Source organism: Streptomyces sp. NPDC020731 (assembly GCF_044334705.1).
Classification (GTDB): domain Bacteria; phylum Actinomycetota; class Actinomycetes; order Streptomycetales; family Streptomycetaceae; genus Streptomyces.
Genome location: NZ_JBIRTN010000006.1, coordinates 149,288 through 205,713, shown reverse-complemented (window position 1 = coordinate 205,713; position 56,426 = coordinate 149,288). Strand labels below are relative to the sequence as shown.

Sequence of the window (56,426 nt, the reverse complement as noted above, 5' to 3'; positions counted from 1 at the left end):
CTCAGCCCAAGGCCCTGGCCCAGCCGTCCGCCTGCCGCCTTGACGCACGCTTCCTTGCGCACCCACATCCGTCCGTAGGCCTCGGTGCGCCGTCCCGCAGCCATGGCCCGCAGGCTTCTCGCCTCCGTTGGGGGAAAGTACCGCCCCGCCGTCACCAGCACCTGCTGTCCCCCGCGCAGCCGCTCGACGTCGATGCCCACGGCCCGGCCACAGGTCACGGCCAGGAGCGCCAGGTCGCCGCTGTGCGACAGGTTGAAGGCCAAGGGCTCGGCCGCCCCGGACAGGTAGGGCTTGCCGTACGTCCCGGTGCGCCAGTCCAGCAGGTGCGGGGGCTTGCCCAGGTAGGCCGCGAGAATCCGCCGGCTCGCGCCACGGGCGGACACGAACTGCCGATGCCGTTCCGGATCGGCGAAAGCGCCCGCTCGGGCCCGTTCATCGTCGGTGAGCACCTGGCGCGCCGCCGCCAAGGCCGTTGCGGACGCGGCGAGTCGTACGAGCCAGACGTGCACCTCGGCTCCGCGGGGCAAGGACGGCCGGCCCCCGGCCGCTGTCACGGCTCCGGCACGGTCGCGAGCCGACGGCGCGACAGGGTGCCGAACAGCCCGAGACGCTGCACGTTGGTCGTGCCCTCCATGTATTCCACGCTGCGCGCGTCACGCGCCAGCTTGTCCAGCAGCGGATGCTCGAGTCGCGCGCCGGCCGGGAAGAAGGTGAGCGCGGCCCGGGTGCAGTCGCACGCCAGCCGTGCCGCGGCGACCTTGGCCGCCGCCCCCAGGTGCCCGTCGTCGGGGTCGTGGTCCGCGGTCTGTGCCGCCCGGCGGGTCAGTCTGCGGACGCCCTCGATGCGGCGGGCCATGGCGTCCAGGCGGTCGCGGTCCCAGGACGTCAACGTGGACCGATTGTCCCGGACGTACTCGTACGTGGCCCGTGCCAGGCCCACTCCCATGATCGCGACCACCGGGCGCAGCAGATGGAAGGTACGCAGCCAGCCCCACATGCCCCGGCGGGTGGCCGACAGGTGGGTGCCGAGGACTCGTTCCCGCGGGACAAGCACGGAGTCAAGGGTGATCCCTCCGATCTGCGCCGCGCGCACGCCGAGCGTGTCGAGCGGTTCGCTCTTGAACCCGTCGGCCGCCGCGTCGACCACCACCGCCGCCAGCCCCAGGGGCCCGGGGCCACTGCGTGCGAAGACCACTCCGAGCTCGCCCCGCACGGCGTTACCGACGTACCGCTTGGCGCCGTCCAGGCGCATCCGGCCGTCGTCGGTGTCGGTGAGTGCCGTGCGCAGACCGACCGCGTCCGACCCTCCGGCGGGCTCGGTCAGGGCAAAGAAGGTCCAGGTGGGCTTCTGCTGGACGCGGGAGAAGAAGTAGTCCTGCTGCTGCGGACTGCCCAGCGCGGCGACCAGGACGCCGGCCATCGGCGCTCCGGGCGAGGCCAGCATCATGCCGAGGTCGCCCCAGGCGCCCTCCTCAAAGAACACCACCCGCTCCAGCGCGCTCATCAGATAGTACCGGTGCGGTCCGATGCGAAGCGGATCATCGGTGTATTCCGGCGGGATCTGCAGAGTGGCCACCCGGCTCATGGCCGGGAGGTCGAGGTGGCGCCGTACGGCATCGGGGTCGGCGTCGAGTTCGAGCGCCAGCGGCCGCATCTCCGCCGCCCACTCATGGGCCTGTCCCTGCAACAACCGCAGGCGCTCGTCCAGTTCAGGCATCGATTCCGTCCAGGGTCGGTCGCGGCAGGTAGAGGTCCGTGATCAGTTCCGATACATACGCGGCCTGCCCCGGTCCGTCGCTGAGATAGCCCGCGGCTCCGAGAAGGTTCAGCAGGTCGGTGTCGATGCCAGTGATCCGGTGGTTCACGTCGAGCATCGTCGCGAGGTCCGATGCGCCGTCGTCGAACGCGGCGAGCGTCGTCCCGGTCTCCAAGTGGCCGATCGCGATGTCGGCCAGTTGGCCTTTGACCATCTGCTGCTGCAGAAGCGGGGTGTCGCCCGCCCTCCGCTGTGCCAGCCGGGTCAGACAGGCTTCCCGTAACCGCACCGACAACCCGAAGCGCAGCCAGATCGGGGGAAGTACCCAAGCGGGGTCAGTAACCTCGGGCTCCCATCCGGTCCGGTCGAACCGGAGACCGGCCAGGCCGGCGCGGGCCGATGCCCGTGTGGTGAGATCCGTCTCCCGCAAAGCCGCACGCTCGTGCGGACCGTCGGGGAACCGCACGGTCCGGGCCGACCGGACCGTCTGTGCGGACGCGAGCACATATCCGCCCGGACCGCACCACAGGGCGTCCGGACCGGCTGCCCGGTGCAATGCCTCCAACGCGGCATGCGCGCCTTCCCGCTCCGCGTGCGCGGCAAGCCGTCGGCACAGGTCAGCTGTTACGAGCGAAGTCACCGGACGCCTCCCGCGCTCATGGGCTGCGCACTCCGACCGGTCGGCTCCATGCCGCACAGACCCAGGTAACCGAACTCCTCGTCGTAGTCGGCGATGAGTACCCGGTCACCGGCGCTCAGGCAGTCGGCGAGCACGAACCAGACGCCGGTGCACGGCTGCCCGGCCGGCGCCACCCGCACGGCACCGGCCAGAGGATGGTGCTCGACGTACGGCACCAGCGCCTCACCGCACACCACGGTGACCGGTGGACCGTCGTCGGCCAGCTGCGTCAGTGCCGCGTCCAGCGCCGCCCGCACCTGGACGGCGTCCTCGCAGGAGTGCTGTTGGGCGAAGCCGAACGGTCCGAGCGTGCCCGTGTCGGTCAGCACCAGCGCGACCGCGGCGTTCCTGGTCGCCCGCCGGTTGTCCGGGACGGGTTCGGTGTGCAGGGTCGCGGACTGGTCCATGATCCAGACAGCGGCCCGGATCACCGGACCGTCGTACACCTGGTCCAGCACCAGTCTCATGGCGGTGAAGGGAGCGACCACGCCCTGGTCCGAGACGCCCAGGACGAGGCCGGCGCCGGGCACGGCCTCCACGAGCACCGACATCGGCCAGCCCGGTTCGGCGTCGGGCGTCGCGTGGGCGAGAACAGCCATGTCGAAGCCGTCGGCCAGCTCACCGGCTGACAGGACCAGCCTGGCGGCCATGTCACGGAAGGTGGTGCGTCCCGACTCGAAGGCGTTCTCGTCGGGCACTGTGCCGAACGTGGCGAACAGGTCGGTGAAGTAGGTGCGGTCCTGGGAGGTGTACCGGCTCTCTGCTCCGAACTCGAACCGGTGCACGGCCGCGAGTCGCAGCGTTCGTCCGTCCGGGACAGGTCTGGTACCGAGGGTCGGGGGCCCGGCCACGTACACGGCGGCTACGCCTCCATCTGCTTGCGGACGAACGAGATCAGGGTGCCCACCGTCTCGAAGTCGTGTGGTTCGAGGTCGTACGGGTCGAATTCGACACCGAGGTCGTTCTCCGTCTGCATGAGCACTTCGAGGAAGCTGGTCGAGTCCAGCCCCAGGTCACCGAAGAGCTGCGCGTCGCGGCCGATCGAGGCGGGATCGCGCTGCAGCAGGCCGGCGAGCAGCCGGACGACGTCCTCCGCCACCGTGTCGGTCGCTTCCTCGGACCTGTTCCCCACGCCGGTCGTGTCCATCTGTTCGTCCTCCTTGGGCTGGTTACGGTGCTTCGGGTGTGGCCGCGGCGGCCACCGTGACCGCGACGTCGGTCAGGTCGGGCAACCGGTGACCGCGCAGCACGTCGGCCACGTCGTCCCGCTCGCGGATCAGGTGGGCCCGGCCGTCCCGTACGAGGACCTCGGCCGGGTGTCCGTGCCCGAGGAACAGTCCCGGTGACGCGGTCGGCCCGTACGCGCCGGAGCGCGACACTGCGATGAGGTCACCGGGGCGCGGCGCAGGCATCGGGACGTGCCGGCCCAGCACGTCATTGGGTGTGCACAGCGGCCCGGCGATGTTCCAGCTCTCCACGGCAGCGTCGGCGTCCCGGCCCGCGCCGGTGAGCAGGCTCATCGGGAAGTTGCGCTTGACGTAGGAGCCGATGCCGACCGCCGCCATGTGGTGGTGGGTGCCACCGTCCACGACCGCGAACGGCTCTCCCATGGACTCCTTGACGTAGCGCACCCGCACCAGGTAGGTCCCGCTGTGAGCGGTCAGATACCGGCCCAGTTCCATGGCGATCCGGGTCCCGGGACGGCGGGCCGTGAAGCGGCCGATCACCGGGTTGACCAGTCCCGCGACGACGTCCGGATCGATGTCGTGCTCGCCCTCGAAGTAGGCCACCCCGAGGCCACCACCCACGTCGACGAAGTCCAGGGGGACGTCGAGCCGTTCGGCGAGCCGCTCTGCCTGGTCGAGAATCCGCTCCGTGTTCTCGGCGACCACCGCCTCGCTCAGAATGCGCGTTCCCAGATAGGACTGGAAGCCGATGATCCGTACGGCCTCGAATCGGGCCAGCCGCTCGCGGGCCCCGTACAACTGCTCGACGTCGATGCCGAACTGCCTGCTGCGTCCGCCCATCGTCAGCTTGGCGCCCTTGACCACGAAGTCGGGGTTCACCCGCAACGCGACCTGGGTGACCACGCCGCGTTCACGCGACAGGGCGTCTACGAGCGCGAGTTCACCGAAGGACTCGCAGATGACCGCGTAGAGGCCGAGGTCCAGGCAGGCGGACAGTTCGGCACGGCTCTTGCCGGGTCCGACGAAGACGATGTCGTCCGCCGTGACCCCGGCTCGTGTGGCCGTCACCAGCTCGGCCAGCGAGGAGACCTCGGCGCGTGCGCCCAGCCCTCGCAGGAAAGCGCAAATCGCCACGTTGGGGTTCGACTTGAGGGAGAAGAACATCTCCACAGCCGGGTCGAGCCGCTGCCGTAGTCCGTGGTACTGAGCGGTGAGCACATCGCCGTCGTACACGTACAGAGGCGTACCGAACTCGTCGGCGAGGTCCCTCACGGACAGGCCCTGCACGGTGGATCCGTCTGTCATCGCCGGCCTTTCGTCAGGTCGTGGAGCCGGGTGCGGACCGCCTGGTCGATCGATTCGAGGTCCTGTTCGTCGTCGGCGACCACCACCGCGTACAGCCGGCCCTCGAAACCGCCGGAGGTGGCGGCTGCCGCGTTCACCGTGGCGAAATTGTTGACGAGCAGACCGGTGGAGTCGCCCGGACGCAGCAGCAGGCCGCCGAGTCCGCCGTCGAGTTCGTCGAAGGGGAGGCTCCGGTCGAGCTGGAGCGGGTAGTGCGTGGCCAGGGCGCAGCGCCGCTCGCCCACGAACATCTCGCGGATCCGCTCCTGGTAGGTGGACATGTTGTTCCTCGCGTTGATCTCGGTCACCGGGTAGACGCCGCCGTCCGGGTCGACCATGGCGTCCACGCCGACGACGCCGACGTACCCGTCGGCCGCGAGCAGTTTGCCGATGGCGAGCGCGGCGGCCCGCAGTTCGGCGAGCTGAGCGTCGGTGAGACGCGCCGGGATGCGGTGTCCGCGGTGTGCGCCGGCCTCGGTCAGGGCCTCCTTGACGAAGTCGAACCGGACGGTGCCCGCACGGTCGACCGTCATCTGGTAGTTGAGGTCCATGTGCTTGTCGACCCACTCCTCGAAGAGGAGCGACAGACCACCCTCGGCGTGCCGGCCGACCATGCGCTGGAGGCGTTGCAGCGCCGCCTCCTCGCGGATGACCAGCAACCCCTTGCCGGAGACCCCGAATGCGTCTTTCGCGACGACCGGAATGCCACCGAGCAGCCGTCCGCGCGCCCAGGCGCATGCCTCGGTCAGCTCCGTGACATCGCGGCAGACCCGGCCGTCCGGCTGACGCAGGCCCACGCGGTCCGCGAGCAGACGGCTGTAGATCTTGCTGTTGACCTTCTTGCAGACCGCGGCCCCGGCGCCGGCGAACGGCAGCCCGGTCACGGAGGCCAACTCCTCCTCCGCAGCGGACACCCCGTGGGGCCAGAGCCACGCGCCCGCGTCACCGAGTTCAGCGAGCCGGGCCAGCAGCGCGGTGTCGGCCATGACGTCGGCGGTGACCGGGCGCCGGGGATCCTGCCGTGCGGGGCTCAGGATCTGCGGCAGTTGGAAGCCGAGATCCGTCAGGTAGGAAACATAGTCCGGGTCGGGCGCGGCCTTGACCACCACATGGTCGCGGGGGCCTCCCAGGAGCAGGGTGAACTCGTCCATGCGGTTGACGATGACCGTGCTCGCAGTGGAGGACATCCGCGGCAGTCCGCGTTCACCGACCGCCCAGTACTGCTCGACCTCGAAGTTACCGAGGAGCACCAGTGGCACGTCGGCGCCCGACAGCGCCCGGCGTAGCCGATCGGTCGCCGTGTTCGGCGAAGTTGTCACCCTCGCTCCTAGTGCTCGAACGTCATGGCGGAGAAAGTGGCGCCCAAACCGACCGCGGTCATCACATACTTGTGGCCCGGCTGGAGCCGGCCCTGGTCGCGTGCGGTGCGGTAGTTGGCGAAGGCGTCGGCACCGAAGCAGTGACCGGTGCGCGGCAGATTGTCCAGAAACAGCCGGTCCACCCGGCGCAGCCCCAGCCGGCGCAGCACACGCAGCCACGACATCCGGTTGACGTTGTGCGGCAGGATCAGTTCGATCTGGTCCAGTTCCAGGCCCGCGTGCTCGGTCGCCGCGCGGATCACCTCGGCCAGCGCCGACGGATAGAGTTGCTGGAAGTGTTCCTCCGCCTCCTCGCTGAGCCATGCGCCGTCGTGGAACTCGCCGTACGTGCGGGTGGCGTAGGACAGCATCCGATCGCGTCGGCCGTCTGCGCCGACCAGGACCGCGGTGGTGCCCTCCCCCATGACCCCGCTGTTGACGATGACCTGGGCACAGGAGGTGAACGCCTTCTCTCCACTGAGCACCAGGACCAGCCCCTCCTCATCCCCCGCGCCGGCGAGCATGCGGCCGGCCAGGTCAACGGCGAGGAGCGAACTGGCGCACGCGTGCTGAGTGACGGAGAACGCCTGGGCGTGCTCCAGGCCGAGCTTCCGGCGTGCCTCCTGCAACGGATTCGCCGGGTAGGGCGCGACGACGGGCATCGTGCGCCCGTGCAGGACGTAACGGATGCGGTGTCGCACGCGGGACAGACTTTCCAGAGCGGCCCCGGCAGCCACCAGGTCCTCCGCCAGCGTGGTGCCGGCGCCGAAGCGGATCTCGGAGAAGCCGAAGTACCGCTCGTGCAGTCGGATGCGTGACTCGGAGAAGCCATGTCCGCGCAAGTGGTCGTCGATACTCACCCGGCGCGGGGGCAGATAGGTCGCGACGTCGGCAAGACAGGTCAAGTCGTCCCCACCTTCAGGAGAGTGATTGCCCCACAGGTTCCGCAGTGGAGCACGCGGCGATAAGGCTCACCCGGGCGACCGAGTGACCGGGCCACCTGGCTATGTCGGAAGGAGGGGAGCGCCGGGCCCGTCGTATCGGCGAGACTCGATCCGCGTGGAGACCCTCGACGATCCGTATCACTGGCCCGCGACCCGCGTGGCAGCAGCCATCGCACGACGGGACCTGTCCGCCAGGGAGTATCTCGGGCTGTTGCTCAGCCGTGTCTCCCGGTACAACTCCGACCTCAACCTGGTGACCACCATCGACGAACGTGCCTTGCGGTGGGCGAAGGACGCCGACGACGCGACGGTGCGTGGCGCACCGACCGGGAGACTGCACGGGGTGCCGATGACTGTGAAGGACAGTCTGAGCACTGCCGGACTGCGGACCACCGCGGGCGCCGTCGAACTCACCGGGCACGTGCCCGGTGAGGACGCCGAGGCGGTGGGTGCGCTGCGCCGGGCCGGGGCGGTCGTCTTCGGCAAGACGAACGTGCCCGCGCACTGCATGGACGTGCAGACCGCCAACGACGTCTTCGGCGTCTCACGCAATCCCTGGCGGCCCGACCGCACTCCGGGGGGTTCCTCGGGTGGCGGCGCCGGGGCCGTGGCCGCCGGACTGACGTCGGCGGAGCTGGGCTCCGACATCGCCGGTTCGATCCGCATCCCCGCCGGCAACTGCGGCGTCTTCGGGCACAAGCCGAGCTTCGGCATCGTGCCTCTGGGCGGACACCTTCCGCCGTACCAGCCGACTCGGCCTGACCTGGCGGTCGTGGGGCCTCTGGGGCGCAGCGTCGACGATCTGCGCCTCCTGCTCGACGTGATCACGGCACCGCATCCCTTCGACCGGCCCGCCTGGCGGCTCGCGTTGCCTCCCGCGCGGCAGGTGCAGCGCGTCGCGGTCTGGGCAGACGACCCTTACTGCCCGGTCGACGGGGAGGTGCGCGCCGCTGTCACCCGGGCCGGGCTGCTGCTGGCCGAGGCCGGCATCGTGGTCGAACCCTCCTCTCCTCCAGGGGTGACCCTCGCGACGAACGATGAGATCCTGCGGCGGTCACTGGCAGGCGCTGTGCCCGCCGCCGACAGCGGGGAACGGGATTCGCCGGGCGGGGGCCTGGGGGCCGAGTTCGCCTCCCAACGGCATCATGACTGGCTGCGGGCACAGGACCGACGGACCCGGATCAGACGGGCCTGGCGGAGTTTCTTCCAGTGGTACGACGTCCTCCTGCTGCCCGTGTCGGCGAGCCCGGCGATCCCCCACGACCAGCGAGCGTTCACCGAGCGCCGGATCGTCGTCGACGGGGTCGAGCGCCCGTACTGGGACCAGATCGTGTGGGCCGGCCTGGCCGGGGTGAGTCATCTGCCCGCCACCGTCGTGCCGGTCCGGCTCGACGCCTCCGGCACTCCGGTCGGTGTGGCACTGGTCGGCCCGTACCTGGAGGACCTGACCACCTTGGCTGCGGCGGACTTGCTGGCCGAGCGAGTGGGGGGCATCGGTGTGCCGCCCTTGGCCTCGCCGCCGATCGACCCGCCGTGAAGGGTGCCTGGGACCTTCAAGGAGCGCCCGCGACCTCGAAGGGGTGCCTGTGACGTCGAAGGAAGGCCCGCGACCGTGAAGGAGTGCCTGTGGACGCAACCATGACCATCGCCGGCAGTGCCGTGACCGGCACCGCGCCACTGCCGGTGGAGAATCCCGCGACCGGTGAGGTGTTCGCGACCGCGCCCGACTGTTCACCCGACGTACTCGACCGAGCCGTCGGCGCCGCCACCCACGCCTTCCGCGGCTGGGCGGGGCGCACGGAGGAGGACCGGCGGGCGCACCTCATCGCCTGCGGTGCCGCGCTGGCGGCGCGGGCCGAGGAGGTAGCCCGGCTGTTGACCCGGGAACAGGGCAAGCCTCTGGTCCAGGCCCGGGCCGAAGTCGCCCTGGCCGCAGAATGGTTCGGCCATACTGCCGGTCTGTCGCTGACTCCCGAGTCCCTCGCCGACGACGGGCGGACACGGGTCGCTCTGCACCGGGTACCGCACGGTGTGGTGGCCGCCATCAGTCCGTCGAACTTCCCTGTCATCCTGGCCGTGACCAAGGTCGCCCCGGCTCTGCTCGCAGGCAACACCGTGGTGCTCAAGCCGTCCCCGCTCACCCCGCTGTCCACCCTGTTGCTGGGGCGGATCCTCGACGACGTGCTGCCGGCCGGAGTGCTCAACGTCGTCTCCGGTGCCGGACGGCTCGGCGCGGCCCTGGCCGGGCATGCCGGTGTACGGCTCGTATCGTTCACCGGGTCCGTGGCGACCGGCCGGGAGATCGCCCGCCGGGCAGCCGTTGACTTCAGACCCGTGGTGCTGGAACTCGGCGGCAACGACGCCTCCGTCGTGCTGCCCGGCTCCGACCCGGCCGAAGTCGCCCGGCGGGTGCTCGCGGCGGCGATGGTGAACAGTGGCCAGTTCTGCGCGGCAGTGAAGCGCGTCTACGTCCCCCTGGCCGACCACCGGGAGTTCGTCGAATCGGTCAGCGTACAGGCACGGGCACTCGTGGTGGGCGACGGCGCCGACGACGACACCGACATCGGCCCGCTGGTCAGCGCGGACCAAGCGGCCCGGGTAGCCGGGTTCGTGACCGAGGCACGGCAGGCCGGGGCCCGGATCGTCACGGGCGGGCACCGGCTCGACCGCCCCGGACACTTTCACGCTCCCACGGTGGTGACCGATCTCCCGGCCGGCACCCGGTTGGAGAAGGAGGAGCAGTTCGGCCCGGTGCTCCCGGTCATCGCGTACGAGACCGTGGCCGAAGCCGTCACACGCGCCAACGCCACCGAGTTCGGTCTCGGCGGGTCGGTGTGGGGACCGCAGCCGCTCGCCGACGAGGTCGCCGCCGCGCTCGACTGCGGGACGGTGTGGCTCAACCACCACGGCGACCTGCGGCACGACGCTCCGTTCGGCGGTACCCGCAGTTCCGGCGTGGGCGTCGAGTACGGCCGCTGGGGGTTGCTGGAGTACACCCGGATCAAGGTGGTGAACGCCCGGATGACACCGACAGCCGGCTGAGCCGGGTCGCCGGGCAATCCCCACCGCCCGCCGGGTGATCCGGCGGGCCGTCATCCGGCGTCAGGCAGGTGCGCCGCGGCCAGGTAACTGCGCGGCAGCCCCGGCAGGTCGGCGGGGTTCGCCCGCCGGGGCCACCGTCCGTATGCGGCGTCGGGGAACCCCGGCTCGGTCACCACGTCGACGTGCCAGCCGCATCCGCTGAGGAAGCCCGCCGGATCGTCCGTGCCGAACTGCCAGGGGCTGCCCGCCTCGGCCAGCCGGTCGAGGAACTCGCGGGTGTACGGCAGCCGGAAGACGCCGGTGCCGATCAGGTCCACCGCCAGCCGAGTCCCCGGCGCGCAGACCGTGCCGACTTGTTCGAGCACCGAGTGGGCGAGTCGCTCGGGCAGATAGAACAGCACGCCCTCGGCGAACCACACCGACGGCTCATCGGGCCGGTATCCCGCATCGAGCAGCGCGGACACCCAGTCGCCGGCCAGGTCGGCAGGCACCACCCGGCGTGCGCAGCGAGCGCGCAGCCCGCTCTCGCGCAGCCGTTCCTCCTTGTAGGCGAGCAGGTCGGCCTGGTCGACCTCGAACAGCGTCGTGCCCTCGTGCCATGACAGGCGGATCGCACGTGCGTCCAGTCCGGCACCGAGCCCGACCACTTGGCGGACGTCCGGACCATCGGGCGCGGTGAGGAAGTCGTCGAACCAGCGGGTCCGAACAGCCAGGAACGGGTTGCCCTCGTCGGCCGCGTGCCGCGTGTGGAAGTGGCGGAGCAGTTCCGGTCCTTCGCGCCCGGCGAGGCGGGCCGCGAGCGGATCGGTGAAAAGTCGGTCCGGGCGGCTGCTCTCCCGTGCCCGGGCTGCAGCGGTCCACAGAGCCGTCCTCGCCACCGATCCGATCGTGTTCGCGCCGGAGGTCGCCGTCCAGGGAGTTGAGGTCATGCCTTCGAGGCTAGTGACGGACCGCGCGCAGGAGCAGGCCGCCGTTCGGGTATGGCCGCCCTGCCACACTGCGGGGCGCCTGCTCGGCGCTCCCGCGGCCGGCGGACGGCCAGCATGCTGATCCCAGTGTTACCGCCCGGACTTCCCCTGCCGTCCCCTCCGCCCGAACGGAAGGATGCCGTGCACGCGATCGTTCTCGCCGGTGGCAAGGGCACCCGCCTGCTGCCACGCACCGAGCAGCTACCGAAGCCGCTCCTCCGGTTCGGCCCCTATCCGTTGCTGGAGATCATCGTCCGCCGGCTGCGCAGCGCCGGTTTCACCCGAGTGACCCTGTGCGTCTCCCACCTCGGCGAAATGATCGAGGAGGCGTTCGGCGACGGTCACCGGCTGGATGTGGAGATCGACTATGTGAGGGACGAGGCGCCGCTCGGCACCGCGGCACCGCTGCTTGCCGTGCGCGAGTGGCGGGCGCCGGCCGTGGTCACCAACGGCGATGTGCTCAGCGCCGTCGACTTCGCGGAGTTGTACCGCGCCCATCGGCACAGGACGGGTGGCCTGACCGTGGTGGTGCACCGCCTGCACGCGCCGATCAGCTACGGCGTGGTCGATACCGACGGCACTGATCGGATCACGGCGATCCGGGAGAAGCCACTGCTCCCGGTCGACGTGGCCGCGGGCGTCTACGTGGCCGATCCGGCGGTGCGCCGGTACATACCGGCGGGTACGCCGCTCGACATGCCGGAGCTGATCGAGCGGCTGATCGCCGGCGCCCAGCGGGTCGGGGCCTACCGGTTCGACGGTCCGTGGCACGACATCGGTGACCCCGACTCGTACCAGGCGGCCCAACTCGATTTCGCCGCCTCCCCGGAGCGCTATCTGCGGGCGGACACCGAACCGCCCGCCCCGGCCGCGGCTTCCCCCTTCGTGCTGTCCGACACCAGCCTTCAGGAGCACCGTTGACCAGCAGCAACGACACGTCGATGCGGTCCGCCGAAGTGGTCGCCACCGAGATGGGTGATCTTCTCGTACGGTCCCCGCTGGCCCCGGGCGAGGACTTCTTCCTCAGTGGCGGCGACTCGCTTCGCGCGGTGGAGCTGATCTCCCGGTTGGTGGCGCGATTCGGAGCCGACGAGGAGAGCGCCGACCGGTTGCGCGCGGCCCTGCTCCTGGCCGTGTTCGACGAGGCGACCCCGGCGGCGCTCGCCCAGATCCTCGACACCGAACTCGCCTGAGACACCGGGATGGACATCACAGCCGAACTCGCGAGGCGTCGCACGGAGAGTCCCCGCGCACCCGCGGTGTCCGTCCGCCGGCAGGACGGATGGGAGTCGGTCGACTGGGGCACCCTGCACGACAACTCCCACAAGGCCGCAGGCGCGGCCGCCGGTCTGCCGCCCGGCCCGGTGGCACTCGTCCTGGACAACTCACCGGCCGGTGTGGCCGTGCTGTTCGGTCTGCTGATCGCCGGTGTGGCCGTCGCCCCGCTGGAGCCGGACACCTCCCAGCTCGCCGACGTGCGTTCGCCGGTACGGCGTGTCTCGGCCACGGTGGTGGGTCCGCCGGGAGGTACCGCCACGACGGCCGGACCGCCGGATCTCACCTACCCGGACCTGCTGACCGGCAGGCAGCGCGACGCCGTGCCGCCCGGTCACGAGGGAGAGGTGCTCCAGCTGACCTCGGGGTCGACCGGTACGCCCAAGCTGGCCCGCCAGCCGGCCGGCAACGCGGTCCGTGGCGCGCGCCTCTACCGTGACCTGCATGACCTCGGCCCGGACGACGTGCTGCTGGCGGCGGTGCCGCTGGCGCACTCGTTCGGTCTTGTCGGAGCGCTCACGACGGCCCTTGTCACCGGTGCCCATCTGCGGACCGGCGAGCGGTTCAGCACCCGGGCGGTGCTGGACGGCCTGGAGCGGGATGCCACCGTGCTGTTGTCGACGCCGTTGGGCTGCCGGCTGCTCGCCGGGGCGATCGGGCCGCACGGTCGCCGCACCGGCTTACGGGTGGCCCTGTGCTCCGGCGGCCCGCTGTCACCCGAGGTCGCCGCTTCGGCGGCGGACCGGCTCGGCGTACCCGTCCGGCAGGTGTACGGGTCCACCGAGACGGGGTTGATCGCATGCCGGCACGGCCACGCCGAGGACGGACCGGCCGATGCCCTGGGCGTGATGGCACCGGGCGTCTCCTGGCGGCTGCGGACCGGGAACGGCGAGCTGACCGAATACGGCGAGGGCACGCTGCTGGTGCGCACGTCCACGATGCTGCTGGGCCATCGAGGCACGGACCGGCCGCCCGAGTACGACCGCGGCTGGTACGTCACCGGTGACACGGCACGGGTGGACGCCGCCGGCCGGGTCACCGTACTGGGCCGCAAGGCGTCGTTCGTCAACGTCGGCGGCCGAAAGGTGAACGCGGGACGCGTGGAGGCGGTCGTAGGCGACTGCCCCGGGGTGCGTGAGGCAGCCGCCTACGGCGTGGTGAACAGCTCGCAGGAAGAGGAACTGTGGGCCGCCCTCGTACTCGAGGACGGTTACGGACCGGAGGATGTCATGTCTTACTGCCGATCGCGCCTGACCCCCTACGAGACACCGCACCACCTGCAGGTCGTCACCGCGTTGCCGCGCAACGCGATGGGCAAAGTCGTCCGAGGCGCACTGCCCGGAGCCGGTGCATGAGCGGGTACGTCGCCGTGGTCGGACTCGGCTACGTGGGACTTCCGCTGGCGGTCTCCTTCGCCGCCGCCGGCCAGGCGGTGATCGGCGTCGACACCTCGCCCGCGGTACGCCGGGCGGTGCGCGAGTCCCGGGCGCCGTTCTTCGAACCGGGACTGGACGCCGCGCTGGCGGCACTTCCGGAGGGCCTCCTCGCTGTGGCCGACGCGCTTCCCGAGGAACCGCCGGACACCGTGGTGATCTGCGTCGGCACACCGGTCGACCGAGCAACCGATGAACCCGACCTCACCAACCTGGCCGCCGCGGTGGACACCGTCGCTCCTCGCATCGGCGCCCAAACCCTGGTGGTGGTGCGCAGTACGGTACCGGTCGGCACATGCCGCGGGGTGGTGTTGCCCCGGCTGCTCGAGCGGCATCCGCAACCGCACCTGGCGTTCGCCCCGGAACGCATGATCCAGGGCAGGGCGCTGGCGGAGATGTCCTCGCTGCCGCAGATCATCGGAGGCCTGGACGAGCGGTCGGTGCTGCGGGCGGCCGAGCTGCACGCCGTGCTCGGTTCGGATCCGGTCACCGTGTCCTCGCTGGAGGCAGCCGAAATGATCAAGCTGATCTGTAACGCGCACACGGACCTGATCTACGGCTTCGGCAACGAGGTCGCACTGATGGCGAGCGCCCTCGGCCTGGATGCCGAGGAACTGATCCGGTCCGCGAACCTGCGCTATCCGCGTCCGGACCTCTCCCGGCCCGGATATGTCGGCGGTAGCTGTCTGACCAAGGACCCCTACCTGCTGATGCACTCGGCTGCCTCGGCCGGCTACCGGCCGCCCATGGTCGAGGCGGCGCGCCGGGTCAACGAGAGCGTGCCGAACCTGCTGGCCCGTTCGCTGCTCGACGAGCTGGCCCGCACCGGCGTCGCTCCCTCGCGGGCCAAGGTCCTGGTGTGCGGCATGGCGTACAAGGGGCGGCCCGAGACGGACGACGTGCGAGGTTCCGCCGCCGGTCCGGTCGCCGAACTGCTCGGCGGTGCGGTCGCCACGCTGGCCGGGCACGACTTCCGGGTGCCGCCGGAGCAGATCAAGGCATTGGGGTTCGAACCGATGGCCCTGGACGACGGGCTGGCCGGGGCCGATGCCGTCCTGCTGCTGACCGACCACGAGGACTACGGGAAACTCACCGCCGACCTCCTGCGCCCGCTCCTGCGCGGCCCGCGGCTGGTGCTGGACACGTGGGGCCTGCTCGACACCACGCTGTCGAACGAGCCGGAGCTGCGCTACCTGAGGTTCGGACGTGGCTGAGCGCGTCCTGGTCACGGGCGGCGCGGGCTTCATCGGGCTGCATCTGGTCCGACGGTTGCTTGCCGACGGTGCCGAGGTAACCGTACTGGACGACTTCTCCCGGGGGCGAGAGGACAGCGCGCTGCTCGAGGTACGGGACCATGTGACGGTGGTGCCGTACGACCTGCGCCGACCGATCGACTCCACGCATCTGAAAGGCGATTGGGACACCGTCTACCACCTCGCCGCGGTCGTCGGCGTGGCCCGCGCCCAGCAGCGGCCCGCACACGTCCTGCGGACGAACGTCCTGACGACCGTCAACCTGCTCGACTGGTGTGAGCGGCATCCGCCCCGGACGCTCTTCCTCAGTTCCACCAGTGAGGTCGCCGACGGCGCAATGGCGTTGGGGCTGAGTTCCTTCCCGGCTTCCGAGACGGTTCCCTTCGCGGTGCCCGACCCGCACGCTCCCCGGGCCTCGTACGCACTGAGCAAGGTGGTCTCCGAGGCGCTGGCCCTGCACGCGGGCAAGGACACCCGCATGAGGATCGCCCGATACCACAACGTGTACGGCGCCCGGATGGGCCACTCGCACGTCATCCCTCAGTTCATCGACCGGCTGCAGCGCGGTGAGAACCCGTTCCGTGTCTACGGTCCGACCCAGACCAGGTCGTTCTGTCACGTCGACGACGCGATCGACGCAACGGTCGCGCTGGCCCGGCTGCCCCACGCCGATCCCCGCGTCGTCAACATCGGCAACGACCAGGAGGAGATCGCCGCGATCGATCTGGCCCGGCTCCTGTTCGATCTGGCGGGATGCCGGCCACGGCTGGAACTGCTCGCTCCTCCCCCGGGGTCACCACAACGACGATTGCCCGACCTGAGCGCGGCACGCCGGTGGCTGGACTACCGGCCGCGCGTCGCACTGGTCGACGGTCTTCGGCGCACCTTCGACTGGTACACCGAGAACGCTGCCGGGGAGGCACGATGAGAGCTGTCGTCTATCGCGGGCCACGTCATGTCGAGCTGGTCGCACGAGCCGCGCCACGGCTGCAGGGCCCCCGGGATGCGCTGGTCCGGGTGACCCGCTCCGCCATCTGCGGCACCGACCTGCATCCGTACCGCGGAGAGCTGGCCGGATTCCGACCCGACACGGTGCTCGGTCACGAGTTCGTCGGCGTGGTCGCCGAAACCGGCAGTGAGGTGGATCTGCCTCTCGGCACCCGTGTGGTGGCGTCCGACGTGGTGGCGTGCGGTCGCTGTGCCTCCTGTGCACGCGGTTGGCACTACCAGTGCGACCAGGTCGGTCTGTTCGGCTACTCCGACGTTGTGGGCCGGCCGCTGGACGGCGGGCAAGCGGAGCTGGTCCGGGTGCCGTTCGCCGACACAGTTCTTTCCGTCTGCCCGGACGAGCTCAGCGACGAGCAGATGCTGTTCGTGGGCGACGTCCTCAGTACCGGATACGCAGCGGCGGCTGCCACCAGGATCACTCCCGGCGACGTGGTCGGCGTCGTCGGTGCCGGACCTGTGGGCCTGCTGTCCGCGCTGTGTCTACGGCTCTGCGGCGCGGCGTTGGTGGTACTGGCCGACCCGGAGGCACGCCGACGGACCGCCGCGCGGTCGTTGGGGCTGGAAGCAACGACGCCGACCGAGTTGCCCGCGGTGTTGCAGGCTGCGGCCGGTGGGAGTGGTGCCCGGGCCGTAGTCGAGGCGGTGGGCAGTGCCGCCGCCCTCGACTGCGCGATCGACGCCGCCGGGCAGCACGCCACGGTCGTCGTGGTCGGCGCGCCGAGCACCGAGCCACCCCCACTGGCCGTCCAACGTGCCTTCGCAAACGAGCTGACGCTTCGCTTCGTGGTGGGCGACCCGATCCGTGACGGGGAAAGGGTCACCGCCCTGGTCCGCGCCGGCCTGCTGGATCCGACCGTGGTCGTGTCGCACCGGCTTCCGTTGACTGACGCCGTGGAGGCGTATCAGCTCTTCGACCGCCGAGAGGCAGTCAAAGTGATCATGGTGCACGAGGACTGAGATGTTACTTCTGGGAGGTACGGACGCCTTGCTGGATCAGTCCGGAGTTGATCGCGGTGACCACCGCCATGGTGCGGTTGGGCGCGTCCAGTTTCATCAGCAGGCTGGCCACGATGCGTTTGGCGCCATGGCTGGAAATTTGCAGTCGCCGAGCGATCTGCTTGTTGCTCAGCCCCTGCGCCAGAAGGACGAGCGTCTCGTTCTCTCTCGGTGTGAGGGCGGCACGGTGGCGCCGTTGGTGCGGGGTCGACGCGCCGACCCGCTGCATCAGATCGCGAGCAAGCAGGCTCGGCATCGCGACCTCACCGGCAGTGACGCGCTGCAGGGCCGTCGTGAGCGTCTCGGCGGTGAGGTTGCCCTGCACCACGAACCCGTCCGGGGTGTGAGGGTGTTGGAACAACTGATCACTCGCCCGGTAGTCGTGCAACAGCATCAGTGTCGCGGCCGGGCGGAACCCGCCGCCCTCCACCGCCCGCTGCCACTCGTCGTCGGACTCGTGCAGAAGGACGACGTCCGCTTCCCCGGCACGGATGATCTGCTCAGTGTCGTCCCACGTCACACAGTCACGCACCTGCCGGACCACCGATAACGAGGTCAGGAGGGCGGTCAGGCCGAGGCGCAGGATCTCGTCCCCGACGAGAACCACCACCCGCAGACGAGCGGGCTCCGAGGTGTGATCCGAAGACATAAGGAGTTCTCCTTGCGTTCGTCGAAATCGATGCTGTTCACGCCCAATAGGCGCAGAGGAGAGAAGACAACCGATCGAAGGGAGATGACCGCGCAAGGCCGTGGCGCTGTTCTGACGTATGGCCGAAGGAACGGCACAGGCCATATCAGTGAACCGAACCCATCACGGGGAGACGTGCGCCCGGGGTGCGCGCGCCGCACGGATCTGTGCGCAGCTCCCGCTCCGGCGCTCTACGACACCGGACCGTCGCACATTACCCAGGAGTGATCGTTCTGCCGGCTTCTTCGCTCCCGCAGCGGAGTCGCGGGACTCTCCAGCTTCACCGTTCGCATCCATACCCCCTCCGAGGTACGCCTGATGGCCGGGCGGTCGGGCTCGGGGGCGCGACAGCATCCATGAGGAATGAATATCGCCGCATCGCCCAGCCGCCTACGTCCCGAGGGCTCGGAGCCACCCCGGACGGCGGCCGAACCCGAGCATTTCATCGAGGCAATGCTCCAGCGCCTCTTCGAGACCCGGAGTTGCCCAAAAGCAGCCGACAGGAGGAGGCTGCCGTTGGCGCAGGTTCTTACTTATTGGATCACATCCGCACACGCTTTCCTAGACCTCCCCGTGCATCGCACACGAGAGCCCGCGTTCGGCGGGCAGAACACCCTCGAGCCAGAATTCCGGCAACCCGGCCAAAGAGCACCCAAAGCGTCCCGCATGACGTGCCGTGAACATCTGCATTGCCGTGCGGAGCGACCGAGACGGGAAGTGACGACATGAAGGATGACTCGACCGAGCCCACGATTGAATTCTACGAGCGGCCTTACGGCCATCAGGAGATGATGACGCTCAATACCGAATCGACGGTAAAGTTCATCACCGTCAACCCCGGCCACCACCTCAGCCTTCACCGTCACGAGAAACGCGACGAGTGGTGGACCGTCCTCAACCACCCGCTCGCAGTGGAGATCGGCGGTCGGGCCTGGACAGCGAAGCCCGGCGAACGCATCTGGATACCCCGTGGCATCGCACATCGGATCGGCAACACAGGTCGTTCGCCCGGCCAGTTCCTGGAGATAGCATTCGGATTCTTCGACGAGGACGACATCGAGCGGCTGGCCGATCACTATTACGTACCGGGCTGAGCACCGGTTGTCACAGCGGACTGCCCGAGACAGGGGGATTCGAATGCCGACCACCCATCAACGAAATCCAAGCGAAATATGGCTGCACGGCGCGGAGGCCGGACCTTTTCCCCTGTCCTGGGGACAGGGGACCATGTGGGAAAGCATCAATGCGCTCGGCCCGCGATCCCGTCGGCTCAACATTGTCGGGGGTTTTTCGGTAGGCCGCCCGGTAGGTGTCAGCGATGCCCTGTTCCGCATCGAACGGTGCCTGAATCGGTTCGACGTCTTCCGTCTCGCCTTCGACGAGAGGACCGGCACGGCATTTTTCCGAGGAGAGGTCCGCATCCCCGTCCGGTGGGGAATCGATTCCGGTACGCCGGGTGATGCAGCCGCGCAAAGCTCCGAACTCTACGCGCTGCCCTTCGACCTGCAGGAACCACCGATTCGTCTCGAACTGATACATCGGGGCGCAGTCGTCACCCAGGTGGGGATCGTGATGTCGCACCTCGCGTTCGACGGAGCGGCCTACCGCCTCCTCGTCCGGCACCTGCGTGACGCCGTCGAGGGACGCGAGCCGTCCCCGACCTGCATACAGAATGAGGCGCTGATCAAACACGAACAGTCGGCCACCGGAGTCCGCAGGAGCGATGCGGTGATAGGCCACTGGGTCGAGAGCGCGACCCGCCTGCCGCCGGGGTGCGGCCTGTTGAACACCACGGCCGGCGCGTACTCCGTCACCGAGATTCGTTCGCGGGCCATGGCGATCGCCACCCAGGCACTTGCGGTCTTTCACAACACCAGCACCGCCAGTGTCCTGACAGCGGCCCTGACCACCATGATCCGCCGGCACATCGACCGGAAGTTCTCCGCCATGCTTTCGGTCTGCAATAACCGCATGCTTCCACAACTCGGCGGTCACGTCGGGCAAACCATCGGAAACGGACTGATACTCCTTCCTCGGGAGCGACCCGACGCGGAGTTCTCCATGTTCGTGAAGGATGTCAACATACGTGCCTTCAGAGCTTACGCTCGCGCGCGGTACGACTCCGTGAAATGGCGCGACGTACTCTCCGGTCTTTCCGAGCGGGGATCGGCGACGGATCTTTCCCACTACTTCAACGATGTGCGCCGCGAACGCGGCTCGTGGTCGGGGCTGGAACAGCAAATCGACGATCTCCGTAAGGGGACGCGAGAAGGCACCTCCCTCACCGTGGTCGACCGGCGGGACATGTCCGACGCGACTTTCTTCGCGAACCTGCACGACGCCGGTCGTGACTGTCTGATCACTCTGGTGTGCGACGACGACCGGACACCACCGGCCGACGCCGCTCTGCTGCTGAAGGACCTGGAAGCCTTCCTCGTCGAACAGGCGCTCGCATGCTGAGCACGCCGTTCACCGGTCGTCCGGCCCCGTGCAGCCGGGCCGCCTCTGCGCCGAAACCCCACCCATTGGAAGGACGGGCGGCGCCATGCCGCCGGCCCTGAGCATCGGCATAACGGTGTTCAACGTTGAACTCTGTCTGGCTGCATGCTTGGATTCCCTGGTCGACCCACACCTGGCGGGCACCGAGATCATCGTCGTCGACGACGGATCCACGGACAGAAGCCGTTCCGTCGCCGACAAGTGGGCTCACACGGACCCCCGGACTGCGTACTGGCGCAACGCAACTCGGGGTTGAGCGCCGCACGCAACGCGGGCGTCCGCGCGGCACGCGGCAGATGTCTCGCGTCCTGCGCGGTGACGACGTTGTGCCCACCGGCGCGTACGCCGCTCACGTCGCTTCGCTCGACGTTGCAGGATCCGACTTCACGACCGAGGACGTACGCCACCTGGACAGCACCGGGGTGCGTCCGCACCCGGGATACCAGGACGTGTTCGCCCGTGCCTGATGCCGCACCCACATCCGCCGCCACACCGCCCTGGTACATGACCGCATGATGTGGAACAAGGTCTTCCGTCGCTCGTTCCGGGATGCGCGAAACCTCCGCCTCACCCTGCGCACGTACGAGGACGCGCCAGCCGTTCCCGTGCCAGCGAACCACTCCGGGCGCCGAGAGGATCGGTTTTCGCTGGTCAATGGCGTGCTGCACGTGTACCAGCAACAGACGAAGAATCCGCTGGGACGAGCGCACACCCCGCCCAGGCGCAACGCTTTGCCCATGCCCACGGCGGCTGAGCATCAAGGCCGGGCCCGGTCTCTCAGCTCGGTCATCCACCACGCGACGACTCCGAACCGATCAACCCCAGGTGCCCGAGTTCAACGAAGCGCAGTCAGCACCAAGTCAGCACGGGACAGGTGAAGAGGGGGATGACGTGGGCTTTCATTCAGCATCGCATCGTCAGATCACCCTCAACCACACGTCCCAGACAGTACTCGTTTCGACGATCATCGAGCCCCTGAAGCACCTTTCCGTGAGCCGGCATGGTGGCCACACGCATAGCCAACCCCCGAACTATGTTTCCTCACCACATGTGCGCCTCACCTGCGTCTTTCTACGGTGTGCCGACACGTACCCGTCCCCACCGCACACGAGGAAGTGGCGCACATGGCCTCCGGAACCACCGCTCCCCCACCCCCCGCCAGTCTCAAGCGCATCGTCGCCGCCAGCCTCATCGGCACCACCATCGAGTGGTACGACTTCTTCCTCTACGGCTCCGCCGCCGCGCTCGTCTTCAACAAGCTGTTCTTCCCGGACTCCGACCCGCTCGTCGGCACGCTGCTGTCATTCCTCACCTACGCCGTCGGGTTCGCCGCGCGGCCGCTCGGCGCGCTGGTCTTCGGGCACTACGGGGACCGGCTGGGGCGCAAGAAGCTGCTGGTGCTGAGCCTGTTGATGATGGGCGGGGCGACGTTCGCGATCGGGTTGCTGCCCACCCACGCGACCGTCGGCAGCGCCGCGCCCGTGCTGCTCACCGTGCTGCGGCTGGTCCAGGGGTTCGCGCTCGGCGGTGAGTGGGGCGGTGCCGTGCTGCTGGTGTCCGAGCACGGGGACGCCCGGCGGCGCGGATTCTGGGCCTCGTGGCCGCAGACCGGCGCGCCGGCGGGGCAGCTGCTGGCGACCGGTGTGCTGTCGCTGCTGACCGCCGTGCTGTCGGACTCCGCGTTCGGGGCCTGGGGCTGGCGGATCCCGTTCCTGCTGTCCGGGGTGCTGGTGATCGTCGGTCTGTGGATTCGTCTCTCTGTCGATGAATCGCCGGTGTTCAAGCAGGCACTGGAGCAGGCCGAGGCCCGCAAGGCGGACGTGGACGCGGACGCCGAACGGATGCCGGTCGTGGCGGTCCTGCGGCATCACTGGCGTGACGTGCTGGTGGCGATGGGGGCGCGTATGGCGGAGAACATCAGCTACTACGTGATCACCGCGTTCATCCTCGTGTACGCCACCACCTCGGCCGGTGTCTCGAAGCAGACCGCGCTCAACGCGGTGCTCATCGCCTCGGCGGTCCACTTCGCCGTCATCCCTGCCTGGGGCGCGCTGTCGGACCGGCTCGGCCGGCGTCCGGTGTATCTGATCGGCGCGGCCGGGGTGGGGCTGTGGATGTTCCCGTTCTTCGCTCTCATCGACACCGGCGGTTTCGGCAGCCTGCTGCTGGCGGTGACCGTGGGTCTGGTGCTGCACGGGGCGATGTACGCACCGCAGGCCGCCTTCTTCTCCGAGATGTTCGCGACCCGGATGCGCTACTCCGGTGCCTCCATCGGCGCCCAGTTCGCCTCCGTCGCGGCGGGCGCGCCGGCGCCGCTGATCGCCACCGCCCTGCTCGCGGACTACGAGAGCTCCACTCCCATCGCGCTGTACGTCATCGCGGCGAGCCTGCTGACGGTCGTCGCCGTGGCGGCGGCCAAGGAGACCCGCCACCGTGACCTGGCGGACGTGGCTCCGTCGGGTGACACGGGAGGGTCCGTCGAGGCGGCCCCGGCCGCCCGGGACGCGCGCACCGTCTGATCCGCCACGGCGCTTGCCCCCGTACGCGCGCCGCGTACGGGGGTCAGCGCCGTGCGGGAGGCGTCGTGCCCGCCGACAGGCGGTGCAGACGCAGGGCGAGCTGGATCTCCAGGGCCCGTGCCGGGCTCTGCCAGTCGTCGCCGAGGAGGCGGCCGACGCGTTCCAGCCGCTGGGCGACCGTGTTCACATGGACGTGCAGTTCGTCCTTGGTGCGGGCGGGGCTCATGCCGCAGGCGAAGTAGGCGTCGAGGGTGCGCAGCAGCTCGGTGCCGCGCCGCTCGTCGTACGCCACGACCTGGCCGATGGTGCGGCCGACGAAGCCGGTGATGTCCCGTTCGCCGGCCAGCAGCAGCCCCAGGAAGCCGAAGTCCTCGGCGGCGGAGCCGTCACCGGAGCGGCCGAGGAGGCGCAGGGCGTCGAGGCAGCGACGGGCCTCCACGTAGGCCGCCGCCACGGCGTCGGGGCGGGCGGTGAGGTGTTCGACCGGGGCGGACGCGCCGACGGTGACCGGTTCGTGGACGGCCGTGCCCAGGTGCCGGGCGGTGCGGCGGGCCAGGTCGGTGGCGGTGTCGCCGGGGGCGAGGGGCAGCAGCAGGACGGTGCCGCCGTCGCGTGCGGCGGCGAGGCCCTGCCGGGTGGCCGCGAGGTGGGAGGCCGCGGCCCACAGCCGTCTGCGGGCGTCCGCCTCTTCGTCGGCGTCGGCGGTTCCGCCTTCCAGCCGGGCGGCTAGCACGGCGTGGGTGGCGTCGAGGTCGGCGCCCAGCCGGGCCGCGCGCTCGCGCAGCAGGCGCGGGTCCCGGTCGCGGGCGTCGAGCAGGTCGTCGAGCAGCTCGCCGCGGACGCGCTGTTCGGCCTCGGCGGCGGAGCGGCGGGCGAGCAGCAGCAGTGAGGTGACCATGGCCGCGCGTTCCAGCGTGCGCTGGTCGACGGGGTCGAGGCCGGGGTGGCCGCGCAGGACCAGCGCGCCCAGGAGTTCGTCGCCGGCGGCCACCGCGGCGATCCAGTCGTCCCGGTGCCGTACCGCGTGGCCTTCCGCCCGTGAGGACTCGAGGGCCCGGGCGGGTGCCGCGGTGGCCTCGGTGAACTCCACCGTGCCGTCCAGGACCTGGGAGACGGCGGCGGCCACGTCGTGCACCCCGCCGCCGCGCAGGACCAGCTCGGCCAGCCGGTCGTGGACGTCCGAGGCGCGCTCGATGACCGCGCTGCGGTCCTTGATGATCTCGTTGGCGCGCTCCAGACCGGCGAGGGCCGAGCGGGTCTCGGCGAGCAGGTTGGCGGTGTCGAGGGCGGCCGCCGCGAGGGCGGCGAAGGAACCGAGCAGGGCGATCTGCTCCCGCTCGAAGACCCGGGCCCGCCGGTCCGCGGCGAACAGGACGCCGATGACGTGGTGCCCCAGCATCAGGGGCACCCCGAGGATCGCGACGAGCCCCTCGTCCCGCACGCCGGTGTCGATGCTGTGGGTGTGCTGGAAGCGGTCGTCGCGGAAGTAGTCGTCGGTGACGTAGGGGCGGGCGGTCTGGGCGACGAGGCCGCCGAGTCCCTCCCCCATGCCGAGGCGCAGCTGTTGGAAGCGGGCGGCGACCGAACCCTCGGTGACCCGCATGTAGGTGTCGCCCCTGGCCGGGTCGTTCAGGCTGAGGTAGGCGACGTCGGTGCCGAGCAGGGAGCGGGCGCGCTGCACGATCGCCTGGAGCACGGCGTCCAGGTCACGCAGTCCGGCGAGGTCGTGGGCGGTCTCGAAGAGGGCGGACAGCTCGGCCTCCCGGCGGCGGCGCCCCTCCAGCTCCGCGCGCACCCGCAGGGCGAGCGTCCTGGCCTGCTGGAGGGCGGCGATCCGCTCGGCGGGCAGCCCTTCGGCGCGGGCGAGCAGCACCGGCTGCTCGTACGCCTCGGCGGAGGCGCCGCGGGCCAGCAGCTCCAGGAACGGCGTCTCGGCGCCGCCGGCGGCAGGGCCGGTGCCGGAATGTGCCCGGCCCGGCGCTCCGGCAGCGGGGGCGGGACGCTCGGCGGACTGCACGTGATCGCGGGACATGCTCACAGGATTCCTCATCCCGCGGCCGTCCCGTCAGGCCTGTGGAAAACCTTGTCGGCCGACGGTCGGCCGCTGGTGGCCGATGCCTCAGTGCGCGGTCCAGCCGCCGTCCAGGACCAGTGAGGTCCCGGTCACGAAGGACGCCTGCGGGCCGCACAGGTAGGCCATCGCCTCGGCGACCTCCTCCGGTTCGATGAGCCGCCGGACGGCGCTGTCCTGCAGCATCACCTCGGACAGGACACGTTCCTCGGGGATGCCGTGGGCACGGGCCTGGTCGGCGATCTGCTTTTCGACCAGTGGGGTGCGTACATAGGCGGGGTTCACACAGTTGGAGGTGACGCCATGGGGTGCGCCTTCGAGGGCGGTGGTCTTGGACAGTCCCTCCAGACCGTGTTTGGCGGCTACATAGGCGGACTTATAAGCCGAGGCGCGCAGTCCATGGACCGAGGACACATTGACGATGCGGCCCCACCCCTGGCCGTACATATGGGGCAGGGCGCCCCGGATGAGCCGGAAGGGTGCCTCCAGCATCACGGTGAGCACCGTGTGGAAGACATCGGGCGGGAACTCCTCGATGGGGCGGACCAGTTGCAGCCCGGCGTTGTTGACCAGCACGTCGGTGCCCGCGGCGGCGAGTTCGGCGGTGTCCAGGTCGGTGAGGTCGAGGACGTGCGGCTCGACGGCGCCCCCGAGGTCCCGGGCCGTCTCGGCGAGCGTCTCCAGGCCCGCGGCGTCCCGGTCGACGGCTCTGACCTTGGCCCCGGCGGCCGCGAGCCGCAGCACGCAGGCGCGGCCGATGCCGCCGGCGGCGCCGGTGACGAGGGCGGTACGGCCGCCGAGGTCGAGCGGGGTGGCGTGGAGGGCCGGAAGGGCACGGGACGCGGTCATGTCTCGACCCTAGGCAGCACCCGTATGCCGCCACATATGGCCAGGCCCTACAGTTCAACCAATTCCAGTGGGGTCAAACCATGTGGGTGCGTCGGACATGGCCTGCTTGATGCGGAAGCGCGCGAACTCGTTCAGCTCCGGCAGCGCGTCCACGGCGAACCAGCCGACGTCCAGCGACTCGTCGTCATTGACCCGTGCCTCACCGCCGAGGGCACGGCAGCGGAAGGTGATGTCCATGTACTGGCAGACGTCGCCGTTGCCGTACGTCACCGGGTCCAGCGCCTGGACCAGTACGACCCGCTCGATGGCGCAGCGCACCGCGGTCTCCTCCTCGACCTCCCGCACGGCGCAGGCCGCGGGCTGCTCCCCGGGGTCGGGGATGCCACCGATCACCGACCACTCGCGGGTGTCGGTCCGGCGGTTCAGCAGGACTCTGCCCTCGTCGTCGAAGACGAGCGCGGTGACCCCGGGGAGCCAGAGCAGCTGGTGACCGGCGGAGGCGCGCAGGGTACGGATGAAGTCAGGAGTAGCCATGCCCCCGACCCTAACCGGCCGGTCAGGGCCCTCCCCGGCGCTTCGGGGGGCGTGCGGCGGGCGTACTACCGCACCCCACCGGCGCGTCGCCCGCGCACCCCGGAGGCGACGGCCCAGCCCAGTCCGCCCGCGGCGACCAGGACGAGGGCGATCTCCGGGAGGATGCCGAGGCGGGTGGCGGGGGTCCGGGAGGTGCGCAGCGGCACCTCCCGCACCAGCGAGTCGGCGACGAACATGCCGGTCCTCTGCGTGATCTCCCCGTCGGGCATGATGATCGCGCTGACCCCGCTGGTCACCGGGACGGTGACGGCGCGGCTGTGCTCCACGGCGCGGACCCGGGACATGGCGAGCTGCTGGTAGGTCATCTCGCTGCGGCCGAACGTGGCGTTGTTGCTGGGCACCGAGATCAGCTGGGCGCCGGCGGTGACCGTGTCGCGCACCGCCCAGTCGAAGGCGGCCTCGTAGCAGGTGACCAGGCCGACGCCGGCACCGCTCATGGTGAAGACGCCCGGCTCGCCGCCCCGGCTGAAGTCCCGGCTGACCATCGACGTCCAGTTCTCGTTGATCGCCCCCACGAGCGAGCGCAGCGGGAGGTACTCGCCGAACGGCTGGATCTGCCGTTTGTCGTAGGTGTCGACGGGGCCCTTCGCCGGGTCCCAGAGGATCTGCTCGTTGAGCAGCTTGCCGTCCCTGGCGACCACGCCGCCGACCGAGATGGGCGCGTCGACGGCCTTGGCCGCCTTGTCGATGACGGCGCGCGCGTCGGCGTTGGTGAAGGGGTCGATGTCGGAGGAGTTCTCCGGCCACAGCACGATGTCGGGGTGCTCGGCCCTGCCGGCCGCGACGTCGGCGGCCAGGCGCTCCGTCTCCCGCGCGTGGTAGTCGAGGACCGCGCGCCGCTGGGAGTTGAAGTCCAGGCCGAGGCGGGGCACGTTGCCCTGGATGACGGCGACGGTCACCGTGCCGGCCTCGGCCTTGTCGCTGAGCAGCGACCGGGCGGTGAGGGCGGCCACCAGTGGGACGACGACGCTCAGCACGCCGACGACCGCCGCGGCACGCCGTACGGTTCCGGTGCGCCGGGCCTGGAGGGCCAGCCGGACGATCTCGTACAGGCCGAAGCCGCACAGCACGACGGCGAAGCCGAGCACCGGAGTGCCGCCCAGCGCGGCGAGCGGCAGGAAGACGCCGTCCGCCTGACCGAAGGCGATCTTGCCCCAGGGAAAGCCGCTGAACGGCACGCGCGCGCGTACCGCCTCGCCGGCGATCCACAGCGCCGCCGCCCACACCGGCCATCCGGGGAGTTTCGACACCGCGGCGACGCCCGCGCCGACCAGTGCGACGAAGACCGCCTCGATCACCACGAGGGCGATCCACGGGCCGGGGCCGACCTCCACACCGGTCCACACCAGCAGCGGCAGCAGGAAGCCGAGGCCGAAGAGGTAGCCGAGGCCGAGCGCCGCCTTCCAGCTCCGGCCGCGCAGCACCTGGCCGAAGACGGCGAAGGCGGGCAGGGCCAGCCACCACAAGGTGCGCGGCGGGAAGCTGACGTAGAGGAGCAGGCCCGAGAGCGCGGCTGCTGCGGCCGGGAGGAGGCGCACGAGCCGCCTGCCCCGCGCCGGGGGCGCGGTCTGCGGCGGCATCGGGTCCGACTCGCCGACGGAGGTTGCGGTGACGGTCACTCCGGGAGTCTACGGCGCGTGACCTGGCGGCCGACAGCACGGTCGGCGGGGCGGAGGACACCGGGCGGGCCCTCGCCCGCCCCGGGTGTGCGGGCCGCGTGCCGCACCGTTTCCGCGCGACTTGTCACCACACGTCCCCGAACCGGGCACCAGCCGTTACGGCGTGCCGGTGCCCTGGTCGCGCGGCCCTCCGCGGCGCCGGCGGCGGCCGGGACCCGTCACAGGCCGGGGGCGACGCCGGTGGTGCTCGGTGCGGGGGTTTCTCCGACGGTGCTCGTCGGCGTCGCCGCCTTGGGCAACGCGCTGAGCTTCACGGCGGTGTCCGTGGGTGGAGGGCTGCTGGCGGGGCCGGCTGCGTCCCGGCCGTTCGCGGAGGATGCGGGACGCTGCGAGGGGCGTCCGGGCGGGGGCGTGTGATGCGGTGACCGGCGCTCGCGGGAGGGTGCTCGCGCGGCACGGCGCTCGCTGGGCGCCTCCCTCGGAGGGGGCACCCCCAGGCCCTTGAGGCACTGGGGAGGCACGACCGCCCGCGGGAGCGGCGGCGGGTGACCGCCCGCGGGTACGGGGGCGGTGGTTCAGTGGGTGGCGCCCGGTTTGTGGGGGCGGAGGCGGTCGCGGATGACGGTTACCGCCGCTTCCGCGTCGTCCACGGTGACCGTGAAGGTGTGGCCGTCCCACAGGCGCAGGACGATGCCCTCACCACGGCGTACGACGACCGCCGTGCCCTTCTCGGGCCGCCAGCGGTACCCCCAGCCGCCCCAGTGCCGCGGGGTGACGTGCGGGGCGAACTCCGCGCCCGCGACGTGCGAGAGCGGGATGCGGCGGCGGGGGACGCCGATGTGGCCGCAGCGCACCTCCAGGTGGTCCTCGTCGACCCGCAGCGCGACATGCACGAAGGCGAGGGTGCCGAACAGGACCAGCAGCCCGGCGGCGATGCAGCCGACGACGGCCATGGCCAGCGGCGCGATGCCGGACGTCCACGCGGAGTCGACGGCCAGCGCGATACCGAGCGCCAGGCAGGCGGCGCCGATCAGCGCCAGGAGCCACTGGAAGCGGTTGGTCGCGCGACCGGTCCAGACCTCGGGGTACGGGGCATGCTCGCCGTGGCGGTGGTCCCTCATGAATTCGAGATTACCCAGGATTCGCTCAGTGGGTACCGCGCGGCACAGCGTTACTGCGCCGTCCGGGCGGCGGCCGCCTGCCGCAGCAGTCGGCCCTCCGCATAGGTGAGGGCGGCCGTGGGGAGCGTGCCCTCGCGTCCGCTCAGCAGCACCGTCAGGGCGCCGCTCGCCGGCGCCCCGGGGGCGGGCCGCTCGCCGAGGCGGCGCAGGGCCTGGGCGGCCACCGCTCCGGCGGAGCCGTGCAGGGCGAGCGGCGGGCGGCCGGGGCGCTGCACGGCGGCCCGGATGCGCTCGGCGACCAGTTCGTAATGGGTGCAGCCCAGGACGACGGTCGTCACATCGTCCGGGGTCAGCTCGGCGGCCGCGGCGACGGCGGTGTCGATCGCCGCCTCGTCCGCGCGCTCCACGGCCTCGGCGAGCCCCCAGCACGGCACCTCCGCGACGGTGACGCCGTCGGCGAAGTTCTCGATCAGGTCCCGCTGGTAGGGGCTGCCGGTCGTGGCCGGGGTGGCCCAGATCGCCAGCGGTCCGCCGCCGGCCGCGGCCGGTTTGATCGCCGGGACGGTGCCGACGACCGGCAGGCCGGGCTCGAGACGGGCGCGCAGGGCGGTGAGGGCGTGCACCGTGGCGGTGTTGCAGCCGACGATCAGCGCGTCGGGCCGGTGTGCGGCCGCGGCCTCGGCGACGGCGAGGGCGCGCTCGGTGAGGTCCTCCGGCGTCCTGGGTCCCCAGGGCATGCCGTCGGGGTCGAGGGAGAGGACGAGATCGGCGTCGGGGCGCAGGCGCCGTACCGCGGCGGTGGCCGCCAGCAGACCGATTCCGGAGTCCATGAGCGCGATCTTCACCCGGCCACGATAGACGATGAGCCGCTTCGGGCCCCTGCCGTGGGGCAGACTGCGGCAGGTGAGCGCCATTGTGTGGAGTGCCGCCGGATCACTCGCCGCCTGGTGGTGGCTGCTGCTCTGCCAGGGCTTCTTCTGGCGTACGGATGTGCGGCTCCCGCCGTCCCGCGACCCGGAGACATGGCCGTCGGTGTGTGTCGTGGTCCCCGCGCGTGACGAGGCGGCCGTGCTGCCCGCGAGCCTGCCCTCGCTGCTCGCCCAGGACTATCCGGGCCGGGCCGAGGTCTTCCTCGTCGACGACGGCAGTACGGACGGCACCGGAGGGCTCGCGCGGGAGCTCGCGGACCGGCACGGCGGGCTGCCGCTCACGGTGGGTTCTCCGGGCGAGCCCCCCGCCGGCTGGACCGGCAAGCTGTGGGCGGTGCGGCACGGCATCGGACTGGCACGCGCGCGTGACCCCGAGTACCTGCTGCTGACGGACGCCGACATCGCGCACGCCCCGGACAGTCTGCGCCGGCTGGTGGCGGCGGCCCGTACCGGAGGGTTCGACATCGTGTCGCAGATGGCCCGGCTGCGGGTGGAGAGCCTCTGGGAACGCCTGGTCGTACCGGCGTTCGTCTACTTCTTCGCGCAGCTGTACCCGTTCCGCCGGATCGGGCGGGAGGGGACCCGGACGGCCGCCGCGGCCGGCGGCTGTGTGCTGCTGCGTACCGGGGCGGCCGAGCGGGCGCGGATCCCGGACGCCGTCCGGAACGCCGTCATCGACGACGTGGCGCTCGCCCGCGCGGTCAAGCGGAGCGGCGGACGGGTCTGGCTGGGGCTCGCGGACCGGGTGGACAGCGTGCGTCCGTATCCGCGGCTGCGCGATCTGTGGCGCATGGTGTCGCGGAGCGCGTACGCGCAGCTGCGGCACAGCCCGGTGCTGCTGGCCGGTACGGTCGCCGGGCTGGTTCTGGTGTATCTGGTGCCGCCCGTCGCGGCGATCGTGGGCGCGGTGGCGGGGAGCGGGGTCGCGGCGGTCCTCGGCACGGCGGCCTGGCTGGTGATGACGGGGACGTACGTCCCGATGCTCCGTCACTACCGGCAGCCGCTGTGGCTCGCTCCCCTGCTGCCGTTCACCGCGTTCCTGTACCTGCTGATGACGGTGGACTCGGCGGTGCAGCACCACCGGGGGCGCGGTGCGGCCTGGAAGGGCCGCACCTACGCACGTCCGGACGCCGTGCCCGACGAGGGCTGACCGGGCGTCGTCTCACTTGCGGCCGGGGGTCCAGTTCATGCCCCAGCCGTAGGCGTGGTCGACGGTGCGCTGCGGGCTCACTCCCCGCTCGGGGACCAGGTAGCGGGCCTCGCGTCGGACGACGAGCTCGCCGCCGCCGGTGTTGGTGATCAGGGCGAGCGCGCACACGGTCGAGGGGACCGTGCACTCGTCGAGGGAGAAGTCGATCGGTGCGCCGTACTGCGGCCGGAGGGTGACCGTGGCGTGCAGGTCGGCGAAGGAGCGGGCGCCCTCGTAGATGGTGACGAAGACGAGGACGCGCCGGAGGAGATGTTTGTGGTCGAGGTTGACGGTGAGGTTCTCGCCGCTCGTCACGGCACCGGTGCGGTCGTCTCCGTCCAGGTGGATGAAGGGGGGCTGGTGCAGTGCGCCGAAGGCGTTGCCGAGGGCCTGGACGACGCCCTTGCGGCCGTCGGTGAGTTCGAACAGGGCGCACAGGTCGAGGTCGAGGTCGGAGTGCATGGCGACCGGGCGGCCCAGCTTGCCGGCCCAGCCCGAGAACTGCTTGCGGACCTCCCAGTTGAGGTTCACCTGCAGGGCGCCCGACGTGCCGCCCTGCTTGGTCAGCGAGACGGAGGGGGCCGCCTTGGTGAGCGTCACCTTCGTCAGCCGGACCGGCGCGGGGGGCGCGGACGGCGGAGGCGGTGCGACCGGAGGGAGCGTGGTGACCGGAGGCGCGACGGGCGGCGCCGTGGCCACGGGGGCGGCGGGGTGCTGCGGCTCGTCCACCGTGATGCCGTAGTCGGTGGCGAGGCCCTCGAGTCCGCTGCTGTAGCCCTGGCCGACGGCGCGGAACTTCCAGGCGCCCTGGCGCCGGTAGAACTCGCCGAGGACGAACGCCGTCTCGGTGGTCGCGCCCGTGCTGTCGAAGCGGGCCGCCACGGTGCCGTTCGCGGCGTCCTTGACCTCGATGTACAGATCCTGGACCTGTCCGAACGTACCGCCGTCGCAGGAGGCGGCCAGGATCACCGTCTCGATGCCGGGCTCCACGCGTGCGAGGTCGACGAGCAGGGTGTCGGTGACCCGCCCTCCGGCGTCCCGCTTGCCCTCGTGGCGCACGGCGCCGGAGGAGTGGGCGGGCTGGTTGTAGAAGACGAAGTCGCTGTCGGAGCGGACCTTCCCGCCGGCCAGCAGGAGGGCCGAGGCGTCCGCGTCGGGTACGCCGGGTCCGGAGCGCCGGCCCACGTCCACCCGCAGTGCCGTCGTCGGCACCGGTGTGTTCGATCCCTTCGGCATTGACATGTCCGCCCCCATCACGGGTCGCCGCGCCAGGCAAGGTCCCGGCGTCCGTCGGTCTTCGTCCGCACAACTTATTCCCCCGCGCGGGGAACTCCCATGGGAAGTGCGCGGGAACCGGGGGCCAACCGCCGGTAACCGGCCCGGAACTCGGCCTTTACACGAAACATGCTCGCCGATACGCCCGTTTTCCGTAAGTTCGCTCGTATTGGGGATCCCCAGTCACGGCGGGCACGGAAAACAACCCTCTTATCGGTCTCCCCAACCAGCACATCGTGGGCTTAACTTATGTGCCATGACCTCCCCCCGCTCCACTTATGGCGGCGGCTATTACTCCGCTGCCTTCTCGGACACCCCGATCTACGACTCACTCGTGGCCGAGCGGGGCACCCCGCAGATCGCCCCGATCCGGGTCCCCGCCGCGTACGAGGCGCCGGTCAGTCATCTGCCCGCCCTCCCCTCGGCGTTGCCCGCCCTCCCGGCGGCCCCGTCCCAGCCTTCCTACGGCTACCCGCAGATGCCGCAGCCCGCCGCGTTCCAGCAGGCGCCCGCCGCGTACATCCCGCAGCAGGCGACCGCGCCGCGCGGCTACCCCGGCCCGCAGCCGCAGCCGCCGCGTCCGGCTCCGCCCGCCGGCTACGAGGCGATGCGCCCCGCGGCTCCGCGGCCGGGTCCCGCTCCCTACCAGGACCCGTACAACAGTCAGCAGTACCGCGGGTACTGAGCCCGCCCGGGGCTGTCGGTGCCGTACGGCACGACGGCCCTGCGGGCATGCCCGTCCGCACCCGATTCGCCGGAGGCCCCCGAGGCCGCTTCCGGCCGCCCCTGGGGAGGGAATCGGACTTCTGCCCAACCGGCAGGGAACGCAGTTCCGCCTCGGACAGCGCCGACCCCGCGCTTCGTACCGGACGCCGCCGAACTTCTGACCGGCGGCGTCCGGGCTGTCCGCGCCGGGAACGGAGGCATCGGCGTCATCGTGGAGGTCCGCACGCCGCGGCTCCCGTCGCGAGCGCGGGAACCGGGCCCCGGGCCCGCGCGTTGGCCTTTCATGAGAGATCCGTGAAAGGACCCGCGGGGGGAAGGGGGCGCGGACCGTGCGAGCGATCAGCGGACTCCGGCGCTGGCGGCACAACCCGTTGTGCCGCGGGACCGACCTGGCCGAGGCATGGGTGGCGCTCTCGGCGCTGCTGCTCGTCCTCGTCGCCGCCCCGGTGGTCGGCGTCCTCGTCGGAGACGCCGCCCAGGACGCCCTGCAGCGTTCCGTCCGCGCACAGCACCGGTCCCGGCACCTGGTGACGGTCACGGTGGTGCGCAAGCTCGATCCGTCCCCGTCGGCCGCCGACCCGGAGATCTCCTCCGGCGGGGATCTGCGCCACCGCGTCCTCGCCCACTGGACCGCGCCGGACGGCACCGAGCGGAGCGGGCCGGTGCCGACGCGTCTGAAGGACCCTCGGCCGGGCGACCGCTTCCGGACATGGACCGACGGACACGGGACAGCAGTGGCCCGCCCCCTGGACACCGCGACGGCCACCACGCACGCCGTGCTCGCCGGCATCGGCGCCGCCCTGGTGGCCACGGCCCTCGTCGAGGGTTCCAGACGGCTGACCGTCCGGCGCATGGTCCGCCGCCGGTACGCGCGCTGGGACCGGGCATGGGACAGGGCGGGGCCGGACTGGGGCAGGACCGGGACCGGCAGCTGACCGACGTTCCGGCTCTGGTCAACCCGGTGCCCGCGCGCACGCTACGGTGGTCCGGCCGAACCGATCGGCGGCAACACGCGCGCGAACGAGCCACGTACGACAAGGTGGGGGCACAGCTACGCCATGGCACAGGGCACGGTCCAGGTGACGCACACCGGCACATCGAGGTGGCGGCGCCGCACGGGTGAGTACGCATCGCTCGCCGCCGCCCTGGAGGCCGCGGCCGAGGGCGACGTCCTCACCGTCGCTCCCGGAACCTACCGGGAGAACCTCGTCGTGCAGCGGGCGGTGACCCTGCGCGGCCCCGAGGGCTCCCCCGGCTCGGTGCGCATCGCGCCCCCGGACGGCGTTCCGCTGACCGTGCGCGCCTCGGCGGTGGTCCAGGACCTGCACGTGGAGGGGCAGGACGCCACCGCCCCGGCCGTGCTGGTCGAGGGGGGCACCCCGGAGCTGCGCGACATACGCGTGGTCACCCGGTCCGCGGCCGGCATCGAGGTGCGCGGCGACGCCCGGCCCACGGTGCGCCGCTGCACGGTCGACAATCCGGCGGGCTCCGGCATCGCCGTGGTGGACGGCGGGGGCGGGGTGTTCGAGGAGTGCGAGGTGGTCGCCGCGGGACAGGCGGGGGTCGCGGTGCGCGGCGGTGCCCACCCCCGCCTTGAACGCTGCCGGGTGCACCACGCCTCGGGCTCGGGACTGACCGCGACCGGTGAGAACTCGGCGCTGGAGGCGGTGGGTTGCGAGGTCTACGAGGTGCGGGGCAGCGGTGTCCAGGTCACCGGCCGCGCCACCGCGCACCTCACCGACTGCGATGTGCACCGGACGACCGGGGACGGCATCACGCTCGACACGGACGCGGTGCTGACGCTGGCCGACTGCCGGATCCACGACATCCCGGAGAACGCGGTCGACCTGCGGTCCCGCTCGGTGCTCACCCTGACCCGCACCAGCGTGCGGCAGTTCGGCCGCAACGGTCTGTCGGTGTGGGACCCGGGCACGCGCGTGGACGCCAACCAGTGCGAGATCTTCGACAGCACCGGGGACTACCCGGCGGTGTGGGTGAGCGACGGCGCCACCGCCGTACTGGACTCCTGCCGGGTGCACGACGTGCCGGACGCCCTGTTCGTGCTCGACCGCGGCTCACGTGTGGACGTCGTCGACAGCGATCTGACGCAGGTGCGCAACACGGCCGTGTCGGTGAGCGACGGCGCCACCGTACAACTCGACGACTGCCGGATCCGGGAGGCGGCGACGGGCGCCTGGTTCCGCGACCACGGCAGCGGCGGCACCCTCGACAACTGCTCCCTGGACGGCGTCCAGACCGGCGTGATCGTCACCAAGGGCGCCGACCCGACCGTCGAGCGCTGCACCGTCGACTCCCCCGCCGAGGCCGGCGTCTACGTCTCCGCCGGCGGCCGCGGCACCTTCGTGAACTGCCGGGTCACGGGCAGCGGCGGCTACGGCTTCCATGTGATCGACGGCAGCCGTACGACGCTGCGGAAGTGCCGTACGGAGCGCTGCGCGCGCGGGGGGTACGAGTTCGCCGAGGGCGACGCGGCGTCCGGCTCGGGCGGCCCCGTCGTGGAGGACTGCACCGGTGACGAGAGCGGGAGTCCGAGACCGCCGGCGTCACCGGAGCCGGTCATGCAGACGGTGAGCCGCACCACCGGCCTGCTGAGCACGGTTCCCGCCGCCCGGACGGCCGAGCCGGCACCGCCCGCCCCCGGTCCGGAGCGGGAGACCCGCACGTCCAGGACCGTGCTCGGGGAACTCGACGCGCTGGTGGGCCTGGAGAGCGTCAAGCGCGAGGTGCGCGCCCTCACCGACATGATCGAGGTGGGCCGGCGCCGGCAGCGGGCGGGCCTGAAGGCGGCGTCGGTCAAGCGGCATCTGGTGTTCACGGGTTCCCCCGGCACGGGCAAGACCACCGTCGCCCGTCTGTACGGCGAGATCCTCGCCTCGCTCGGGGTGCTGGAGCAGGGGCACCTGGTCGAGGTGTCCCGGGTCGACCTGGTCGGCGAGCACATCGGCTCCACGGCGATCCGCACCCAGGAGGCGTTCGAGAAGGCGCGCGGTGGTGTGCTGTTCATCGACGAGGCGTACGCGCTCTCCCCGGAGGACGCCGGGCGCGACTTCGGCAAGGAGGCCATCGACACGCTGGTGAAGCTGATGGAGGACCAGCGGGACGCGGTGGTGGTGATCGTGGCCGGCTACACGGCCGAGATGGAGCGGTTCCTGTCGGTCAACCCGGGTGTGGCGTCCCGTTTCTCGCGGACGATCACCTTCGGCGACTACGGCCCCGAGGAGTTGCTGCGGATCGTGCGGCAGCAGGCCGAGGAGCACGAGTACCGGCTGGCACCGGGCGCCGACGAGGCGGTGCTCGCGTACTTCACCGACATCCCCAAGGGGCCCGCGTTCGGCAACGGGCGCACCGCGCGGCAGACCTTCGAGGCGATGGTCGAGCGGCACGCGAGCCGGGTGGCCCAGCTCGACGAGCCGACCACCGACGACCTGACCCTCCTCTACGCCGAGGACCTCCCCACGCTCCCCTGAGTGTCACCGGGCTCCTCCACATGCCGGGGTGCCGGTACGTCCGGCCGCAGGCGGGCGAGCAGCCGCCGGCGTTCCTCGGCGAACGCCGGGTCGGCCTGGTAGTCGGAGTGGCCGAGGATCGGCGAGGGCAGCGGATGGGCCTCGGTGCGGCCGTAGGCGAGGGGGTCCTTGAGCGCGGGACGGTCCACGGCGGGTCCCCGGTCGCCCGGCAGCCGCATCGGGCCGCCGATGGGGTCGGTGCGCCGGTAGAGGTTGCGCCAGCAGTCGACTTCCTGGTGCAGGAACCCGAGCGCGTCGGGGCCGAAGTGGGCGGGGAACCAGCGGCCGTACAGCCGCTCCAGCGGGGATCCGTAGGTCAGCAGTGCGACGCGCCTGCGGGTGGCGGGCGGCAGCTGCCAGGCCGCCGCGGCGGCGAGGACGCTGCCCTGGGAGTGGCCGGAGAGCACCAGCCGTCCCCCGGTGGACCGGGTCCAGGTGGCGATCCGCCAGGTCAGATCGGGCACCGCGCGCTCCGCGTAACAGGGCGGCGCGAAGGGGTGGGCTGCGCGCGGCCAGAATGTGCCGACGTCCCACAGGATGCCGATGGTGCGCCGCGCGGAGGCGTCCTTGTAGGCGCGGCGGCCCCAGGTGACGAAGAGTATGAAGCCGAGTCCGATCAGCCAGGACCCCAGCGCCTGCGCGGTCTCCGCCGCGCCGTGGACGACGGCGTACGAACCGCCCGTCGCCTCGCCGGGGGTCTTGTCGGTGACGAGCGCGCCGACGAGGGCCCCGGCGCCCAGCAGCAGGGTGGCGGCGGAGGTGACGGCGAGGATGCGCGGTCCGCGGTCGGTGAGGGCGGCCATCGCGCGTACCGAGGCGATACGGCGGGTGCGGCCGGGGTCGCCGGTCTCGCCGGCGTACTCGCGCTCCACCGCGGCGCGTTCCGCGCGGGCGATCTGCACGGCGCGCCGGGCGAGCCAGCCGCACAGCAGCAGCACCAGGACGAGCAGCGGCGGGATCACGGACGCCTGCCAGGTGAGCAGCACGGGCGGGCCGGGGATCGAGGTCCCGGTGCCGTCCAGCCAGTCGGCGACCCGCTGGGAGACGCCGCCGGACATGACTCCGCCCAGCGCGCAGGCGAGCATGGCGACCGCCGGTCCGGCCAGGCCCCGCATCGCGGCGCGCCGGTCGGAGGCGGTGCGGTGCAGGCTGTGGGCGACTCCGGCGAGCACGACCACCAGCAGGCCCTGGACGAGGGCGAGGGCGCCGAAGGTGGCGTCGCCCGGCAGCCGGCCCGCCGACTCCCAGCCGGGGCGCTCCCACCCGGCGTAGAGCAGGGTGAGGGCGAGCAGGACGAGCGCGGTGAGCGGCAGGTACCGCACCAGGCGCCGGTCGAGTTCGCCGTCCAGCCGGCGTTCGGTGCGGCCCCGGCGGCACACCACCCACACCACGGCGCCCGCCCCGACGGCCAGCATCGCCTCCAGGAGCAGGCCGAGGACGCCCAGGACGGCCGGGCCGCCCGGCTCGCGGTCGTGGCGGGCGGCGGCGGAGCCGACCGCGGCGGCGACCGTCAGCAGTCCGGCGGCGGTGTGCGCGGCGCGCAGCCGGGCGACCAGGCGCCGGCCGTACCAGAAGCCGGGCCGGCCCAGTGCGGTGCGCCCGCCGTCCTCCTCGGGCTCGGGACCGTGGGTCATCGGCTGCTGGGACTCGTACGCGCTCCAGGTGCGCAGGGACAGGAACCACAGCAGGCCGGTGAGGGCGGCGGGCACCGGGGCGGCGAGCGCCAGCCTGCGGCCCGGCGCGCTCCACCAGCCGCCGTCGGACATCCCGGGCGAGAGGAAGCCGAGCCAGGAGTGCCGTTCGGCGCACGCGTGTGTGCCCGCGCACTGCCAGGCGGCCAGGTCGAGGGCGACCTCGCAGGCGGCCGCGACGAGCAGCACCGTCAGGCTGAGTCCGGCCAGCCGCACCAGCAGCCCGTACAGCCGGACCGTGCGTCGGCGACCGTGGGCGGTGGGGCGCATCCAGTGGGCGAGGTTGACCACCATGAAGGGGAGCAGCAGCAGCCACAGGGCGCGGGTGCCGTTCCCGGAGGTGAGGTTGCACCAGACGTAGGCCTCGGGAACGGGTCCCTCGCGTCGTCCGGCGGGTCGCCGCTCCGCGTCGGCGTCGTCGGCGCGGCGGAACACGGCGGCGATGTCGTCACCGGTGATCCGGACCGTGCGCGGGTCGTCGAGCATCTCCTCGGGGGTGGTGCCGCCCACCCCGTGGACCAGGAGTTCCAGGGCGGTCCCGGACTCCCCGGCCCGGGTGGCGGGGCCGTCGGTGCCCTCGGCCGGTCCGTGTTGCCGCGCGTTCTCCACTGATTCGCACTTCCCCCGTGACGCCCCGTCGGCTCCGTCCGTGCGGGCACAGGATCTCCCGTGGCGGTACGGCTCACACCTCTCGTCACGTAATCTCCCCGATCCGTGTGACAGGCAAGCGACATGCGGGAGATCAGTGGCATGTGCGCGACGAGCCGCCGGTGACGCCACCCGGGGCACGGCGTGCGAGGATGGGACATCCGCGCACCGGTGACGGGCGGAAACCCGCTCGTCGCAGAGGGTGCGGGGCATGTCGGACGGTTTGCGGCGAAAGGACCGGAGCGTACGTGAGCGAGAATCAGAACCTGCTCGCGGAGCAGCGGCGCACCCTGATCCTCGACGAGGTCCGGCGCCGGGGCGGGGTCCGGGTCAACGAGCTGACCCGCAAGCTCGGTGTGTCGGACATGACGGTCCGCCGCGACCTCGACGCGCTGGCCCGGCAGGGCGTGCTGGAGAAGGTGCACGGCGGCGCGGTTCCGGTGGTGGAGGCGAGTACGCACGAGCCCGGGTTCGAGGCCAAGTCGGGCCTGGAGCCGACCGCCAAGGAGGACATCGCGCGGGCGGCGGCCGAACTGGTCTCCCCCGGCGCGGCGATCGCGCTCTCGGGCGGTACGACGACCTTCGCGCTGGCGCACCGACTGCTCGACGTTCCCGACCTCACGGTGGTCACCAACTCGGTACGGGTGGCCGATGTGTTCCACGCGGCGCAGCGCACGTCGGGGACCCGGCAGGGCGCGGCCACGGTCGTCCTGACCGGCGGGGTGCGCACGCCGTCCGACTCGCTGGTGGGGCCGGTGGCCGACCAGGCGATCGCGGCACTCCACTTCGATCTGCTGTTCCTCGGGGTGCACGGCATATCGGTGGAGGCGGGGCTGTCGACGCCGAACCTGGCGGAGGCGGAGACCAACCGGCGTCTGGTGCAGTCGGCCCGGCGGGTGGTCGTGGTCGCCGACCACACCAAGTGGGGCACGGTGGGGCTTAGTTCGTTCGCGTCCCTGGAGCAGGTCGACACCCTGGTGACGGACCCCGGGCTGCCCGAGGGGGCACGCGCGGAGGTGTCCGAACATCTGCGGCGGCTGGTGGTGGCGGGCCGGCCCGAGGAGCCCTCGGAGGCCACGGACATCTGACGGGCATCCCACCTGCCCGCCGCCGAGTCCGGTGTCCGTCAAGGAGGTTACGTCCATGACTCACCGTCTGCGCCCCGTGGGGCACGAGTTCGTCCGGACCGCGCCCGTACGGCTGGTCTTCGAGCGGGAGATCTCCGCCTCGCCCGAGCGGGTGTTCCGCGCGCTCGCCGAGGATGTCGCCGGCTGGACGGAGTGGTTCGGACCGGTCACGCCGGCCCGCCCCCTCGACGACGGAGCGGGGCGCGAGATCCGGCTCCGGGGCGGCACCCGCTTCCGCGAGACGGTCCTCGTGGCCGAGGAGCCCGAGGTGTACGCCTATCGCGTGGATGTGACGAACGCGCCGGGCGCCCGTGCCGTGGCCGAGGAGTGGCGGCTCGCCGCGGCCGGGACGGGCACGCGGGTGCGGTGGACGCTCACGGCCGACGGCACGGCCCCTTTCCGCCTCGTGCTGAAGACCGCCCGGCCGGGACGGGGGCGGGCGTTCCGCTCCGCGGCGACCTCGCTGGACCGCCGGCTCGCGAGGTAGCTCTCACTCGGGCCAGACGCCGGTCCGCAGCAGGGAGTCGATCGCCGCCGTGTACGGCGCGACGTCCAGGCCCTGCCCGTCCAGCCAGGCGTCCGAGTAGTACTTGTCCAGGTACCGGTCCCCCGGATCGCACAGCAGCGTCACCAGGCTCCCCCGCCGGCCCTCCGCCACCATCTCCGCGACGAGTTTCAGCGCGCTCCACAGCCCGGTGCCGGTGGAGCCGCCCGCCTTGCGGCCGATGACCCGCTCCAGGGCCCGCACCGCGGCGACACTGGCGGCGTCGGGCACCTTCATCATCCGGTCGATCGCGCCGGGCACGAAGCTCGGCTCCATACGGGGCCGGCCGATGCCCTCGATACGGGAGCCGCGGTCGCAGGCGACGTCCGGATCGCCGGTGGTCCAGCCCTGGAAGAAGCACGAGTTCTCCGGGTCGGCGACACAGATGCGGGTGTCGTACTGCATGTAATGGACGTAGCGCGCGAGGGTCGCCGAGGTGCCGCCGGTGCCGGCCGTGGCGACGATCCACGCGGGTTCCGGGAACCGCTCCGACTCCAGCTGGCGGAAGATCGATTCGGCGATGTTGTTGTTGCCCCGCCAGTCGGTGGCCCGCTCGGCGTAGGTGAACTGGTCCATGTAGTGGCCGCCGGTCTCCGCCGCGAGGGCGGCGGACGCCTGGTACATCGTGCGGGGGTCGTCCACGAAGTGGCACCGACCGCCGTGGAACTCGATCAGGCGGCACTTCTCGGCGCTCGTCGTGCGCGGCATGACGGCGATGAAGGGCACGCCGATCAGCTTCGCGAAGTACGCCTCCGACACGGCCGTGGAACCGCTGGACGCCTCGATCACCGGGCGGCCCGGACGGATCCAGCCATTGCAGAGCCCGTAGAGGAAGAGCGAACGGGCCAGCCGGTGCTTGAGGCTGCCGGTCGGGTGGGTCGACTCGTCCTTCAGGTAGAGGTCGATGCCCCACCGCTCGGGCAGCGGAAAGCGCAGCAGGTGGGTGTCGGCCGAGCGGTTGGCGTCGGCCTGCACCCTGCGCACGGCCTCTTTCAGCCAGGCACGGTAGGCGGCGTCACTGTGGTCGACGTCGAGGGTGGCGCCGGTCAGGGTCTGTCGGGGAGTGCTCACGGCGGGGCTCCTTACACTGGGCGCCGACGGCTTCCCGCGCGGCCGGCACCCCGATCATAAGCACCCTTCGCACCACCTCTCACCTGCATAAACACTCCTTTGAGCCACTCAAAGGCACCCCTGGGGCGCGCAGTGTGGCAGCAGGGGGGCGCATTGGCGCGAGTGCACCCCGAGCCGTGGGGAGCGGTGGTGCGCGCACTGGTGCTCGGCGGCGGGTGCGGGCAGACTGCACCGGCGTGAGCAGGGCCCCGTACGGGGGCACACTGGAGCTGGGCAGGAGCCGGCCCGCGGAGCACGGTCCGGCGCACCGACGCGCACAAGGGGGCGGGTGGCATGGCGGAGCCGGAGTTCACGGCCACGGGCGTGCGGATCGGCAAGCGGCTGCGTTCGCTCACCCGGGCCGGCCAGGTCCGGATCAACGAGGGCCGGCTGGAGCTGCTCACCAGCTACGGCAGCGAGATCGACAGCGCACCGGTGCAGGCGGTGCGGGCGTCCAGGCCCTGGTTCGCGCCCGAGGACCGGGCGCTCGCGGACCTCAACGGCAAGCGGTACCTGCTGACCCTGGGCGACCACGACCCCGCACCGGGTGAACCCGGTCCGCCCGCCGCCCGTCGTTTCATCGAGGCCGTGCGCCGGGCGTCGGGGCGCGGCGCCTGAGATGCCCGTGACTTGCGTCACTTCACCTCTTACGTCACGCTGGTCTCACGTCACTCTGGGTTTACCGGCGATAACGCTGCGAACCAGCCCGCCGGCCACGACAGCAGGCGGCAGCGTCACGCAGGCGCCCTGCTGGATCCGTCTTCCGTGTTCTTCCGGACCTCACGTCGGGGAGTCGCAGCCGTGATCACTCACCCAAGCAGGCACTGCGCGGTGGAGCTCCAAGCCCTGCCGTCGCGGATCGGCCAGGTCCGCAGAATCGTATCTGCGCAGTTGCGCTACTGGCACATGGACTCGTTGATAGACCGGGCATCGCTCGGTGTGACGGAGTTGTTGTCCAACGTCCACCGGCACGCCCAGCCAGACAAGACGTGCACAGTCGAGATAGAACTGCTGCTCGACCGGCTCAAGGTGTCGGTGCACGACCACGACCCGCGGCTGCCGGTCGTGGCGGACGCCGCCCCGCTCGCCACGTGCGGGCGCGGGCTGGCGATGGTGGCCGCGATGAGCGAGAGCTGGGGCGCGGTGCCGGACGGCGAGTCCGGCAAGGTCGTGTGGTTCACCCTGCCGACACCGACCACGACCGCCGCGCCCTCCTGGGACCGGCGTCCGCGGATCACGGCCGGCGAGGCCGCCGACCACCGCTTCGCGGAGGTCGCCCTCGTGGAACACACCACCGGGGACCACCACGCCGAACGGGCCCCCGCCCGCTCCACCGTCCCCGGCTGACGCGGGCGACCGGCAGGTCGGCGGGAAGCCGGCGGCGGACCTCCGGCTCCCTCACCGGCGCACCTCACCGAGAACATCGCCGCCGGGGCGTGAGCCGCGCCCGGGACGGAGCGAGGGGCGAGGCGTCCCGGGCCGTCATCCCGGGCCGTCATCGCGCGCCGCCCTTGCCGCGCCGGCCGAACTGCTCGTCCAGGACGGACAGCCGGCGCCAGTACTCGTCCTCGTCGATCTCGCCGGAGGCGAAGCGGTGGCCGAGCACCGCGAGGGGCGAGGTGTCCTCCACCACGGGCCGTCCGGAGCCGGGCCCACGGCGCCCGCGCCACACCGTGCGGCGCAGCAGGGCGATGCCGCCGCCGATGACCAGGGCCCAGATCACGGGGAGGAACAGGATCCACGGGCCGGGCCCGCCGTCGCCGAAGTGCGCCAGGGTCTGCATGATCGTCCATCTCCTCGGATGCGCTGTCTCGTCGCTCCTTGTGCGACATCTCCGAGCGTCGCCCTGCGAGGAGGGCCGGGGCGTCGTACGGCCGGCGGCACCGTGCGTACCTCGCGGGGAGTACGCGGACGGCGGCGAGGTCTTCCAGGTGCTGCGTCTGTCGTCGCCGGAGCGGGACGCTCCGCCCCGGGGACGACAGTGGTGAGCGCGGTCCGCACCGCCCTCACCGGGAATCCCGGCCGGGCCTTCGCCGTCGACCGGCGAAGGCCCGGCCGGGCACCGGGTCAGCCGCCCGCCTGGTCGCTGTCCTTCATCGCGCCCCAGCCGTGCCAGCGCTCGACCTCGAGCCGGCCGCTGACCCTCGCCCGCTCCCGGTCCGGGTAAGGGTTGCCGGTGTAGTGCCGGGAGAGGCGGTCGATGTCGGCCAGGTCCTCGTCGTCGTAGATCTCGGTCACCCGGCCGATCAGGGTGACGTGGGTGTACCAGCCGTCGCCGTCCAGGACCGTGAGGGCGACGCGGGGATCGCGGCGGACGTGCTTCAGGCGCACCCGCCCCTCGTCGAAGTTGATCAGCGCGCGGCCGTCCTCCCACAGATACCAGGTGGGGGTGGAGACGGGCGTGCCGTCGGAACGCAGCGTGGCCATCACGCAGGGGTTGGGCTTGCGCAGCAGTTCCTGCGCCTCGGGGGGAAGCGGGGGCTTGGACACTGCGGACTCCTTCGTGCTCGCGGCTGTGCCGGTCAGGTGGTGGGGTCGTCGTCGAAGCTGGCGTAGTAGGCGGCGGCCATGTCCTCGTCGCCATGGCCCCGGGCGTCGGCCCGCTCGAACCGTTCGGCGCTCGCGGCGGCGACGTCCAGGCGGACACCGTGCTGTTCACCGGCCCGTACGATCAGTCTGGCGTCCTTGGCCGCGGTCGTCACGGCGAACTGGGCCGGGGTCAGCCGCCCGTCGAGGATCATCCCGGCCTTGGCGCGCAGATAGCCCATGTCGAGCGGGCCGCCGGCGATGAGGTCGAAGAAGCCGTCCGGTGCGACGCCGAGGGCCTTGGCCAGGGCGAGGGCCTCACCGGCGGCGGTGGTCGCGGCGAGCACCCAGCTGTTGGCGACCAGCTTCAGCCGGGTCGCGCCGGCCATGACGCCGTCCTCCCCGGCCCACACGGTGCGGGCGCCCACCGCGTCGAACACCGGTGTCACCCTGTTGCGGCCCTCGGCGGGGCCGGCGGCGAGCACGGTCAGCTGTCCGGCCTCGGCGGGCCGGCGGGTGCCGAGGACCGGGGCGTCGTAGAAGAGCAGGCCGTGCTCGCGGGCGAAACCGGCCAGTTCGGCGACGTCCTCGATGCCCGCGGTGGTGGACTGCGCCCACACGGTTCCGTCGCGCAGGGCGGGGGCGGCCCGACGCATCGTCTCCAGGGTGGCCGGGCCGTCGTACAGCATGGTCAGGACGACGTCGGCGGACTCGACCGCCTCGGCGGGGGTGCCTGCGACGTGCGCGCCGTCGGCGGCGAGCGGTTCGGCCTTCGCGCGGGTGCGGTTCCAGGCCCGTACGGTGTGTCCCGCGCCCAGGAGGTTGCGGGCCATCGCCGCTCCCATGATGCCGGTACCCAGGACGCTGACGGTGAGTTTGTCGGTCAAGACGTCGCTTTCTGTCTGTCGGGCGGTCTTCTCACACCAGTGCCCCGAGAGGATCGTCCAGCACCGGCTGCCAGGCCAGTTCCGCCGCGCCGACCAGACTGTTGTGGTCCAGGGTGCAGGGAAGGATGGGGACCCCGCCGCTGCGGCCCCACAGGCTGCGGTCGGCGACGACGGCGCGGAGCCGGTCCGGGTCGGCCTCCAGCAGGGTGCGGTGCAGTCCGCCGAGGATGATCCGGTCCGGGTTGAGGATGTTCACCAGTCCGGCCAGGCCGAGGCCGAGGCGGTCGATGAGGTACTCGGTGGCGGTGCGCACGTCCGGGTCGTCGTACTGTCCGCGGATCAGGTCGTCGGCCTGCTTCAGCAGGGACATCTCGGGGCCCGGCGCGCGGCCCGCCGCGGTGAGCAGGGCCAGCGGGTCCGCCTCGACGTCGAGACAGCCGCGGCTGCCGCAGTGGCAGGGGCGGCCCTCGGGGTTGACGGCGAGGTGGCCGACCTCCAGGGCGAGACCCGAACTGCCCGAGTGCAGGCGGCCGTCGAGCACCAGCGCACCGCCCACGCCGCGGTGGCCGGTGGCCACGCACAGCAGGTCGCGGGAGCCGCGCCCGGCGCCGTGCCGGTGTTCGGCGAGAGCGGCGAGGTTGACGTCGTTGGCCGCGAAGGCGGGCCCGTCCAGGCCGGCCGCGCGCACCTGTTCGGCGAAGATCTCCCGCACCGGGGCACCCGCGGGCCAGGCCAGGTGCAGGGGGTTGAGGGCCAGACCCTCCGGTTCGGCCACCGCCGACGGCACGGCGAGCCCGGCGCCCACGCACCGCCGTCCGGTCTCCTCCAGCAGCTCGGCGCCGGCCGCGACGACGGAGCCGAGCACCTTCGCCGGGTCGGCGTCGACGACCTCGCAGCCGGGCGCCGTGGCGACAATACGGCCGCCGAGCCCGACCAGGGCCGCCCGGAAACCGTCGGCGTGCACCTGCGCGGCGAGCGCCACGGGCCCGTCCTCGGCGACCGAGAGCCGGTGCGAGGGGCGCCCCTGGGAACCGGCCGCCGCGCCGGGCCGGGCGTCCACCCGGATCAGCCCGAGGGCCTCCAGTTCGGCGGCGACCGCACCAGCCGTCGCGCGGGTCACGCCCAGCTCGGCGGTGAGCACCGCGCGGGTCGGCGCACGTCCGGTGTGCACGAGCTCCAGAGCGGGTCCGAGCGCGCCGCGCCCCCGGTCCAGCCGCGTCCTCGAGGTGGTCCCTTCCCCCGCCGGCCGGGGGTCCGCCTTCCCGCTCATGAAGGCGAGTCTCCCATGATCCGCAAACCGGCGCGGACTACAGGCCACTCACCCGCAGCGTGATGTTCAGTCTTCCGGTCAGTCCCAACTCGGGCGGTGCCGTGCCCGCGTGCACCCGGGGAACGCCGTGGTACGCGAGCCGGGAGGGCCCGCCGAAGACGAACAGGTCGCCGCTGCGCAGCTCCACGTCCGTCCAGGGGCGGGTCCGCGTCCCGGTGTTGCCGAAGCGGAAGACACAGGTGTCGCCGAGGCTCAGCGACACCACGGGCGCGTCCGATTCCTCGTCGCTGTCGCGGTGCATGCCCATGCGGGCGCCGGCGTCGTAGAAGTTGACGAGCGCGATGTCGTACGCGGCACCGTGCGCGGCGTCCGCGCCCAGAGCGTCGGTCACCGCGCGGCGGCCCAGCTCCCCGAGCCGGCCGGGGAAGGGTTTCACCGGGGCGCCGTCACCGTCGACGACCGTGCGGGCATAGCCGTACGGATACCAGTGCCACCCGAGGCACACCTGCCGGGCGGTCATGGTGCCGCCGCCGGGTGTGCGGACGGTGCGCAGTCCGGCGGGCGGCCCGGCCCACCCCCTGCACGCTTCCAGCAGCTCACGCTGCGCCCGCGCGTCGAGCCAGTCCGGCACGTGCACCGCGCCGGGCGCGATCTCGCCGCGGGCCCTGAGGAACAGCTCGGCTTCCGTGCCTCCCATGCCTCCCATCCTGCCGTACGCACCCTGAGCTGCGGCTGGGCTAGCCTGGTCGGACGATGAACGACCGTATGACGACTGCGTGGGGCGAGCCGGTGCTGGCCCGATTCCCCGAGGACCCGCGGGACAGGCTGCGTGCCTGGGACGCGTCCGACGAATATCTCCTCAGCCATCTCGCCGGACGGCAGGTCACGCTGTCCGGCACGGTCGTGGTCGTCGGCGACCGCTGGGGCGCGCTGGTCACGGCGCTCGCCGCACACCGGCCGACGCAGATCACCGACTCCTGGCTCGGACAGGAGGCGACCCGCGCGAACCTGGCCCGCAACGGCGTCGAGCCGGGCGCGGCGCGGCTGCTCACCACGCAGGATCCCCCGCCGGACCGGATCGACGTCCTGCTCGTCCGCGTACCGAAGAGCCTGGCGCTGCTGGAGGACCAGCTGCTGCGGCTGGCGCCGGCGGTGCACGAGGACACGGTCGTCGTCGGCGCCGGCATGGTGAAGGAGATCCACACCTCGACGCTGGACCTCTTCGAGCGGATCCTCGGCCCGACCAGGACCTCGCTCGCCGAGAAGAAGGCCCGGCTGATCTTCTGCACGCCCGACCCCGGGCGGGAGCGGCCCGCGAACCCCTGGCCGTACCGCTACACGCTCCCCGACGGCATCGGCCCGGTGTCGGGCGCGACGGCCGTCAACCACGCCGGCGTCTTCTGCGCCGACCGCCTCGACATCGGCACCCGGTTCTTCCTGCGGCACCTGCCCGCCGGCAAGGACGGCGGACGGGTGGTGGACCTGGGCTGCGGCAACGGCGTCGTCGGTACGGCGATGGCGCTGGCCGACCCGCGCGCCGAGGTGCTGTTCGTGGACGAGTCGTTCCAGGCGGTGGCGTCCGCGCAGGCCACCTACCGGGAGAACGACGTGCCCGGACACGCCGAGTTCCGGGTCGGCGACGGCCTGTCGGGCATACCGGCCGACAGCGTCGACCTCGTGCTGAACAACCCGCCCTTCCACTCCCATCAGGCGACCACCGACGCCACGGCGTGGCGCATGTTCACCGGCGCCCGGCGCACCCTGCGCCGGGGCGGCGAACTGTGGGTGATCGGCAACCGCCACCTGGGTTACCACGTGAAACTGCGACGGCTGTTCGGCAACAGCGAAGTGGTCGCGTCGGACCCGAAGTTCGTGGTCCTGAAGGCCGTGAAGCGATAGCTCAGGACTCCCCGGGGGCCGGACCCAGCGCCTCGATGACGGACGCCACCGCTCGTGCCATCGCCTCCCGGCCCACCGTGAGGTAGCCGCGGGAGTCGACCGCTTCGGGGTGGGCGGTGAGGAATTCCCTGATCGCGCCGGTCATGGCGATGTTCAGGGCCGTTCCCACGTTGACCTTGGCGATGCCGCCCGTGACCGCCGCGGCGAGTTCGTGGTCGGGGAGGCCGGAGGAACCGTGCAGGACGAGGGGGACGTCCAGGGTGGCCGCCAGCCGTTCGAGGAGGGCGTGGTCGAGGGTGGCGGTGCGGGTGGTCATGGCGTGGGTGGTGCCGATGGCGACGGCCAGCGCGTCCACTCCGGAGTCGGCGACGAAGGCGCGGGCCCGGTCGGGGTCGGTACGGGCGCCGGGCGCGTGGGCGTCCGGCGCGGGCCGGCCGGCCTTGCCGCCGACCTCGCCCAACTCGGCCTCGATCCACAGTCCTTGGGAGTGTGCCCAGTCGACGGCGGCCCGGGTCCCGGCGAGGTTGTCGGCATAGGGCAGTCGGGCCGCGTCGTACATCACGGAGCCGAATCCGGCGTCCGGGGCCTGGCGCAGCAGGGCGTCGTTCTGGACGTGGTCGAGGTGCAGGGCGACGGGGACGGCGGCGCGTTCGGCGGCGGCGACGGCGGCGCGGGCGAGCGGGAGCAGCCGGCCGTGGCGGAACTTCACGGCGTTCTCGCTGACCTGGAGGACGACGGGGGCGTTCACCGACTCGGCGCCGGCGATGACGGCCTCGACGTGTTCGAGGGTGATGATGTTGAACGAGGCGACCGCTGAGCGGTGGGCGGCGGCGCGGGTGACGAGCTCGCCGGTGGTCGTGAGGGGCACGGTCCGTCCTTTCCGACGGGTCAGGGCGCGAGGACGACCGAGCGGGTGAGGTGGCGGGGCCGGTCGGGGTCCAGGCCGCGGGCCGCGGCGACGGCGACCGCGAGCCGCTGGACGCGGACGAGTTCGGCGAGCGGGTCGAGGGTGCCCTCGACCCACAGACCGCCGGTGTCCCGCACCTGCCGGGCCAGACCTTCCGGGGCGTCGCCGAACATCCAGGTCGCGGTGGTGGAGGTGGTGATGCTGATGGGTCCGTGCCGGTACTCCATCGCCGGGTAGGCCTCCGTCCAGGCGAGGGCCGCCTCGCGCATCTTCAGTCCGGCCTCGTTGGCCAGACCGACGGTCCAGCCGCGGCCGAGGAAGGTGAACTGGGCGCGTCCCACGAGCCCTTCGGGGAGCGGATCACGAAGGGCCGTACGCCCGTCCTCGACGACCGCTTCGGTGTGCACGCCCAGGTGGGTGCGGAGCAGGGTGAGGGCCGTGGTGGCGAACCGGGTCTGGACGACGGAGCGTTCGTCCGCGTAGTCGAGGACGACCGTCTCGTCGGCGAGTGACATCACGGGGGCGGCCGGATCGGCGGTGACCGCGGTGGTGCGGGTGCCTCCCTTCAACCGGCCCAGCAGATCGAGGACTTCGGTGGTGGTTCCGGAGCGGGTGAGGGCGACGACATGGTCGTAGACCCGGTGCCGCGGGAACTCCGAGGCGGCGAAGGCGTCGGTCTCGCCCTGGCCCGCTCCCTCGCGCAGGGCCGCGACCGCCTGCGCCATGAAGTACGACGTCCCGCAGCCGACCACCGCGACCCGCTCCCCCGGTACCGGGAGGACCGGGGCGTGGGACGCGGCCTGCCCGGCGGCGCGGCTCCAGCACCCGGGCTGGCTGCTGAGTTCGTCCTCGACATGGGTCATGCCGCACCCCCGAAGGCTTGGTGATTGTTCTTGCAACATTGAGCGAGGTTTCGAGCAAAATCAAGCATTCGACCGAAGGCCGGGTGCGTTAGGGTCGCCGGAGACCGAGGAAGACGACGCGGGAGGGCCGATGTCGCGGGACGCCCGCTGGAAGGCGCTGCTGGAGCTGCTCGTCGAGCGCGGCCGGCTGGACGTCGAGGAGGCGGCCGGCGAGCTGGCGGTGTCGGCCGCGACGATCCGGCGCGACTTCGACCGGCTCGCCGAACAGCAGATGCTGGTGCGCACCCGTGGCGGCGCGGTGGTGCACGGGGTGTCGTACGAGCTTCCGCTGCGTTACAAGACCGCGCGGCACGCCTCCGAGAAGCAGCGCGTCGCGAAGGCGGTGGCGGGTCTCCTCGCGCCGGGCGAGGCGGTCGGGCTGACCGGTGGTACGACCACCACGGAGGTGGCGCGGGCGCTGGCCGTACGCGGAGACCTCGCCTCGGGGTCGCCCGCGCTGACCGTGGTGACGAACGCGCTCAACATCGCCAACGAGCTGGTCGTACGCCCGCAGTTCAAGATCGTGCTGACCGGCGGGGTGGCGCGGGCCCAGTCGTACGAGCTGGTCGGGCCGCTCGCGGACGGGGTGCTGGGACAGATCACCCTCGACGTGGCGGTGCTCGGTGTCGTCGCCTTCGACGCCGTGCACGGGGCGGCGGCCCATGACGAGGCGGAGGCGGCGGTCAACCGGCTGCTGTGCGAGCGGGCCGAGCGGGTGATCGTGGCCGCCGACTCCAGCAAACTGGGCCGGCGGGCGTTCGCCCGGATCTGCGCGGCCGAATCGGTGGACACCCTGGTCACGGACTCAGGAGCGGACGCCGGGACGGTACGCCGCTTCGAGGAGGCGGGACTGCGGGTCGTGGTGACCTGAGCCGGTCCGGCCGGGGCTGCCTAAGCTGGCACATGAGCATGGCGTGCCGGCCCAGGGAGGCTGTGATGGACGGGACGACCAAGGAACGGGACGGGTACGGGCCGCGCCGGTACGTGCCGATCGCCGACCACGGGCTGATCGGCGATCTGCGCAGTGTGGCGCTGGTGGGGACCGACGGCACCATCGACTGGTACTGCTGTCCGTCCTTCGACGCGCCGAGCGTGTTCGGGGCGATCCTGGACGCCGAGCGGGGCGGCTGCTTCGAGCTGGCGGCGGCCGTGCCGGCCCGCACCAAGCAGTTCTACTTCCCCGACACCAACGTTCTGATCACCCGGTTCTTCACCGAGGACGGGGTCGGTGAGGTGCAGGACTTCATGCCGGTCGGCGGCACCTCGGTCGAGGAGGCCCGGCACCGGCTGATCCGGCGGGTGCTGTGCGTACGCGGCTCCCTGCCGTTCCGGACGCTGGTGGCGCCGCGGTTCGAGTACGGTTCCCGGCCGCACACCGTGCGGCTGACCGGCGGTATCGCGGTCTTCGAATCCGAGGAGCTGTCCCTGGCGCTCACCTCGACCGTCCCGATGGAAATCGACGGGCCGGATCTGCGGGCCGAGTTCAAACTGGCCGAGGGGGAGACGGCGGTGTTCGCCCTGGACCGGATCGGCCCGGAGGTGACTCCGAGCCGCTGCGAGTGCGGGGAGGCGGAGCGGCAGTTCGGTGCGACGGTGGCGTACTGGAGGCACTGGCTGTCCTCCTCGCGGTACCGGGGCCGCTGGCGGGAGATGGTGCACCGCAGCGCCCTCACCCTGAAGCTGCTCACCTACGCGCCGACCGGGGCGATCGTGGCGGCGCCGACGACCAGCCTGCCCGAGGAGCTCGGCGGGGAACGCAACTGGGACTACCGGTACGTGTGGGTGCGCGACGCGGCGTTCTGCGTGTACGCGCTGCTGCGGCTGGGCTTCACCGAGGAGGCCGAGGCGTTCATGGGGTTCGTCTCCCGGCACATCAGTCCGGGCGACCGCAAGGCCTCCGGCCCGCTGCAGATCATGTACGGCATCGACGGCCGTACCGACCTCCCCGAACGCGAACTCGGCCATCTGGAGGGCCACCACGGCTCGGCACCGGTCCGCGTCGGCAACGCGGCGGCCGACCAGCTGCAACTGGACGTCTACGGAGCGCTGATCGACTCCATCTACCTCTACGACAAGTGGGCCGAGCCCATCTCCAGCGAGCAGTGGGACCATGTGACGGCGCTGGTGGACTGGGTGTGCGCGCACTGGGACCAGCCCGACGAGGGCATCTGGGAGACGCGCGGCGGGCGGAAGAACTTCCTGTACTCGCGCCTGATGTGCTGGGTGGCGATCGAGCGCGCCATCCGCATGGCCAACCGGCGGGGTCTGCCCGCCGATCTTCCCCGCTGGCAGGCGAGCCGGGACACCATCTACCGGCGGATCATGAGCCGCGGCTGGTCGACGTCGCGCCGGGCCTTCGTGCAGCAGGAGGGCGAGGAGGTGCTGGACGCGGCGATCCTGATGATGCCGCTGTCGAAGTTCATCGCGCCGACCGACCCGAAGTGGCTGTCGACACTCGACTCCCTCACCGAGGACCTGGTGTCCGACTCGCTGGTCTACCGCTACGACCCGCTGGCGAGCCCCGACGGACTGCGTGGTGACGAGGGCACGTTCTCCATCTGCTCGTTCTGGTACGTCGAGGCGCTGACCCGCGCCGGGCGGCTCGACGAGGCGTCCCTCGCCTTCGAGAAGATGCTGACGTACGGCAACCATCTCGGCCTGTACGCCGAGGAGATCAGCCACACCGGGGAGCAACAGGGCAACTTCCCGCAGGCGTTCACCCATCTCGCCCTGATCAGTGCCGCGTTCAATCTGGACCGTGCCCTGGGCTGAGGCTCAGTGGCCGTGGCCGTCGGAGTGCTCCGGTGCCGGGGTGCCCGTCTCCGCCGCCGCCCCGGCGTGAACGGTGAACGCGGCGGTACGGACGACGCCGTCGTGCTTGAAGTCCAGGAACAGCCGGTAGCTGCCGCTGCTGGGCGCCGTGGCCGTGAAGGAGACCGCCGGACCGGACTCGGTCTTCCCGTCGCCGGGTTCGCCGCCCGGGTGGACGTGCAGATAGGCGAGGTCTCCCGCGCGTAGGGCGACCAGGTGGCCGTAGGCGCCGAGATAGGGCTGGAGATCGGTGACCGGCTTCCCGTCCCGCGAGACGGACAGGCGCAGTTCGCCCGCCCTCCCGGGACGCAGGGCCCCGGTCAGCTCGACCTCGTAGCCGTCGACACGGGTCGTGCTGCCGGCCGGCGGCAGCTCCTGCGGCCGGTAGGGACCGGAGGCGGCGAGGTCCGCTCCGAGCGTGAGGTTGCGCGCGCCCTCGGCAGCCGGGGTGAAGTCGGCGAAGACCCGGTAGCCGCCGGCCCGGGGCAGGTCGACGGGGGTGGCCCAGGTGCCGTCGGCGGCACGGGTGGGATGCAGATGCCGGTAGGTGAGCAGGTCGCGCGAGGCGACGATGAGGTGGAGCTCCTTGTCGTGCTCGCGGCGGTACTCGGTGACGGCCCGGCCCTGGTCGTCCCGGACGGTGAAGCGCAGCTCGGTGCGGTGCCCGGCGGCGCCGCGCGGGGTCCGCAGATCGAGCCGGTAGCCGCTCTCGGAGATCTGGAGCCCCCCGGCCGGCGGCGTGTCGTGTCCCGCCCGGCCGTCCGTCCCCCTCGCGGGCGGGGCGTGCTGCTCGTCGTGCGCCGGCGCCCGGTCCGCGACAACCGGATCGAGACCCTCCCCGACGCCGTAGGCGGTGCCGAAGGTGGCGGCCAGGGCGGCGGCGAACGCGGTGATCCTCAGTCCGGTGTTCATGACCGTCTCTCCTCGGAAAAAGGGGGTCGACGACTCACCAGGAGCCGTTCGATACAGCTCACCATACCCCCATGGGGTATGGAGTCAACTCATCGGACCCTTGCATCGCATACCGGCGGGGGGTATAGATGGAGATCGCCCGTCGGATACCCCCGCCCCGTATCCAACCATCCGACTGTTCCAGGAGCACCCATGACCGTCCGTACCGGAGGACTTCGCAGGCGTCCCCGGCCTCGGTGTCCAGGGCGTCGTCGACGGACACGCGGTCCTCGTCGGCCGGGACCGGCTGCTGCGGGAGTGGCCCCTGGAGCTGCCCGAGGACCCGGCCCGGGCCAGGAAGCGGGCGGAGGCGGCCGGACGCACCGCGGTCCTGGCCGCGTGGGACGGCGCGGCGCGCGCCGTACCGGAGATCGCCGACGCCGTGAAGGGAACGAGCCCCGAGGCGATCCGCCGGCTCCGCGCGCTCGGTCTGCGGCCCATCCTCTTGCCCGGGGACAACGAGGCGGTGGCCCGGGCCGTCGCCCGCGAGGTCGGCATCGAGGACGTCATCGCCGGGGTGCTGCCTCAGGACGAGGTGGACGTCGTCAAGCGGCTCCAGGCGGAGGGCCGTTCGGTCGCCATGGTCGGCGACGGGGTCAACGACGCGGCGGCGCTCGCCCAGGCCGATCTGGGCCTGGCCATGGGCACCGGCACGGATGCCGCGATCGAGGCCGGCGACCTCACCCTCGTCCGGGGGGGGGACCTGCGTGCCGCCCCGGACGCCGTCCGGCTCACCCGCCGCACCCTGGGCACCATCCGGTCCAACCTGCTCTGGGCCTTCGCCTACGACGTCGCCGCCCTGCCGCTCGCCGCGGCCGGACTGCTCAACCCGATGCTCGCCGGAGCGGCCATGGCCTTCTCCTCGGTCTTCGGTCTTCGTGGTCGGCAACTCGCTGCGTCTGCGCACCTTCCGGGCCGACTGACCGGGGTGGGCGAGCCCATGCGGATGGATCATGCGTACCGTGGGCACCTGGTGATTCGTCCACCATGCCACCGCGGGAGAGACAGATGAGCGAGCCGCCCACCACCGACCACCAGGACGTCACCCGTCCGCTCACCGAGCCCGTACCGCCCGCCGACGGACTGCGCAGGGTCGCCGCCGCGGTCCTCGGCGACCTCAGAGCCGTGGACGGCGCCCTGTACGCGGCGGTCGCCGCCACGCCGACGCCGACGCTCGACCGGGCGCTGCGCAGACTGTCCCACACGGCCGACCACTCCAAGATCTCGTTCGCCATCGCCGGGGTCCTCGCACTGAGCGGGGCACGGCCGCGGCGGGCGGCGCTGGCGGGGGTGGGGGCGGTCGCCGTGGCGTCGGCGTCGGCGAATCTGCTGGGGAAGCGGCTGGTGCGCAGGGCGCGGCCGGACCGGGAGGCCGCGCGGGTGACCGTGGACCGGCATGTGCCCATGCCGACGTCGGCGTCGTTCCCTTCGGGGCACACGGCGTCGGCGGTGGCGTTCGCCACGGCGGTCGGGACGGTGTTGCCCGCGGCGTCCGTGCCGTTGGGGGCGCTGGCATGTGCGGTGGGGTACTCACGGGTGCACACGGGTGTGCACTATCCGGGTGATGTGGCTGCCGGGGCCATTCTCGGCATCGCCAGCGCGGCCACCGCGCTGGCCGTGGGGGCGGCCCGTCTTCCGGCGTCGTACGCCCCGCAGCGGATGCGGCTCCTGCGGCGGCCGTGACCCGCGGACGCGGGTGACGGGGGCGGTGCGCCGTCCTGTCGGCCGCGTTCCCGCGCCCGCGGGCTCAGCCCGAACGAGCGACGACCTGTCCGACGACGGAGCAGCGTCTCCCGCACCGAGGACAGGTCGCCTCGCCGAAGGCATGGGTCAGGGCACGCGCCACGTCCTCGTGGCCGTCCGCCAGGGCCAGCCCGTGGAGGCGGCGGCCGAGGCCGTCGAGGGCACCGGGGGCGGCCGGGTGGAGAGGGAGGATCTCGACACCGTCGGAGAGGGCGTGGTCCTCCGACGTGCTGAAGAAGCCCCGCTCGCCGATGACCACCCACAGCACCGCGGAGCAGTCCTCATCAGGGCATTCGAGTTCGTACTCCTCACTGACGAGGCCCCAGATCAGCTCCTCCCCCCAGGAGATGTCGCCTTCCAGGTTCAGGACCGCTTCGAGCAGGTGGCAGTAGCCGTCCCGGTCCCTGGTGACCCGACGCCACCGATGGGCGGCGGCCAGCAGGCGCGCGACCTCGGATGCCCGGCGGTCCCGCAGCTCCCGGGTCTCGTACCGCTGATCGGCCTGTACCAGGAGGGCACCGGCCAGGTGGAGGGCCGAAGCGGCCGTGGCGGCGTCGTCCC

Annotated in this window: 52 protein-coding genes and 1 pseudogene (2 of these 53 running past the window's edge); 25 read left to right on the top strand and 28 right to left on the bottom strand. The window is 71.9% G+C overall.

From position 1 onward, the window contains the following. The 8 genes from ACH4VX_RS11685 to ACH4VX_RS11650 all read right to left on the bottom strand — a co-directional run. Window positions 1-509, bottom strand: partial view of a 4'-phosphopantetheinyl transferase family protein gene (locus tag ACH4VX_RS11685; protein ID WP_398367187.1) — the 5' portion only. 178 nt of this gene lie to the left of the window's left edge; only the first 509 of its 687 coding nucleotides appear in the window; the start codon lies at window positions 507-509; its stop codon lies beyond the left edge, outside the window. A 41-nt stretch (window positions 510-550) separates the two neighbouring features. Next, the gene (locus ACH4VX_RS11680; RefSeq protein WP_398367186.1) at window positions 551-1,717 is read right to left on the bottom strand and encodes an acyl-CoA dehydrogenase family protein; all 1,167 of its coding nucleotides are present in this window, start codon (window positions 1,715-1,717) and stop codon (window positions 551-553) included. Continuing rightward, window positions 1,710-2,222: a hypothetical protein gene (locus ACH4VX_RS11675; RefSeq protein ID WP_398367185.1), complete on the bottom strand. Its 513-nt coding sequence runs from the start codon at window positions 2,220-2,222 to the stop codon at window positions 1,710-1,712. Before ACH4VX_RS11675 ends, ACH4VX_RS11680 begins: the two co-directional genes overlap by 8 nt. Before the next feature lie 170 nt (window positions 2,223-2,392). Beyond that, complete coding sequence (locus ACH4VX_RS11670; RefSeq protein ID WP_398367184.1) at window positions 2,393-3,220, bottom strand: hypothetical protein; 828 nt, start codon at window positions 3,218-3,220, stop codon at window positions 2,393-2,395. 77 nt (window positions 3,221-3,297) lie between these two features. Further along, window positions 3,298-3,582 carry an acyl carrier protein gene (locus ACH4VX_RS11665; RefSeq protein ID WP_398367183.1) on the bottom strand — a complete coding sequence of 95 codons (285 nt, stop codon included), beginning with the start codon at window positions 3,580-3,582 and terminating at the stop codon, window positions 3,298-3,300. 22 nt (window positions 3,583-3,604) lie between these two features. After that, window positions 3,605-4,927, bottom strand: a complete 1,323-nt coding sequence (locus tag ACH4VX_RS11660; RefSeq protein WP_398367182.1) for a type III PLP-dependent enzyme — start codon at window positions 4,925-4,927, stop codon at window positions 3,605-3,607. Beyond that, entirely contained in the window at window positions 4,924-6,285 is a 1,362-nt protein-coding gene (locus ACH4VX_RS11655) for an ATP-grasp domain-containing protein (RefSeq protein WP_398367181.1), read from the bottom strand. Before ACH4VX_RS11655 ends, ACH4VX_RS11660 begins: the two co-directional genes overlap by 4 nt. Before the next feature lie 8 nt (window positions 6,286-6,293). Next, window positions 6,294-7,229 carry a 3-oxoacyl-[acyl-carrier-protein] synthase III C-terminal domain-containing protein gene (locus tag ACH4VX_RS11650; protein WP_398367180.1) on the bottom strand — a complete coding sequence of 312 codons (936 nt, stop codon included), beginning with the start codon at window positions 7,227-7,229 and terminating at the stop codon, window positions 6,294-6,296. A gap of 154 nt (window positions 7,230-7,383) precedes the next feature. On the opposite strand from ACH4VX_RS11650, the gene ACH4VX_RS11645 reads away from it, so the two are divergent. Continuing rightward, the gene (locus ACH4VX_RS11645) at window positions 7,384-8,805 is read left to right on the top strand and encodes an amidase family protein (protein WP_398367179.1); all 1,422 of its coding nucleotides are present in this window, start codon (window positions 7,384-7,386) and stop codon (window positions 8,803-8,805) included. Between the two features lie 89 nt (window positions 8,806-8,894). After that, window positions 8,895-10,310, top strand: a complete 1,416-nt coding sequence (locus ACH4VX_RS11640; RefSeq protein WP_398367178.1) for an aldehyde dehydrogenase family protein — start codon at window positions 8,895-8,897, stop codon at window positions 10,308-10,310. Window positions 10,311-10,360: 50 nt separating this feature from the next. On the opposite strand, the gene ACH4VX_RS11635 is transcribed toward ACH4VX_RS11640, so the two are convergent. After that, window positions 10,361-11,239, bottom strand: a complete 879-nt coding sequence (locus tag ACH4VX_RS11635) for an SAM-dependent methyltransferase (protein ID WP_398367177.1) — start codon at window positions 11,237-11,239, stop codon at window positions 10,361-10,363. Window positions 11,240-11,419: 180 nt separating this feature from the next. Between ACH4VX_RS11635 and ACH4VX_RS11630 the strand changes: the two genes are divergently transcribed. Genes ACH4VX_RS11630 through ACH4VX_RS11605 form a run of 6 tightly spaced genes read left to right on the top strand, consistent with a single transcriptional unit; the run spans window position 11,420 to window position 17,204 of the window. Beyond that, complete coding sequence (locus tag ACH4VX_RS11630) at window positions 11,420-12,199, top strand: NDP-sugar synthase (RefSeq protein ID WP_398367175.1); 780 nt, start codon at window positions 11,420-11,422, stop codon at window positions 12,197-12,199. Further along, window positions 12,196-12,471, top strand: coding sequence for a phosphopantetheine-binding protein (locus ACH4VX_RS11625; protein WP_398367174.1), 276 nt, complete (start codon window positions 12,196-12,198; stop codon window positions 12,469-12,471). Before ACH4VX_RS11630 ends, ACH4VX_RS11625 begins: the two co-directional genes overlap by 4 nt. A 9-nt stretch (window positions 12,472-12,480) precedes the next feature. Beyond that, window positions 12,481-13,908, top strand: coding sequence for a class I adenylate-forming enzyme family protein (locus ACH4VX_RS11620; protein ID WP_398367173.1), 1,428 nt, complete (start codon window positions 12,481-12,483; stop codon window positions 13,906-13,908). Continuing rightward, window positions 13,905-15,200, top strand: a complete 1,296-nt coding sequence (locus ACH4VX_RS11615) for a nucleotide sugar dehydrogenase (protein WP_398367171.1) — start codon at window positions 13,905-13,907, stop codon at window positions 15,198-15,200. Before ACH4VX_RS11620 ends, ACH4VX_RS11615 begins: the two co-directional genes overlap by 4 nt. Continuing rightward, window positions 15,193-16,167, top strand: a complete 975-nt coding sequence (locus ACH4VX_RS11610; protein WP_398367170.1) for an NAD-dependent epimerase/dehydratase family protein — start codon at window positions 15,193-15,195, stop codon at window positions 16,165-16,167. Before ACH4VX_RS11615 ends, ACH4VX_RS11610 begins: the two co-directional genes overlap by 8 nt. Next, window positions 16,164-17,204, top strand: a complete 1,041-nt coding sequence (locus ACH4VX_RS11605) for an alcohol dehydrogenase catalytic domain-containing protein (RefSeq protein ID WP_398367169.1) — start codon at window positions 16,164-16,166, stop codon at window positions 17,202-17,204. Before ACH4VX_RS11610 ends, ACH4VX_RS11605 begins: the two co-directional genes overlap by 4 nt. A gap of 4 nt (window positions 17,205-17,208) precedes the next feature. Here ACH4VX_RS11605 and ACH4VX_RS11600 read toward each other — a convergent pair whose 3' ends face one another. Beyond that, complete coding sequence (locus ACH4VX_RS11600) at window positions 17,209-17,853, bottom strand: response regulator transcription factor (RefSeq protein WP_398367167.1); 645 nt, start codon at window positions 17,851-17,853, stop codon at window positions 17,209-17,211. Between the two features lie 803 nt (window positions 17,854-18,656). On the opposite strand from ACH4VX_RS11600, the gene ACH4VX_RS11595 reads away from it, so the two are divergent. The 4 genes from ACH4VX_RS11595 (at window position 18,657) to ACH4VX_RS11580 (ending at window position 22,949) form a co-directional block, all read left to right on the top strand. Continuing rightward, window positions 18,657-19,025 carry a phosphomannose isomerase type II C-terminal cupin domain gene (locus ACH4VX_RS11595; RefSeq protein ID WP_398367166.1) on the top strand — a complete coding sequence of 123 codons (369 nt, stop codon included), beginning with the start codon at window positions 18,657-18,659 and terminating at the stop codon, window positions 19,023-19,025. 43 nt (window positions 19,026-19,068) lie between these two features. Continuing rightward, window positions 19,069-20,391, top strand: a complete 1,323-nt coding sequence (locus ACH4VX_RS11590; protein WP_398367165.1) for a hypothetical protein — start codon at window positions 19,069-19,071, stop codon at window positions 20,389-20,391. 85 nt (window positions 20,392-20,476) lie between these two features. After that, window positions 20,477-20,686, top strand: coding sequence for a glycosyltransferase family 2 protein (locus ACH4VX_RS11585; RefSeq protein ID WP_398367163.1), 210 nt, complete (start codon window positions 20,477-20,479; stop codon window positions 20,684-20,686). 868 nt (window positions 20,687-21,554) lie between these two features. Further along, window positions 21,555-22,949 (top strand): MFS transporter, encoded by a 1,395-nt coding sequence (locus ACH4VX_RS11580; protein WP_398367162.1) that lies wholly within the window; start codon window positions 21,555-21,557, stop codon window positions 22,947-22,949. Window positions 22,950-22,992: 43 nt separating this feature from the next. Here the strand turns inward: ACH4VX_RS11580 and ACH4VX_RS11575 are convergent, their stop codons facing one another. The 6 genes from ACH4VX_RS11575 to ACH4VX_RS11550 form a co-directional block, all read right to left on the bottom strand. Continuing rightward, the gene (locus tag ACH4VX_RS11575) at window positions 22,993-24,981 is read right to left on the bottom strand and encodes a helix-turn-helix domain-containing protein (protein WP_398367161.1); all 1,989 of its coding nucleotides are present in this window, start codon (window positions 24,979-24,981) and stop codon (window positions 22,993-22,995) included. Between the two features lie 87 nt (window positions 24,982-25,068). Beyond that, the gene (locus ACH4VX_RS11570) at window positions 25,069-25,869 is read right to left on the bottom strand and encodes a 3-hydroxybutyrate dehydrogenase (RefSeq protein WP_398367160.1); all 801 of its coding nucleotides are present in this window, start codon (window positions 25,867-25,869) and stop codon (window positions 25,069-25,071) included. A 54-nt stretch (window positions 25,870-25,923) separates the two neighbouring features. Next, window positions 25,924-26,403, bottom strand: a complete 480-nt coding sequence (locus tag ACH4VX_RS11565) for an NUDIX hydrolase (protein WP_398367159.1) — start codon at window positions 26,401-26,403, stop codon at window positions 25,924-25,926. 65 nt (window positions 26,404-26,468) lie between these two features. Further along, window positions 26,469-28,082 carry an apolipoprotein N-acyltransferase gene (lnt, locus tag ACH4VX_RS11560; protein ID WP_398367158.1) on the bottom strand — a complete coding sequence of 538 codons (1,614 nt, stop codon included), beginning with the start codon at window positions 28,080-28,082 and terminating at the stop codon, window positions 26,469-26,471. A gap of 575 nt (window positions 28,083-28,657) precedes the next feature. Then, the gene (locus ACH4VX_RS11555; protein ID WP_398367157.1) at window positions 28,658-29,203 is read right to left on the bottom strand and encodes a hypothetical protein; all 546 of its coding nucleotides are present in this window, start codon (window positions 29,201-29,203) and stop codon (window positions 28,658-28,660) included. 50 nt (window positions 29,204-29,253) lie between these two features. Continuing rightward, complete coding sequence (locus ACH4VX_RS11550; protein WP_398367156.1) at window positions 29,254-30,048, bottom strand: glutamate racemase; 795 nt, start codon at window positions 30,046-30,048, stop codon at window positions 29,254-29,256. A 16-nt stretch (window positions 30,049-30,064) separates the two neighbouring features. Between ACH4VX_RS11550 and ACH4VX_RS11545 the strand changes: the two genes are divergently transcribed. Next, complete coding sequence (locus tag ACH4VX_RS11545; RefSeq protein WP_398367155.1) at window positions 30,065-31,282, top strand: glycosyltransferase; 1,218 nt, start codon at window positions 30,065-30,067, stop codon at window positions 31,280-31,282. Window positions 31,283-31,294: 12 nt separating this feature from the next. On the opposite strand, the gene ACH4VX_RS11540 is transcribed toward ACH4VX_RS11545, so the two are convergent. After that, a complete protein-coding gene (locus tag ACH4VX_RS11540) occupies window positions 31,295-32,557 on the bottom strand; it encodes a TerD family protein (protein ID WP_398367154.1) in 1,263 nt (420 codons plus the stop codon). A 295-nt stretch (window positions 32,558-32,852) separates the two neighbouring features. Here ACH4VX_RS11540 and ACH4VX_RS11535 point away from each other — a divergent pair, with 295 nt between their 5' ends. From ACH4VX_RS11535 to ACH4VX_RS11525, 3 genes are all read left to right on the top strand, one after another. Next, the gene (locus ACH4VX_RS11535; RefSeq protein WP_398367153.1) at window positions 32,853-33,281 is read left to right on the top strand and encodes a DUF6643 family protein; all 429 of its coding nucleotides are present in this window, start codon (window positions 32,853-32,855) and stop codon (window positions 33,279-33,281) included. A gap of 370 nt (window positions 33,282-33,651) precedes the next feature. Next, window positions 33,652-34,257, top strand: coding sequence for a hypothetical protein (locus ACH4VX_RS11530; protein ID WP_398367152.1), 606 nt, complete (start codon window positions 33,652-33,654; stop codon window positions 34,255-34,257). Between the two features lie 123 nt (window positions 34,258-34,380). Further along, window positions 34,381-36,810 carry a right-handed parallel beta-helix repeat-containing protein gene (locus tag ACH4VX_RS11525; RefSeq protein WP_398367151.1) on the top strand — a complete coding sequence of 810 codons (2,430 nt, stop codon included), beginning with the start codon at window positions 34,381-34,383 and terminating at the stop codon, window positions 36,808-36,810. Here ACH4VX_RS11525 and ACH4VX_RS11520 read toward each other — a convergent pair. Continuing rightward, window positions 36,780-39,149, bottom strand: a complete 2,370-nt coding sequence (locus ACH4VX_RS11520; RefSeq protein WP_398367150.1) for a hypothetical protein — start codon at window positions 39,147-39,149, stop codon at window positions 36,780-36,782. The genes ACH4VX_RS11525 and ACH4VX_RS11520 overlap by 31 nt on opposite strands. Before the next feature lie 287 nt (window positions 39,150-39,436). On the opposite strand from ACH4VX_RS11520, the gene ACH4VX_RS11515 reads away from it, so the two are divergent. Together ACH4VX_RS11515 and ACH4VX_RS11510 are read left to right on the top strand one after the other, a co-directional pair. Next, on the top strand, window positions 39,437-40,276 hold the full coding sequence (locus ACH4VX_RS11515; protein WP_398367149.1) for a DeoR/GlpR family DNA-binding transcription regulator: 840 nt from the start codon (window positions 39,437-39,439) through the stop codon (window positions 40,274-40,276). 55 nt (window positions 40,277-40,331) lie between these two features. Next, window positions 40,332-40,802, top strand: a complete 471-nt coding sequence (locus ACH4VX_RS11510; RefSeq protein ID WP_398367148.1) for an SRPBCC family protein — start codon at window positions 40,332-40,334, stop codon at window positions 40,800-40,802. A gap of 3 nt (window positions 40,803-40,805) precedes the next feature. Here the strand turns inward: ACH4VX_RS11510 and ACH4VX_RS11505 are convergent, their stop codons facing one another. Continuing rightward, a complete protein-coding gene (locus ACH4VX_RS11505) occupies window positions 40,806-41,930 on the bottom strand; it encodes a PLP-dependent cysteine synthase family protein (RefSeq protein ID WP_398367147.1) in 1,125 nt (374 codons plus the stop codon). A gap of 333 nt (window positions 41,931-42,263) precedes the next feature. Here ACH4VX_RS11505 and ACH4VX_RS11500 point away from each other — a divergent pair, with 333 nt between their 5' ends. Both ACH4VX_RS11500 and ACH4VX_RS11495 read left to right on the top strand, forming a co-directional pair. Continuing rightward, window positions 42,264-42,587, top strand: coding sequence for a hypothetical protein (locus ACH4VX_RS11500; RefSeq protein ID WP_398367146.1), 324 nt, complete (start codon window positions 42,264-42,266; stop codon window positions 42,585-42,587). A 183-nt stretch (window positions 42,588-42,770) separates the two neighbouring features. Further along, window positions 42,771-43,316, top strand: a complete 546-nt coding sequence (locus tag ACH4VX_RS11495; protein WP_398367145.1) for an ATP-binding protein — start codon at window positions 42,771-42,773, stop codon at window positions 43,314-43,316. Window positions 43,317-43,464: 148 nt separating this feature from the next. On the opposite strand, the gene ACH4VX_RS11490 is transcribed toward ACH4VX_RS11495, so the two are convergent. From ACH4VX_RS11490 to ACH4VX_RS11470, 5 genes are all read right to left on the bottom strand, one after another. Beyond that, window positions 43,465-43,752 (bottom strand): SHOCT domain-containing protein, encoded by a 288-nt coding sequence (locus ACH4VX_RS11490; protein ID WP_398367144.1) that lies wholly within the window; start codon window positions 43,750-43,752, stop codon window positions 43,465-43,467. Window positions 43,753-44,036: 284 nt separating this feature from the next. Next, window positions 44,037-44,459, bottom strand: a complete 423-nt coding sequence (locus tag ACH4VX_RS11485) for a PPOX class F420-dependent oxidoreductase (RefSeq protein WP_398367143.1) — start codon at window positions 44,457-44,459, stop codon at window positions 44,037-44,039. Window positions 44,460-44,491: 32 nt separating this feature from the next. Next, complete coding sequence (locus tag ACH4VX_RS11480; RefSeq protein WP_398367142.1) at window positions 44,492-45,382, bottom strand: NAD(P)-dependent oxidoreductase; 891 nt, start codon at window positions 45,380-45,382, stop codon at window positions 44,492-44,494. 31 nt (window positions 45,383-45,413) lie between these two features. After that, window positions 45,414-46,652 carry an ROK family protein gene (locus tag ACH4VX_RS11475; protein ID WP_398367141.1) on the bottom strand — a complete coding sequence of 413 codons (1,239 nt, stop codon included), beginning with the start codon at window positions 46,650-46,652 and terminating at the stop codon, window positions 45,414-45,416. Window positions 46,653-46,689: 37 nt separating this feature from the next. After that, window positions 46,690-47,349: an alpha-ketoglutarate-dependent dioxygenase AlkB family protein gene (locus ACH4VX_RS11470; protein ID WP_398367140.1), complete on the bottom strand. Its 660-nt coding sequence runs from the start codon at window positions 47,347-47,349 to the stop codon at window positions 46,690-46,692. Window positions 47,350-47,417: 68 nt separating this feature from the next. Here ACH4VX_RS11470 and ACH4VX_RS11465 point away from each other — a divergent pair, with 68 nt between their 5' ends. Next, window positions 47,418-48,551 (top strand): methyltransferase, encoded by a 1,134-nt coding sequence (locus ACH4VX_RS11465; RefSeq protein WP_398367139.1) that lies wholly within the window; start codon window positions 47,418-47,420, stop codon window positions 48,549-48,551. Between the two features lies 1 nt (window position 48,552). Here the strand turns inward: ACH4VX_RS11465 and ACH4VX_RS11460 are convergent, their stop codons facing one another. Together ACH4VX_RS11460 and ACH4VX_RS11455 are read right to left on the bottom strand one after the other, a co-directional pair. Next, window positions 48,553-49,419 (bottom strand): ketose-bisphosphate aldolase, encoded by an 867-nt coding sequence (locus ACH4VX_RS11460; protein ID WP_398367138.1) that lies wholly within the window; start codon window positions 49,417-49,419, stop codon window positions 48,553-48,555. A 20-nt stretch (window positions 49,420-49,439) separates the two neighbouring features. Then, complete coding sequence (locus tag ACH4VX_RS11455; RefSeq protein ID WP_398367137.1) at window positions 49,440-50,321, bottom strand: SIS domain-containing protein; 882 nt, start codon at window positions 50,319-50,321, stop codon at window positions 49,440-49,442. Between the two features lie 130 nt (window positions 50,322-50,451). On the opposite strand from ACH4VX_RS11455, the gene ACH4VX_RS11450 reads away from it, so the two are divergent. Both ACH4VX_RS11450 and ACH4VX_RS11445 read left to right on the top strand, forming a co-directional pair. After that, a complete protein-coding gene (locus ACH4VX_RS11450) occupies window positions 50,452-51,231 on the top strand; it encodes a DeoR/GlpR family DNA-binding transcription regulator (RefSeq protein ID WP_398367136.1) in 780 nt (259 codons plus the stop codon). Window positions 51,232-51,296: 65 nt separating this feature from the next. Further along, complete coding sequence (locus ACH4VX_RS11445) at window positions 51,297-53,132, top strand: glycoside hydrolase family 15 protein (RefSeq protein WP_398367135.1); 1,836 nt, start codon at window positions 51,297-51,299, stop codon at window positions 53,130-53,132. Window positions 53,133-53,135: 3 nt separating this feature from the next. Here ACH4VX_RS11445 and ACH4VX_RS11440 read toward each other — a convergent pair whose 3' ends face one another. After that, window positions 53,136-54,083: a hypothetical protein gene (locus tag ACH4VX_RS11440; protein ID WP_398367134.1), complete on the bottom strand. Its 948-nt coding sequence runs from the start codon at window positions 54,081-54,083 to the stop codon at window positions 53,136-53,138. A gap of 205 nt (window positions 54,084-54,288) precedes the next feature. On the opposite strand from ACH4VX_RS11440, the pseudogene ACH4VX_RS11435 reads away from it, so the two are divergent. Continuing rightward, a pseudogene (locus ACH4VX_RS11435) lies at window positions 54,289-55,045 on the top strand (HAD-IC family P-type ATPase); the annotation flags it as partial. Between the two features lie 85 nt (window positions 55,046-55,130). Continuing rightward, on the top strand, window positions 55,131-55,805 hold the full coding sequence (locus ACH4VX_RS11430; RefSeq protein WP_398367132.1) for a phosphatase PAP2 family protein: 675 nt from the start codon (window positions 55,131-55,133) through the stop codon (window positions 55,803-55,805). Window positions 55,806-55,869: 64 nt separating this feature from the next. Here the strand turns inward: ACH4VX_RS11430 and ACH4VX_RS11425 are convergent, their stop codons facing one another. Next, window positions 55,870-56,426, bottom strand: partial view of a hypothetical protein gene (locus ACH4VX_RS11425; protein WP_398367131.1) — the 3' portion only. 163 nt of this gene lie beyond the right edge of the window; only the last 557 of its 720 coding nucleotides appear in the window; the start codon falls outside the window, past its right edge; the stop codon is at window positions 55,870-55,872.

Excerpts from the sequence above, each read along its gene's own strand:
- ACH4VX_RS11680 (WP_398367186.1), bottom strand. The coding sequence starts at position 1,717 with ATGCCTGAACTGGACGAGCGCCTGCGGTTGTTGCAGGGACAGGCCCAT.
- ACH4VX_RS11665 (WP_398367183.1), bottom strand. The coding sequence starts at position 3,582 with ATGGACACGACCGGCGTGGGGAACAGGTCCGAGGAAGCGACCGACACG.
- ACH4VX_RS11660 (WP_398367182.1), bottom strand. The coding sequence starts at position 4,927 with ATGACAGACGGATCCACCGTGCAGGGCCTGTCCGTGAGGGACCTCGCC.
- ACH4VX_RS11635 (WP_398367177.1), bottom strand. The coding sequence starts at position 11,239 with ATGACCTCAACTCCCTGGACGGCGACCTCCGGCGCGAACACGATCGGA.
- ACH4VX_RS11620 (WP_398367173.1), top strand. The coding sequence starts at position 12,481 with ATGGACATCACAGCCGAACTCGCGAGGCGTCGCACGGAGAGTCCCCGC.
- ACH4VX_RS11615 (WP_398367171.1), top strand. The coding sequence starts at position 13,905 with ATGAGCGGGTACGTCGCCGTGGTCGGACTCGGCTACGTGGGACTTCCG.
- ACH4VX_RS11605 (WP_398367169.1), top strand. The coding sequence starts at position 16,164 with ATGAGAGCTGTCGTCTATCGCGGGCCACGTCATGTCGAGCTGGTCGCA.
- ACH4VX_RS11595 (WP_398367166.1), top strand. The coding sequence starts at position 18,657 with ATGAAGGATGACTCGACCGAGCCCACGATTGAATTCTACGAGCGGCCT.
- ACH4VX_RS11590 (WP_398367165.1), top strand. The coding sequence starts at position 19,069 with ATGCCGACCACCCATCAACGAAATCCAAGCGAAATATGGCTGCACGGC.
- ACH4VX_RS11585 (WP_398367163.1), top strand. The coding sequence starts at position 20,477 with ATGCCGCCGGCCCTGAGCATCGGCATAACGGTGTTCAACGTTGAACTC.
- ACH4VX_RS11580 (WP_398367162.1), top strand. The coding sequence starts at position 21,555 with ATGGCCTCCGGAACCACCGCTCCCCCACCCCCCGCCAGTCTCAAGCGC.
- ACH4VX_RS11575 (WP_398367161.1), bottom strand. The coding sequence starts at position 24,981 with ATGTCCCGCGATCACGTGCAGTCCGCCGAGCGTCCCGCCCCCGCTGCC.
- ACH4VX_RS11570 (WP_398367160.1), bottom strand. The coding sequence starts at position 25,869 with ATGACCGCGTCCCGTGCCCTTCCGGCCCTCCACGCCACCCCGCTCGAC.
- ACH4VX_RS11565 (WP_398367159.1), bottom strand. The coding sequence starts at position 26,403 with ATGGCTACTCCTGACTTCATCCGTACCCTGCGCGCCTCCGCCGGTCAC.
- ACH4VX_RS11555 (WP_398367157.1), bottom strand. The coding sequence starts at position 29,203 with ATGAGGGACCACCGCCACGGCGAGCATGCCCCGTACCCCGAGGTCTGG.
- ACH4VX_RS11545 (WP_398367155.1), top strand. The coding sequence starts at position 30,065 with ATGAGCCGCTTCGGGCCCCTGCCGTGGGGCAGACTGCGGCAGGTGAGC.
- ACH4VX_RS11540 (WP_398367154.1), bottom strand. The coding sequence starts at position 32,557 with ATGCCGAAGGGATCGAACACACCGGTGCCGACGACGGCACTGCGGGTG.
- ACH4VX_RS11535 (WP_398367153.1), top strand. The coding sequence starts at position 32,853 with ATGACCTCCCCCCGCTCCACTTATGGCGGCGGCTATTACTCCGCTGCC.
- ACH4VX_RS11525 (WP_398367151.1), top strand. The coding sequence starts at position 34,381 with ATGGCACAGGGCACGGTCCAGGTGACGCACACCGGCACATCGAGGTGG.
- ACH4VX_RS11510 (WP_398367148.1), top strand. The coding sequence starts at position 40,332 with ATGACTCACCGTCTGCGCCCCGTGGGGCACGAGTTCGTCCGGACCGCG.
- ACH4VX_RS11500 (WP_398367146.1), top strand. The coding sequence starts at position 42,264 with ATGGCGGAGCCGGAGTTCACGGCCACGGGCGTGCGGATCGGCAAGCGG.
- ACH4VX_RS11490 (WP_398367144.1), bottom strand. The coding sequence starts at position 43,752 with ATGCAGACCCTGGCGCACTTCGGCGACGGCGGGCCCGGCCCGTGGATC.
- ACH4VX_RS11475 (WP_398367141.1), bottom strand. The coding sequence starts at position 46,652 with ATGAGCGGGAAGGCGGACCCCCGGCCGGCGGGGGAAGGGACCACCTCG.
- ACH4VX_RS11470 (WP_398367140.1), bottom strand. The coding sequence starts at position 47,349 with ATGGGAGGCACGGAAGCCGAGCTGTTCCTCAGGGCCCGCGGCGAGATC.
- ACH4VX_RS11465 (WP_398367139.1), top strand. The coding sequence starts at position 47,418 with ATGACGACTGCGTGGGGCGAGCCGGTGCTGGCCCGATTCCCCGAGGAC.
- ACH4VX_RS11455 (WP_398367137.1), bottom strand. The coding sequence starts at position 50,321 with ATGACCCATGTCGAGGACGAACTCAGCAGCCAGCCCGGGTGCTGGAGC.
- ACH4VX_RS11450 (WP_398367136.1), top strand. The coding sequence starts at position 50,452 with ATGTCGCGGGACGCCCGCTGGAAGGCGCTGCTGGAGCTGCTCGTCGAG.
- ACH4VX_RS11445 (WP_398367135.1), top strand. The coding sequence starts at position 51,297 with ATGGACGGGACGACCAAGGAACGGGACGGGTACGGGCCGCGCCGGTAC.
- ACH4VX_RS11440 (WP_398367134.1), bottom strand. The coding sequence starts at position 54,083 with ATGAACACCGGACTGAGGATCACCGCGTTCGCCGCCGCCCTGGCCGCC.
- ACH4VX_RS11430 (WP_398367132.1), top strand. The coding sequence starts at position 55,131 with ATGAGCGAGCCGCCCACCACCGACCACCAGGACGTCACCCGTCCGCTC.